The following is a 57,671-nucleotide window of genomic DNA, read 5'->3' as shown; positions in this document are numbered from 1 at the left end:
AAAGTTAAACTCGATTGAAAAACGAAAGTTGGCTAGAAGAAAAACGCACTGAACTGCCCTACTTTCACTGGCTTCAAATTAGAAAAGGATTCGGTCCTAGTACTCCGACGACAGCATCAATTACAACCAAGGTTCTCTCAAAAGCCACCACGAAAATGAAGAAGCACCAAAGAAATAGGTTAAGAGCTAGAAACCGTAAACGGTGAAATCAAAGCGAACACTCCGCATATAGTGCCACCGGATAGAACATGAAAGGCACTAACTAAAAGGTGTAAATTCGAGCGCCAAAACAGATAAACACCTGAACTTGTGACCTTTGATATCAAACCCGTACTAACGCCTTGTTAAGGTGTGAGGCACGCAATACCTAAGCTCCCGCATAACACCTTAACCACTAAAATCAACGCATAGTAAAAATGCCACGCGTGCCGAATCACTCTTGAACAATTTGTTATGTTTATTACCACCCGCCAGTACGTTACCGTAAATGAGCAGAACAATTTTACCGGCTAAAAACTTAGCTTTTACCTGCTGCTAAAAAAGCAGAAAATCCGATAAAAACAAAGGATATGAAGAGTGACACCATAGAATATCGAATGACAGTAAACAACCAAGAGCTACTTTCAGGATACTTCGAGATATTTTCGCTACTTCTTACGTAATTAAAAAGAAGCGCACTAGAAAAGCCGCAAATGCTAGTAACGAATACACATCCATCAACTCTCCTTTTCCACAATAAGCATCTGAATATTAACTATAGTTTTCTACACTCGACTAAGAAACATAACGCCCTGTTAAGGTGTGAGCAACGCAATGCCGAAGTCACCGCATACCACCTTAAACACTAAACGCAACGCATAGTAAAAATGCCACGCGTTGCGAATCACCCTTAAACAGTTTGTTAGCAATTTAACTAAACGAAGCCCCAAAACCATCGAAGGTACATTGAAACTCCCAACCTTTTGTAACCATAAAGTCTAACCATTGAGCAAGGATGTCTTTGGTTACCGTTGTCGGGTGAGAATATCCTTCAACAAACCATGAGCGGTTAATAAACCCCTCACTTCTGATCAGTGACTCATAGTTTTCGAGAGCGTCGTTTAGTTGAATAGCTGATGCTTTATTTGGACATAAGTAGCTAAATTCTAGAACTAACTCTGTTTCGTTGGTGACTCCGTTACTTATTAATGAATCCCAAGTCTCATTGAGCATGTTCAGCTGACTTTCTAAATTCGATTGATAACCACTCAACTCCAATTTCTCCCTGATTGCTAACGCCCTGTTAAGGTGTGAGCAACACAATACTGAAGCCCCCTGCATATCACCTTAAACACTAAACGCAACGCATAGCAAAAATGCCACGCGTTGCGAATCACTCTTAAACAGTTTGTTATAACGAAAATAAACGAGATCGACATACTACGAAACAAAAAAGCCCCAGTTGGTAGCTGGAGCTTTTTCGGCTACACATTAAAAGAATGCATGCCCTTTCAAACAGTACAATTATAACGCACATGAGCTGTAATACAAGTTGCATACTTTCAAACACTTAGGTATACTGCACGCCGTTTTGAAAACGCGCAATAAATAGACGACCAAATTTAAGAAACTGTATTGATTATGGCTAAATAAAGCCAGTTTTGTTTTCACAAAATCAAGGAGTAATACATGAGAGAAATGATAAGCTTAGTAAGTGTTCCTCACAGAATAGCTATAATAGTTCGATTCTGATCTGTAGTTTTTAATATTAAGTATCTTTAAATCCACCAGGCAAATTTTTGTCTAGTCAGCTTTGACGGGTGGTGCCGCTAAGCTTCCCATAACCGGAAGTCTATGCGTGTCCTTTCAAACGAAGAGATTGGCTTTCTTAGGCGTTAACTGGGATAAGAATAGTTAGTTTAGTCTTCCTCAAACTAGAGGATAGCTATCATGTCACCTTACCCTAAGTGGAAAGATGAACTAGCTAAGATGCTATGCAATGCTCTGATTAAAGAGATCATCGCTAGTATCCTTAAGTTGTTAGTTTAAAGTAGCGAAAAACGTTAAGTGCAAGCTCCAACCTATATGGTTGGAGCTTTTTCGTTATAACGCCCTGTTAAGGGGTGAGCAACGCAATACAGAAGCCGCCGCATACCATCTTAACCACTAAATTTAACGCATAGTAAAAATGCCACGCGTTGCGAATCCCTCTTGAACAGTTTGTTATATGCCTTACCCACCAATGACACCGAGCCAAACACAAAACCACAACCATCCTTCCACTTATTACGCAACAAGCGGATGCAAATTGTTGTTTTAATTAAATAATGCTCAAATTGAAATTAGTCGTTTGAATAGCTTCAAGCCAAAACTTAGTATGCTGAGAATAAGAAAAGCTACTATGAACATAAATACTGGCTTGTAGAAATCGAATGGCTCCTCAGAACGGAAAAGGTACCGATAGATGCAGTCTCCAGCGGCAATCCCTAATGCCATGTAACACTTATTGACGACTTCCTTTGTCATATATCCTCCTTGGCATATAACGCCGCATTAAGGGGTGAAAAACGCATACCTCGGAACAAGATATAGACACCTTAAACACAAAAAGGGATTCAAACCACGAATGCCACGCGTTTTGAATCCCTCTTAAATGCTTTGTTATACCTAAACTCGGTGTTCGGAGTAATTTAGAAGAGCATGTGCTACATGGGTTTTAGCTTTAACCTTTGAGCTTTTTGAGTTTGGACAAGCGAAAAATGAATAGATTTTCCCAATTACGATTAGCACAAAAGCTAAAACATATTGAATTGGAGAAAGCATTGCATTGATCTCGATGGATTTTTTCATTATCGGAAATACTACTTTATTCAATTCATTTCTCTTTAATGACTTCTCCATCTTTTGCTTTGTCGAAGATGTCTCAACGTTCGGCTTTAACCCCAAGATACTTCTAAATTTGGCTGTTAATGCCCAATTCAAGTAAGAGAACACTACAAAATGTCTTCCTGACATTACAAAAAACGTTACGGCCAGCTCTTTAGCTGCTTGTGAACGCGCTTTGTTCTCGATAACTTCCAGTACCATTTCTTGGAGCTGAGCACGCTTTTTCAGCGAAGACCTCCAGTTGAGTAAGTAAATCGCACTAATACCTAGTACAACAACTAATGGAACTATCTCATCATACATACTAACCACCTTATCTTCCGCCTTGAGCAGACGTAGAAGCGTTATCCCTAAATGCTTCTAGTACAGTGTTATTTTGTTTCTTTCTAATTGCAAGTAATGGTAATGACAATGCTGCCACTAACGGCGCTGCACATAACATTAGTAAACATGTATTAACTACCATTGGTGCTTTCTCGTGAAGCACATTCAGTTGTTCGAGCGCTGCTGGTAGCCAATCGAATGTAACACTAGTCTCAGGTGCCGCTGACATGTAAAGCCTTGTTGTAAGTTATTTTTTTGCAAATTCTCCTATATGCAACTGACGTAGTCAACTAAAAGCATACATAAGCCCATGAAATTGTTACTTACATCCGCATAGTTAAGCTTTAGGTATAACGCCCTGTTAAGGTGTGAGCAACGCAATACAAGAGCCGCCGCAAACCACCTTAATCACTAAAACCAACGCATGGTAAAAATGCCACGCGTTGCGAATCACTCTTAAACAGTTTGTTATACGTAATTTCAACACGTTACAAAAACTCTTTTAAATACACCTTAGGGTCACTTAAGTTTCTTTCATGGTATTCTTTCTGAGCCTCGTCAGAAAAGATTGATAGAGTCCAAGTTCGAGAGCAAATAGTACTCGTTCCATTCCAAACACCGGTAGACCTAAAATGTTGTGCAAAATCTTTTAAGGGTGAATCATAAATCGACATTCTATTTAGTAACAGTCCCAGAAAAGCACCTATTGGTGTTGTAGTCGAGTTTGCTGCTGATCCTTGTTGAAACATTCCTGAATGAGTAACACCATAATGCGTAATTGGAAATGGATGGTTAATGGGTCTTGGAGGAGACTTTGTAGTGTCAACATTCATAAATGCAGGGAATTTCATAACTGACCATGTTGCTAAATCACTAACACAAATGAAATCTAAACACTCTGCGGGTTTAGTGATAAATTTTCTATCATATTGCTCTACAGCTTTATTTATATTTTCAATCGGCGTAGCACCCTCAGATTTCCAATTATGTGAATGCACCAAAATTCCGTAAACAATTGTAGAATTCATTTCTTTTAAAGGAGAGCTAGCTTTTGTATCTAACAATTCTCTTATTTTATTTGCTGTTGAGAATGCCTGTTTGATATGTTGATGTTTTAACGTTAATTTACACTCAAAAGCTGCGGCGACACCGCCCGCTAAATATAGTTTTTTACTTTTCAAGTAATTAGGGTAACAAGGTTTAAGTACTATTATGTCAATTTGAGGACTTGCTTGACCTTTACTACTGATTATTCTTCCTTTAGTTACAACCTCATAATTGGATGGTAACCAATTTCTTAATAGTTCAGCCCAGTTTTCCTCGCCCTCATCTCCAGCTGTCCCAGGATCTTCACTAACCCTGCGTTGAATCCTTTTGTATTCATTTTGAATACCCGTTGTTACAGCTTCCATGAAATCAACAAGTTCATGTTTAACTTTGTCTGACATCCTAACTCCAAAAAATTACGTATAACGCCTTGTTAAGGTGTGAGGCACGCAATACCTAAGCTCCCGCATAAGACCTTAACCACTAAAACCAACGCATAGTAAAAATGCCACGCGTGCCGAATCACTCTTGAACAATTTGTTAGGCTAATGCATAAAGGTTTGCACGTGAGTTTCAAGTGTATCCCTATACATTTTTCTTTGGCTCGGACTTAGGTCAAACTGAGATGTAAGAAAAAAGCCAAAATGAGGTTTAAAGCCCTGATTCATAAAGGGTTGCTCTTGCTGCAACTTTGCGTGAGTCGAGATTAACTTGCCGACAATTTGCTCTTGCTTGCTGTCATCCATGCTTTGAAGGACGTGAGCAAGATTCCCGCTCCTAATTACATTTAGAATAAAGCTCAGACTAAACTGCTTTGGTAGCTCCCCAAAATAACGATGAAAGAACGACAAGCACCCTGCGACAGTTAGCCCAACACGAATATTAGGTTGAGGATATAGCTCAGAATTACAATTTTTGTATATTTCTTCGTATATATCACCTAACGCTTTACCAATACTTTTAATAGCTAATCTTTGATCAAATGTTGGCTCAATAGTTCTTATTAACTTACTTGTATTCGTCTTAAAGGTCACTAGAACAAGCAATATTTGAGCACCAAAGTGGTCAGCTCTTGACTCTAGTGCAACACTATCAAGCTCCTCTTGATCTTTGTGTTCGTTGTGAAAATTTAGATAATGAGCTAATTCATGACATAATATAATTAAAACAAATAGATAGTCTTCTATTGTAGTTATTTCATATTCGCAAATCCCTCGTGAAACTCTGATTCGGGCATTAGCTCCACTTCCTCTAATTGAAGCATATGAAATATCATCTACATTTAACTCTCTGTTTACCGTAAAGTTGCTACCCGGAACAAAGAAGCTTTCAACATCAGAAAATGCTGCTTCTACAATTTCTTTACCCTTCACCATAATCCTCATTTTTTGATTAGCCTAACGCTCTGTTAAGGTGTGAGCAACGCAATACCGAAGCTCCCGCATGTCACCTTAAACACTAGACGCAACGCATAGTAAAAATGCCACGTGTTGCGAATCACTCTTAAACAGTTTGTTATAACTCAGACTCTAGTAATGCGTACAACTCGATTACACGCGCGGCACGGGAAGTTACACCAACAAATTTAGCAATACCGGATGTCGAGTTGGTATTGCTCCCCGGCAAAACGGCTTCACTACCAGCTTTAATCCTTTCATTGATATCATTTATTTGGTCATGTAGCTCCGTCAATAATTCAAGTTGGTATGCACTATGAACATATGAGCTACTCATCACCGACTTTAGGTAATTATTCCTTAAAAACGTAGGATTATTCAAAAAGTAGAAGCTACTTGTATTTTCGAGCTCATTTGCCAAGTAATGAAGTAATCTTTGGTTTGCACTTTTCTCAGCTAAAAATGCTCGTTGCCACTTTTTAGACAACATAAGATCTTTCTTTTGTTGATACTCAATCTCTAGCCGTGTGCCATAGTTGATAGCGACTCTGAGCTCTTCTTTAGTTTTAGATAACTGCTTCTGTAGATTCAACTGCTCGTCTGCTGACTTGTCTAGCTTTACATGCAAATTAGATAGTCTTGTTCTATTTTCCTGCTTTTCCTTATTGTCTACATATATTTTTGGTATACACACTAATAATACAAGCAGGCTATTTAGCACAAGTAACTTACTCAAAAATGACTTTCTAAACCACCAGTTTTCGTGAGTATCTGTCGCCTTTAAAGTCAATACACTCAGTAAAGCGGAAGTAAACGCTAATAAAGCTAAACTGATATCAAATGCCATTCTACCTCCTGAGTTATAACGCCGCATTAAGGTGTGAGCAACGCTTGGCTATACTTGAGCGAAGCGAAACTGCCAAGCGTTGCGAATCACTCTTAAATGCTTTGTTAGCTCACATTTTTACTGGATAACGTCATTTAACAACTGAACCTCTGCATCAAGAGTAATGAAGAAGAAACCAGCTCTACTTTGATCACTTACAATATCAATACTTGCAATGTGATGATGTTTCGACTCCACCCTCTCTGAATGTAAAGTAAACCCTAAATCTTCAGTATTTACTTCTACAATCAAGCCTGAAAAGTCTAGTTCAAAACATTTTTTTAGAACTTTCACTTTAGGAGATGGGAATTTTATTTTAAATTTCTCATTGTAGTAAGGTTGAAAATATCTGATTAAGCTAGCTTCCACTAAACCTATTTGTTGTTTCTTAGTTAATGGATTCTCTTTGATGTCCAAGAAGCGCTTATTGTCTTCGTTGCCGTCGATAACATCTTTGGCATTTCCATCTAACGTTGCTGCTAGCCTATATTGTTCAAATTGAAACATTAATATTGAAACTTCACTATCTGGATAAGAAACTGAACTTTCCGCTAAGATTTTCTGAAGAGTAGAATGACTTTTTAAACGTTCATGAGCTGTACGACTGCCATTACCAAATGCCTGACCAATATAAAGAACTTCTAGATCATTTAACACTGGAACACTCAGCATACTAGCTGGTAACCTTTTAACGGTTTCACCAGTATCGTCGACAGATAGTATCTCTCTGTGCGGATACTTTCCTACAATCAAATTTACAGCACCATCAGTAAGTTTAAACATCTGTTTATGCTTAAACTTGTGCTCTTTCCCTTCAATTCTGTAACCAATTTCAACTTCTAAGGTGTCATTATCATATTTCAAAGAGTCGTTTATAAAATATGCGGATGGACGCCTAGTAATAAGATAAATATGGCTGTTTTTTGATATTTCTAGTGACTCTGCGTCCATACTTCCGTCAAGATGTACTTGATCGGATGGCATAAAGAGCACTCCAGAGCTACATATATTTACACCAAACTCGGACAAAAACTTTCTTTTTTTCATTATTATTTCTCTAACCATACTGTATGTGAGCTAACGCCGCATTAAGGTGTGAGCAACGCTACAACTAAACCTAACCATAGCACCATAAACACAAAACCCAACGATGACACCGAAAATGCCAAGCGTTGGGAATCACTCTTAAATGCTTTGTTAAGTGCCCTACCACTTACTCGAAAAGCCGATCCTTTTTAGTCGCATTTCTATGAGAGCCATCTCAACATAGTTAGACTTGTTTGAATATATATTATCTTTATACTCGAATACTAAAGGGAGTAAGTGTTCAAGAACTTCCTTTTCAGTATTTAACTTATACTTTAGGCTCTTAACTTTACGAAAGTATTGAAAAAGAAAAAAACACGAACCCATTAGTAACGTTGCAGTCAATAGACAAGTGAGCAGGAAAGCCCACACTTCAAGTTTTTCAATCAAGAATGTGCTGTCATAAAGAAAAAAACCAGCAGCCAAAGTGGCATAAATACCGACCATAGATACCATAGCCATAGTGCGAAGATTTACAATCCTCGTGTTTAGATCCTCTATGGTAGCAGAAACTGATTCCGCCATTTCCAGCAAACTCTCTAATTCATTTTGGCTATCTTTCTCGGTCATTCTATTTTTCCGTGCTTGATTGTAACAAAGCCATATTATCGACAAATACTCTTAGATAATTACGCTGTTTCGTTACACTGTCAATCTGTGATGTAACCTTTTCACCATTCCACTCAAAAGCTTCGGGTTGTGCACATACTGGGATAGCAATTACTTTAATATTTGCTTTACCGATAGCTTGATATAGCTCGGTAATTACGTCTGCGAACACACTACCACAATCAGGATGATAGTATTGCTTAGCATCTTCAACACTTGACTCATATAAGTCCACCTTGTTTACAGCAATCGCTATCCAGTTTGGACCACGCCCATTACTTTTAGAAAGTTTGACTGACTCTAGAAGCCTCTTAAACTCCTCTAGCTCAATTTGAAGATTATGGTCACGAACCTTAGATACGCTATCTAGTTCCTTATGCTCAACCATCGTTTTTCTGATTGAGTCATCTCGAACGGCAGTATAACCCCAATCTACAACATGAATTATGCCTTCTAGCGAATCACTTGAATTTAGTGCAAGATCAAGAGCTTTTGCTCGTTCAGCATTGTTCTGTCCAGGAATAACTGAAACAAGTTTTGTCCAATCACCGATAGTAATTGGCTTAACTTCAACTTCGTTACTAGTACCTGGCAACTGCCAATCAAGGCTGTTGGCTTCCCCATGGTAGTGAGCGGCAAGCACACTTTTTCCCGCTCCAGGTCTGCCAGTTACAATAACATCAGCACTACCCTTACCTAACTTAATCAAAGCTTTGATCCAATGCTCATGGATCGCATGCCTATACTGATAAGCGTAAACTACAGGCTTTGCAACTGTAGGTACTAAATCAGTCCAACTTTCGCTATTCATAACTATCTCTTTTATGTTTATTTTTCAGTATTTTAATTGCAAAATTATCTAAAGTCGAATGTGATCTTTAACGGCACTTAACGCCCTGTTAAGGTGTGAGCAACGCTATACCGAAGCTCCCGCATACCGCCTTAAACACTAAACGCAACGCATATTAAAAATGCCAAGCGATGCGAATCACTCTTAAACAGTTTGTTAGCCTACAAGCCCAAATTAGGGTTCGGTTTCATGCCGCTCGAGCGAAAACAAAGTACCCTGTGATCCCTCGCTCAATCAAGCGCGGAATTTCATCATAAATGCTTGCTGGCATCGTCAGAAGCTCTACCTCGGTAAACCCAGCAAGTTTTAATTTCGCTTCAATTTCTACAGGGGCATAGCAGTTGAATAACATTGAACATTGAGGATCACCAGCCCAATCATCAATATAGTATTGCTCAATGCCTTTTGAAGATTGGATCAACTGCAAACACAGAACGCCTCCACGCTTTAAAATCCCATTGAGGTTTCTTAGTGACTCGCAACACAGTTCTCTAGGAATATGAATGAAGCTGCCAAAACCATATATTCCATCAAATTTTTGGTGTAAGGACTCAGGCTTTACCATGTCAAAAAGCTTAACTTTTAAGTACGGGTATCTTTCTCGAACAACATCTAAAAACCTAGAGGAATAATCAGTGGCAAGAACCTCAAAACCTAGCTCATGAAATTTTGCTGCGTCCGTTCCTGGTCCACAACCAACCTCTAAAATGTGTTTTCCATCAAGGCGTTTTATAAATTCATTCCTCGCAAACTCACGTAAGTTAGGGTCATCTTCTGAGGCGGAATCTCCCGAATACGCTAAGGCAACCTTTTCCCAGCCTTCCTTATTTATTTCATTTTGGTCGTATTTCAAACTAGTCATCCATTGTTCCAATTTTGAAAGGTAGGCTAACGCCCTGTTAAGGGGTGAGCAACGCAATACCGATGTTGCCGCATACCACCTTAAACACTAAAACCAACGCATAGTAAAAATGCCACGCGTTGCGAATCCCTCTTGAACAGTTTGTTATGTGAATTTTAGCCGTGTGCGTCGATACTATCTTTTGGGGCTTCAGAACGTATGTCCATGCCATAGTCTCTGATGACACCCGCAACTCTGAGTCTGTAGCTTTCAAAAACACCACTACGACCTTTTAATTGAGCAAATCGATGAGATTCTAGATTGCGCCACTCTTGAATTGCTTTTTCGTCACGCCAAAATGACAAAGATAGAACCTTGCTGTCATTTGTTAGACTTTGGAAACGTTCGATTGAGATAAAACCATCAATATCTGATAGCAGCGGTTTTAGTTCACTTGCAATATCTAGATATTCAGAAGTTTTACCCTCTGCTACCTGTACTTCAAAAATTACTGCGATCATAACTCACCAGGCTACGACTAATATATTCGAGCATTTTACCGAATTGGAGCTGCTGTAAATATGAGTTGTAGCAAGAAGTTAGAGATTAGATTCTTTGATTTTTCGCCATTCACATAACGCCTTGTTAAGGGGTGAGCAACGCAATACCGAAGCGACCGCATACCACCTTAAACACTAAAACCAACGCATAGTGAAAATGCCACGCGTTGCGAATCCCTCTTGAACAATTTGTTATGAGTCAATTCCCAACTCACTCAGTTCCAATTTTAATCCCCTCCTAGTTTGGACCGCGACATAAAACGCTTTATTCAGTGCATCGACCAAATCACGCTCTCTAGGATCAATTTCTCGGGCAGCATAATGTCCAAAAGTTAGTTCAAACAACTTTGATCTTTCATTAGACGTACCTTCAAAGTAAGAGATTAACCACTCTAACTGCTTTTCTATGGAATCAAACAACTGAGGCTGTAAAACACTCCGATTCAGTTTAAGGGTTTCTATTGCTTGATTGCAGATATCTATTTTTACGTTTTCTTGGGTCATAAATTCCATTGACTCATAACGCCCTGTTAAGGTGTGAGCAACGCAATACTGAAGCTCCCGCATACCACCTTAAACACCAAACACAACGTATAGTAAAAATGCCACGCGTTGCGAATCACTCTTAAACAGTTTGTTAGTTTTTACTACAACCACTTATGAATAAGAAATTGACGAATCATTATTTCTACTCTTCATCAAAACGTTTTCCATCTGCCCCAGGAAGGTCTACAGAGGGTAACATACGGTTATAGTAGTTAATTATTCTAATTGCACCATTGGGATTTAAGAGGATTTTATAACCAATTAAAGGGATCGAAAATCCTCCATTTTCGAGTTTACTAACGTCCTTATGATCGAGCGGCAATATAGTCATCTTTTCTTCATCTACTGGAGCATGATTACTCTCTACATTTGCTAAAACCCTAGTCAATAGTTCCCATGCGCTGACAGGGCAACTCGCAGGGCTTTGTTGATTCATTAAATTATCAAATTTCGCAATTCTTCTTTTCTTATCCATTTTAACTTTCCGCTGCCTAAATATTCATGAGGTTCAAAAAACTAACGCCCTGTTAAGGTGTGAGCAACGCAATACCGAGCTGCCGCACACCACCTTAATCACTAGCATCAACGCATGGTAAAAATGCCACGCGTTGCGAATCACTCTTAAACAGTTTGTTAGCTTGATATATATTCACGCACTAACTTTCTTTGGTGTACTTAGCTTTGTAAGCAGAGTAAAAACCTATAAAGAAGAAAGTATTTGTTATTACTAAAACTAAACCTGATACCGCAGGTAGGTTAGAACCTAAGATCAATGAAAGCGTATAATACTGCGCACAAGCCGCCATTATGCAAAGAGCTAGTGAACGCAGTAATGTTACACCTTTAGGTAACTGACTTGGAGATAATAGGCACAAAGAGAAAAGCACGTGAGAGAAATGGATTGTCGCCAATGAAAAGGCAAGTATTAGAAATATGATTAGCATTATTAATCATCCGCTTTTAGCAAACCTCTGCGTAACAACTCTTTTTGAGCATCTTTTGCATTTGAACTCGTTTGGTATGCAATAACAGTAACCATAACAACCAGAATTGCAGATGCTCGTGATGCTGCTGTTTTGTTAGTCCCATTTTCATGCCAACTTGCGCCACTGGCGACGAGGTAACCGTTTTTTTGAGTTGCTCAGAGGCTTTTTGTGACGCTCCAATGACCCCTTTTTCATTTGCGGAGTATAAAAATGCTGCAACACCAGCCACTGTCAACGGAATTGTTATATCTAACCCTACGACTTTCAGCGCGTCAGTCACCCCTTTATTCGTATCAAAGAACTCCCTAAGCTCACTGTCAGAAAGAGACCACGAGAACCAATATGGACTAGCTACAACCTGCGAAACTAATCCGTACAATGAGGCTTTTAACTGGTTATCACTCATGTCTAGTATTTGCTTTAATATTTGCGATTGCTTATTTTTTGGGAGCTGTCTGTAGAGGACAATTCCGGTCATGATCGGAATTGCATTGGTTTGCTTTTTCAAGCGAGACTCATGCTTTTCCATTCCAATTAAACTCGCATAATATTTTACTGGGTCAGTCCCAATCTTTGACTGTTGAACTCTCATAAAAACTCCTACTTAGCATATATTCGGATTGATACGATCTAAAAAGTCACGACACAAATCCACTTAGCTTTTTTTCGTATGACTTCACGAGAGGCTGCAATTTACTGGATCAGTAATTACTTACTAGAACCTTAACTATAAGGTGTTGATATATTGAGCTAACGCCCTGTTAAGGGGTGAGCAACGCAATACAAGAGCCGCCGCATACCGCCTTAAACACTAAAACCAACGCATAGTGAAAATGCCACGCGTTGCGAATCCCTCTTAAACAGTTTGTTAGCTGTGTTTTACAACACGAGCTTTGCTCCCAACATACCGAGTACTGCGATAGTTACCATCGTAAACCAAAGGTAAATCATAAAAGATAGGCATAACGAAAATAAACCTCTCACAGCTTTATCTAAGTTTGCACCTTCATCGTGCTGTAAAAAATACGCTAGTTCTGCTGTAGGTATTGACCCAGCAAAACTCTTAAATTTGAGCTTTACCATCATCAGGCCCATTGAGACTGGAAGACTAGATACTAGTAAAGTGATTCCCACCGAAATCCAGACATTCTCGGGGGATTCATTACCTAAAACTACTTCTGCCCCGAACAACACTAAAAGCATTCCCAGAAAGCCCTTAAAAGATGACAACAACGAGTCTCTTGTTTTTATATACAGCCAGAATAGCGGCTTATCATATTTTCTCATTTTTTCCTTAAACAGCTAACGCCCTGTTAAGGTGTGAGCAACGCAATACCGAAGCTCCCGCATACCACCTTAAACACTAAACGCAACGCATAGCAAAAATGCCAAGCGTTGCGAATCACTCTTAAACAGATTGTTAGCTGTTTTTATTAAACACTTCTCTCTCTTCTTCAGATAGGTTTTGTGCCCAATAACAAAATTTTCTTAATCGTGTTAATGCGCGATGCTTTCCATAATGAGTGATTACCCATGGTATAAAAAACAAAACAGCATAGACGACGAAAAATAACCCGATAGCCTCAAATACCTCGTTCGATTCCCAAAATAAAGAAATGAGTGACGCAGCTAAGAAGGACGCAAATATTATGAACCAAGGGTTTGTAGCTATGGTTGGCTGTGAATAACTATCAATTTCGACGTTACAGTATTCTAAAGAGCTTTCAAAGTTAGTATTATCTGATATTTTTAATCTAACTGCTCCTTCATAAAACATTACAAACTGTAGATACTCGTTATTTTTACTAAAAAATGACAGCTCATGTTGGAAAATGTTTGAATAACGTTCAAATGCCCTTTGTCGACACATGTTGTATTGATTGATCATTTTGAAACACATGAATAGCGAAAAAGAAATCAACAATAACGACTGGAACATACCTTCTGAGAAGTACTTCAAACCAATTGCCCCGAATGTGAAGAGCGAGAATTTACATATCAACACAATCACATCAGCAATATCATTACTTACAACTATCGTCTTAAATACTCTCCAAACGTTTGAATCATTACAAAGTTTGTAGTGTGTTAGAAATATTTTCAATTACTCCTCCCAAAAACTGCTAACGCCCTGTTAAGGTGTGAGCAACGCAATGCCGAAGCTCCCGCATACCACCTTAAACACTAAACGCAACGCATAGCAAAAATGCCAAGCGTTGCGAATCACTCTTAAACAGATTGTTAGAAGCCTTACTGTTACAAAAGTAAGGCTTTAGTTACGATCAATCGTGAAGCAATTAGAATAAAGAAATCATCGTTTTCTCAAAAACATCTAATTGTTGATTTAGATCTTGGTGTCCACTGTTAAGCCCAGCAACGTGAGCTTTCGCAAAATAGGATTCGAATTTTCTTTTAAAAACCGCTCCATTTGACGCCCAGAAATCGCTAATTGGCAAAGCATTTGCCACCGCATAATTGGTTGCAAGATTATCAACGACTTGTTCGGCACGGCTTGAGCTAGTATTGAACTGAAGTTGAATGGTCTTAACTACAATCTTTTTGTAATCCAATTTCTTACCACTTTATAACATTGATTATAATTACCGTTAATTATGTAAACATACTTTACACATCAACAAAGAAGGCTATATCAAACCTTGAATAGAATGATATAAAATCATTATATATCAACATATTAAATAGTCACTATAACTTTAAAGTGGATTTTCGTTGGCTTCTAACGCCGCATTAAGGTGTGAGCGGCGCTTGGCTATACTTGAGCGAAGCGAAAACGCCAAGCGTTGCGAATCACTCTTAAATGCTTTGTTATGCCTCTGTTACACTTTTGCTGGATCCTTAATTTTATCCCACTCGCTTTTAAGCAACTCTTGTGTAGATATTAAGAGTTCTTGATTATAGCGTACGAGAACATCATGGTTCATAACGCTATGCCTAGTATTGGGGTCATTTAGATAATTTTCGATTTGAGTTAATGCTTCATAAACTCGTTTGTCTTTTACATCTTTTTCTTCAAACGTAGGTTTAAGAAGCAAATGTAGTTTAGAACTTAGAACTTTCGTGCTGGACAGTAATGCCAAATACTCGTTGTTTTTGGACTGATAATTTTTATCATACTCCTTTTTTAGTTCCTTTTCATACACCCTAGTAACTGAAAGTTTTTCCTTTACTTTATCGATTAAATCAATGTCTTTCGCATCAATTTCTTTCTTTTTTTCGTCAAACTCATTTCTAATCGAAATCAGTGCATTACGTGTAATTTTGAAGTTAATATTGTTCTGTTGAAACGCCTGAACTTGAACAATCTTATCAAGGTAATTTGATACGGTATCCCGAAAATCATTAACCCAGCTTTGTCTAAACTCTTTAATTAGTCGCTTATGACCTGCGGTTGCATCTTTTCTAAGAAGCATCCACGTGACAAGAGCAGAAAGTAAAATCGACAGCACAACTGAAACTACATATGGTATATCAGTAGCAATACTAAACTCTAGATCAGTTTTACTTTCTTTAAACTGTTTGACCTCGTTAAGTAGTAATGCGAACTCATCTTGCTTTTTAGTTTGGTTATTTACCAATTCTGTCGCTTTATTTATGAGTTCATTTCCCTGAATAACCAAGGATTGATTGACGTTTAGAGCTTTTGACACCCTTGAGTCAAGTTCTTTGAGATCTTCTTGAAGTTTAACAACTTCGGGAGAAGTTAAGCTTTCCTGCTCACTATTAACATTTTCAGCGACGACCGAAAATGATAAAAAGCAGAAAAGTAATACCTTTTTCATATTATTTTTATCACCGATATTTAACTATTTATCATTGAGGCATAACGCCGCATTAAGGTGTGAGCAACGCTACCACCAAACTTGACCTTACCACCTTAAACACAAAACCCAACGATGACATCAAAAATGCCAAGCGTTGCGAATCACTCTTAAATGCTTTGTTATACAAAAACTTCACCAGTGCACAGAGATAAAATTAAGCTTCTTTATTTATCTCTGCAATTGTAGAGCTAAAGTCGTCGAGTTGAAGCCTAATATATTCAAGATCCTTGACAAAGTTTTCAGCTTCGATCACGGTATCAATAGCATCAAAGTTATCGATATTACGCATAATATTGTGAGAAAAACGTTCGAAAACATTAATTAACTCAAATGCACTATGCGCCAATTGCTTTTGGCTAGTTAACGTTACAGATTCCAAAATAATCAATGCGTTTTGTAGATCGTTTAAGCTAACGCTTAAAGAGTCAATCATGGCAGTAGCTTTATCTTTGTTAGGTACAACTCTTTTGCTAACCGTTGCTGGCACCATCAAAGGGACTACTACCTGCCTATTTAGTTTGTAGAAGTCTAAGCGGCTCCTTGTAATAGCTTCTTTGGCTGAAGAAATTTCAGAATACACCCGCTCCCATTGATTTTTGCGTTTCCAACTAAAAGCACTTATCAGCGCTGAAAGAGACAGTACTAAGGTTCCTAACCCAGTGAGTAAATCTCCAACATTAGCAAGATATGCGAACTCAAAGTTCGATAAAAAATTTAGTTCCATATGAGGTGCAACTTCTCCTTTTTGTATAACGCCCTGTTAAGAGGTGAGCAACGCAATACCAAAGTCGCTGCATACCACCTTAAACACTTAAATCAACGCATAGTAAAAATGCCACGCGTTGCGAATCCCTCTTGAACAGTTTGTTATGTTCAAAACTAACGGATATCACTAAGATTTAGCTCAGAAAAATCAGATACATTCCAAGACCACTTTACATTCAGGTTACAATTTAGCTCCTTAATTTTTGAGCTTTCTAAATCGTTCAGTTTTGTGAGTTCCGTGATCTCAATTGGTTTTAGTTCATAAAACCAATTATTTTGCGTTGCTTTAGCCAGTGCTAGATGTACGGCTCGATATTTCTCTTGCCCCTTAGTTGTCCTTCTAGGAAGACCTGAGAGAATCCTTCTAACGTTGTTAACGTAGTCATTTAAACGTTTCTTCCCTCGTTTGGTTTGCCCCACGTAACGATATTCATTACCTACATCATCAACAACTCTGGCGAAGTAAACTAAGCCTTTACCTTCTGTTAAATCTAATTCGTATGGATTGCTCCATTCCAACATAGTATTCAAATACTCCTCCTTGAACATAACGCCCTGCTAAGGGGTGAGCAACGCAATACAAAAGCCACCGCAAACCACCCTAATCACTAAATTCAACGCATAGTAAAAATGCCACGCGTTGCGAATCCCTCTTGAGCAGTTTGTTAGTCGCGAGGTACCGAGCGACAATTTTAAGCCGAACTAAACTTTGCGAACAACAAACTTTATGTGCTTTGATGCATTTAAGTCAGGCGTAGTCTCAAAGCGGCTATTCAATGAAACCATTTGGAACAAACAACGCCGCAGAAAACGGACTGACAACACCAAAAAGCGCTTTTGGAAAACCAATCTCACAGTGCGAACTTTCAACAAAGTCACTGAAACCACGTGGAATTTACAACGCCAGAGAAAACGTCACTTCAGCGAGTAAATTGGCTTTTGTACCAACAAACTCACCGAGCAGAGTTGCAACCAAAAACAGACTCTCGATTACCCTGCACTGTCAGCACCAAAGAACAAAACAACCGCTAGGACAGTTACAAAGCTTTGGACTTGAAACAGTTGAAACTGAGTTTTGACTATCGACGACGCACCTGCGTATCAAACGATCATCCTCCGAATTCTAAGCTTAGAAACATGATTTTGATTGCTAGCTTTTTCTGGCGACTAACGCCCTGTTAAGGTGTGAGCAACGCAATACCGAAGCTCCCGCATACCACCTTAAACACCAAACGCAACGCATAGTGAAAATGCCACGCGTTGCGAATCACTCTTAAACAGTTTGTTAGCTTGTAAGTGGAATGTGGAGCATACGTGAATCTGACACAATGAGATCGTATCGTTGAATGAACTGATCAAATTTTGATGGATCGTCACTGTATGATTGAATCCACTTGTTACAAGCCTGACCAAACTCATGTATTAATGCTCGATAGTCATAATACTTGGCATTTTCTTCCAACAACTCAACTTCCGGAGGAATACTGCCGACATAAGCAACCAAGCGTTTTATGCTACCTTTTTGGACTTGCCTTGAGTCCAAGTTACTCATGTGTAAGAGTGAATTTCGATGCTCCCAAAGCTCTCTGGGAGTAACCTCGACTGAGGTTAAGTCAGCATACTCATTTAACCATTTAACAAACGGGGTATCTTCACCTCTAGAGCTTTCGCTAAACTCGATATAGCCAATCGAGTCAACAGCTACAAGCATAAGCTTAATGCTAGAAACATAATGTCCTGCTTGATATAAGACTCTGAAAGGTTGAAAGAAGTCATCGTTTATTAGTTCTGTAAAACGAAAACCTTTTTCTGTTATGTATTTATCACGCCAATCTACAGTCATTTGTTCACCTACAAGCTAACGCCCTGTTAAGGTGTGAGCAACGCAATACCGAAGCTCCCGCATACCACCTTAAACACCAAACGCAACGCATAGTGAAAATGCCACGCGTTGCGAATCACTCTTAAACAGTTTGTTAGCTTGTAAGTGGAATGTGGAGCATACGTGAATCTGACACAATGAGATCGTATCGTTGAATGAACTGATCAAATTTTGATGGATCGTCACTGTATGATTGAATCCACTTGTTACAAGCCTGACCAAACTCATGTATTAATGCTCGATAGTCATAATACTTGGCATTTTCTTCCAACAACTCAACTTCCGGAGGAATACTGCCGACATAAGCAACCAAGCGTTTTATGCTACCTTTTTGGACTTGCCTTGAGTCCAAGTTACTCATGTGTAAGAGTGAATTTCGATGCTCCCAAAGCTCTCTGGGAGTAACCTCGACTGAGGTTAAGTCAGCATACTCATTTAACCATTTAACAAACGGGGTATCTTCACCTCTAGAGCTTTCGCCAAACTCGATATAGCCAATCGAGTCAACAGCTACAAGCATAAGCTTAATGCTAGAAACATAATGTCCTGCTTGATATAAGACTCTGAAAGGTTGAAAGAAGTCATCGTTTATTAGTTCTGTAAAACGAAAACCTTTTTCTGTTATGTATTTATCACGCCAATCTACAGTCATTTGTTCACCTACAAGCTAACGCCCTGTTAAGGTGTGAGCAACGCAATACCGATGCCGCCGCATACCACCTTAAACACTAAAACCAACGCATAGTAGAAATGCCACGCGTTGCGAATCACTCTTAAACAGTTTGTTATGTGGTTTTCCCACGTAGTCCTATTAAGTTTCCAAAAGGGTCCTCAACTTGGCACATTGAAAGCCCATCTTCTATTTCCATTGGTCCACGATAAAGACACGCACCTAGCTCTTCAAAATGAGCCAGTGCAACACATAAATTATCTACTGACCAGTAAACAACTGTACCACTTTTACCAGCACCAACCTTTTCGTCTGCTTGGACTATTTCTAGTGAGAAACCATTTAGATCAAGTGCCGTGAAATCAAATTCTGGATGGTAAACCGGAACGGCTTCTGGAAAAGCTTTCTTGTACCATTCAAGCCCTTTCGCTACATCTGGGACATGAACAAGAACCGCTGATGGATTCATAATTTCTCTCCAACCACATAACGCCCTGTTAAGGTGTGAGCAACGCAATACCTAAGCCGCCGCATACCGCCTTCAACACTAAACGCAACGCATAGTGAAAATGCCACGCGTTGCGAATCACTCTTGAACAGTTTGTTAGCTGTTTTGCACCTTTCTCGCTGAATCAGTCAGTTCATGCGATAACTTCCACATTGCGTCTGTTGCAGATTCTATATAGCCACTAGAGATATCTAGCTGTTGTCCATTGATTGAAATACCTTCGATATCACCAACGTTCTCTGTATTCTTTGCGACACCGCCGTTGTGAACCCAATCATTGCGGATAAATCTAACTTCATTGTCTAACTTGTTGAACGCCATCTCAAACTGTTCTGATGGCTCAGTTAATAAGCCAATCGCTTTGAAGTTTTTAATCAGATGACTTAAGTCACTACCTCTTTTCTTTTTAGGTAGTTCAGGAGAATGCCCCATTTCTTCGGCAATGATGCTATAAAATTTTTTTAGTTCACACTCAAATACAGCCCAGTTAGTGACTAGCATGGACTGTCGTTGATACATGGGCATCAAATCTGTAAACACTGCTTTAAAATCGTATTCATCTTCGCTTACACCAGCAATATGTGATACTTCGACCTCAACAACTTCACCAGGGTCATCTGCACACTGTTGTTGGAACATTTCGGTTGTATATGTTTGTACATGCTCGTCTATATTTTCTACGAAATTTGCAGTTAGTTCTACTTGCTTCGAGTTAAATGCCTGCAACAAACGCAACTCTTCGGGAGCAAAATAATATGGAATTTTCTTTGTCATATCGTACCTATAAATGAAGACAGCTAACGCCCTGTTAAGGGGTGAGCGACGCAATACCGAAGCCACCGCACACCACCTTAATCACTAAAACCAACGCATAGTGAAAATGCCACGCGTTGCGAATCCCTCTTGAACAGTTTGTTAGGCGCGTAGCCACGTTTTATAACTGAATCTCAACGTTGTTCCGTACATATGTAGGGATAGATAGCTGCTCATCTATATCTTTGAACTTTGGCTGTTGAGGCATCAATTCTATTATCGCGTTCAGTTCTTCAAAACTGATACCGACCACTCGGCAAGCCGTCATCAAACCATTTATAAAGCACTTTTTATCCCGCTTTTGCTGTTGCTCAATTGCAGGAATAGACGAGTACAATTCGCACTCTTTCGTTAATAAGGCTAGAAGTTCTTCTTTTGAGGTTTCCATATACAAACTCAGTTACTAGATAGTTTGGACACATTATCAATGATTTAAGACACAACTTCCAAGAGCTTGATCTTACGTTTTAAACCAAGCGCCTAACGCCCAATTAAGGTGTGAAGCACGCGACCACTTCACTCAACTTGACCACCGTAAACACAAAACTCAACCCAAACCAAAAATGCCAAGCGTGCTGAATCACTCTTAAATTGTTTGTTAAGCATTATTTTGAGAAGCCATCGTTGAATTGTTGGTGGATCTTTGACAGTTCAATCTCTTCTAGAGGCACATCTGCGCCGGGCATTGCATTACCCTTATAATTTATATTTCCATACGGAAAAACATATGGATTTTCTTCGGTAATTTCAGAAAGATTGATGTCAATTAACAGCTTTGATTTTGGACATCTCGTACTTCGAAAACCATTGCCATTTACATAGGGCATCTTTTTGATTGCTTGAGCCAGTATATTGTTAGAACAACGTAAAAACTCACTATTAACAAATATGTACGACTGGTTTTCTAAAGTTTCTCTGCCAACAAAAGCTATAAAACTGATGTTTTTGTACAGTTCATTGAACTCAAAGACAACAGGACGATTAAGCCCAAGTTGCTCAATATCATTAAACTGACATTTTCCACTGGATAATAAATCGAGCAGCTCTAATGTAGTTATCGATAACTGGAAAGCTCCAAGGTTATGCATTGTATTCTTGTGATGTTCAGGAACGCGTCCCTCTTCCATGCAGTAAACGATTCCATTGTTTGGTGAAATAGAACCCTTATAGTCCCTATTACAAGCATACTTCTTGTTGATTTTTATTAATTTGCTTTTGACACCCTGAATCAACGGCTTCACTTGCTTACTTAACTCTACAGAGCGAGTTTGCCCGACTGACATTTTAGACTGTATGCGAGCTATTTCTTTATCGAGTTCAATTTCTGTCTTAGTTAACAAACCACCTTTCGGACCGCTAACGTCGACAAACAATATGTCTTCAAGAGAGTCATTTACATCGTCTGAGATTACATAATCAGGAGTATGATAGCTCTCAAGTTGTGACATTTTTCGAAGAGAAAGGTAACGGCTGTTTCCTCCATTTTTTATCTCCTCCTCATAACGTTCTATATCTGAGTCTTTTAATCTAAATTTCTTTAGCAAGTATTCACCTGCAAACTCTTCACTATTCATTGAAACCTCATGTTGAGCAAACACCATAATGCTTAACGCCCAATTAAGGGGTGAACAACGCCTTCCCCCAAACTAAAGCATTGTGCCATAAACACTAAATTTGAAGTAGAACCAAAAATGCCAAGCGTTGTGAATCCCTCTTAAATTGCTTGTTATGCTTGTTCTATCAGTAGGCACGGTTAAATGCCAACGCCATATACAGTTAGCCTGTTGCCTAACGAGGTCTTATTTATGGTGTTCTTTACTACGCGAATGTTCGGCATACTTTTTGGAAATGAGTTGATGTATATGAAGTCCAGTTTTACGAACAAGATACCAATCTATCGCTGCTAAAATGACCAAGCCTAGTATAGTTCCCATCTAAAACCCTCCTTACACATCGAATCATAACTCTATCAAACCACTGATAAGTTAGATAAGACAGAACGCAATTTTTGATGAGTTGCGATGGTTTTCAGAAAAGTTAGCGTGTATTAAGGGATAAAAACCTCATTTCTAGTAAAGATACATACTGATATTCGTTGAATACGTAAAGTGCCCATACTTACAAGTTTGAGAAAAAGCATAACGCCCTGCTAAGGGGTGAGCAACGCAATACTGAAGCCACTGCATACCACCTTAAACATTAAAATCAACGCATGGTTAAAATGCCACGCGTTGCGAATCCCTCTTGAGCAGTTTGTTATGTGTTTTCATCCGAAGCTTTTGGAGCAGTGTTCTTTGCTATCTGAATCAATGTATATGATATGCCACATATGAAAAATTTGGCTATCCATAGCATTATCCCAGATACGAGAGCGCCAATACCTAGTTGAATTCCATGCAAGACAGTGGAAAAGATACCAACTGCCACTATTAGTACTGCTAGACATGTTATAACCACATCCATGATTCTGATTAGTGACTCAAATCGCTCGACTTTTTTCATTTACACTCCCTGTAATTCATTTAAAAGCGGATATTATCTCATTTTAAGTAACTGGCCCGACGCAATCCTGACCAAGACACATAACGCCCAATTAAGGGGTGAACAACGCCTCCACCCAAACCTAAAGCATTGTGCCATAAACACTAAAACTGAAGTAGAACCAAAAGTGCCAAGCGTTGTGAATCCCTCTTAAATTGCTTGTTAACATGCATTAGTTAACACCTTTAACCCTTTCCCATTCTTTTTTAAGAATTATTTGAGTCGTTGTTCTGATTGGCGTGACAAAAGCTTCGATGTTGTCTCGATATTTCTCATGGTCAACTTTGTAAAATGCTTGTTCAATTGCCTCTAATAGCTCTTTGCTATCCTCTTCCGCAGGGTTTAGAAGTAAATGAATTTTTTCTTTGTTAATTCTTAATGACTCATAGGCATCACGCTCTTTACTCATTGCACCCTCCCACATTTCTTTTGTCGATATCATTAAAGCCATATCTTTTTCTTCATGTGAATCTCTAAATGCTCTTTTACACAGATCGAATTCTTTTCTTAGTCCGTAGCTAACGTTACCAAAGTTTCTCGCCTTGATTAAGTTTGACGTAAACGAGGACACTTCGTCCCGCAATTTATTGATCCACTCTTGTCTGTTCCTAGAGAGAACTTCAACCATGACTGTCTTATCGGCTATTTCTTTTTGTGCTGCGACGCTTTTTTGAAAAGAGTCCATAGATTGAATAGCACTAGTTTCAACTGCTTTAATCGAGTTTTTTGTACCTGTTAATACAATAACAATAGTAATTAAGAATCCCATAGCTTGTGTAATTATTGCTGCCCAATCTGTTTTACTGTTGGATTCTACTTTTAATTCTATCGGGGCTGATTCAATTAATGATTGTCTTACGGCTTGTTTTTGTTCATTCAACTGTAGCGAGGAATCCGATTTAATTGTTGCATGAACCAAATCTTTTTTGACTATAACTTCACCACCATTTTGCGCAAAAGTCACTCCACTACATATAGATAGTAATAGAAGAAATAATGCTGTTTTCATCGTCTGTTTTCCTATAGGGTCTACGAAAATTAAATCTTGCATGTTAACGCCGCATTAAGGTGTGAGCAACGCTAACACGAAACCCAACCATACCACCGTCAACACTAAACCCAACGATGGAATGAAAAATGCCAATCGTTGGGAATCACTCTTAAATGCTTTGTTAAGTGTATTTTGACTCCACATATCCTTTAAGAGTATTTACACCAAAAAACAGCGTAATCATCCCGAAAACTATCGGGACTAAATAAAACACCCAACCAATTGAATTTATGATTGCTACATTCGTTGGTGAACCAGAATCAACCCCACTTAGCATTCCAACAGCGAATTTAACTGCAAACAACGTAAGTACAATAAACAATATTGTGGCAAAAAGGCTCACCTGCCAAAACTGCTTACTCAGATCAACCAGTTCATTAAAAACATGTTCTATCGAAGATTTCCTTGCCAATTTAGCCTCCTTACTTGTAGATACACTTAACGCCCTGTTAAGGTGTGAGCAACGCAATACCGAAGCCGCCGCATACCACCTTAACCACTAAAACCAACGCATGGTAAAAATGCCACGCGTTGCGAATCACTCTTAAACAGTTTGTTATGTTCGTGTCATCGACTGCATATACTCTTGCGTCATAAGACTACTAACAACCCAATGGACAACAAGCTTAATCAGCAACTTAAGATCGCAAATATCTTTATCCTGCCATTTTCGTTGATAATGAGTTTCATCGTTGCCTAGCCAGACTGCACGAGTAGCACATTCCTTGATATTAGTGTCCGATATGTATTGATTGATACACTGCATCAAAGGCATAGCTTTGATTTTTTCAATCTCATCAGCATGTGAAGTAATACAGTAATCCTTTATTAAAAACTCCAATGCTTTCCTATACCCCATACCACACACTTCATTTAAACCGTTGGCTTCAGCGTTTGCTGATTGATTGAAAATTTCGACAAAAGTTGATGACATTTTGCAGACTCTTTCATCAAACTCAAAAGGCTTAAAATGGTTAGGAGTTGAATGTGAGTATGAGAAGTACGCATTTACTGAATTATTGCTTTCAGATTTCCTTTCAAAGTGTGCAAGAAACAAATGTCCACATTTAGTCGATGGGCATTCGTATAGCACTTCTAGATAACGGCTATAGTTTGAGCTGTCATCGTCTATTTCTTTGAAAGCATCAATTCGATTTGCTGACACTAAGCGGCTACAAACCGGACAACTATCTGGCTCTTGATCTATTCGAACGCCATTTCCACCAAGATTAATCATTTTTTCTCCAAAGAACATAACGCCCTGTTAAGGTGTGAGCAACGCAATACCGAAGCCGACGCATACCACCTTAAACACTAAACGCAACGCATAGTAAAAATGCCACGCGTTGCGAATCACTCTTAAACAGTTTGTTATGTTTTATTTAATGCCATAATGCTCATTTAGTTCTATACACTCCTGCAAAGAAGGTCCAAATGAAGCTGTTGCCATAAAACCAAACCTATCAGAACGAGCCTTTTGTTTGATAACTGGAACTCCAAACTTTTGATGAAATTCGTACCCGAGTTTCAACAATTCCCTTGATGCATTTGAGCCAAGAAAAATCATCTCAACATCATTTACAGGCAAGTCATGGACATGGATAGGGAAACCATATACGTCCTTGTTGTCCAATGTATCGCATTCGCTGAGCGGAATAGCTAATCGCCGCTCTTGTTCGTACTTCCAATCTGTAGACTTAAAATACAAATCACTTACAAAAAAGCTAGACTCAGACAATATTGATGCGTCTAACACTGGCGTAGAGGTGACGTAATTAACCTTGTTTAAAATAGAGGCAATAAAGGAACCTTCTTTTAGTTTTATTGCTAATCCACGATGTGACTCAGCATAATGAGCCCACATCAATACATTGTCGGGTATTTTTGATTCTGACTCACTAAAACAAGACATCCCCACTTTGCCACATATGTCTTCATAAACCGATGTGTCCAGTGAAAATGGGTACTCACTGTCGTCCACAATGAAATATTGCTCAATACAACCTGAATTTCCATGAAGGTGGAAATTAATTTGCTTATAACTAGCTTCGATTTCAACTTTCGACTTAAAACGTACCTGCATTTCATAGGGGTCATTGTACGCATCTAGGGTATTAAAACGGATAGTCTGATACTTTAAATAAGCTTCCGCTGCACTGATGCCTAAATACTTAAAAATGCTCATAAGCCTCCTAAAACATAACGCCCAATTAAGGTGTGAAGCACGCAACCACGACTCTCAATTTGACCACCGTAAACACCGAACTCAACCCAAACCGAAAATGCCAAGCGTGCTGAATCACTCTTAAATTGTTTGTTAGGTTTGTTGCAAATATGGTGCTATAAAGTCAACCAGAAAGCAGTATAACAATATAAGACCGGCTCCAAATCCCGACAAAACTGTTGGAATAATTGTAAAAACCCAGACCCTAGCGTTAATCAGTGCGCTTTTTTGCTCAATACGCTGTATTTCACTTAGAGACGACATGTCGGGCTTTTGAAGCCGTTTTGAGACTCTGTGCATTTGTACTGAAACACTGATCATTTTATATAGTTCAAATCCTATAAATGTCATCAGTGATATCAGTATAAGTGCGCCTGAGCTTAAAATAGCCCATTGAGGTAAATCACTTTTTAGACTTGACCATAAAGTAAAGAAACCGACATAACCAGCAGCAATAATTACATTGCTGTAAGAGTTAGCTTTTCCGTATACGTGAGCAACTACTTCTTTTGTCGCCGCTATATTTTCGTTTGTCATGATACGAGCTTGCTGCTGACTCATCCGATTAATGTGACCCGCTAAATCATTGTGCCTATCAACACAACGTCGTTCCATATCGTATATTTCTCTGCTCAATTCACTATCTCCAGAAAACCTAACGCCCTGTTAAGGGGTGAGCAACGCAATACCGAAGCCGCCGCATACCACCTTAAACACATAAGTCAACGCATAGTGAAAATACCACGCGTTGCGAATCCCTCTTGAACAGTTTGTTATGTGTTTTCATCCGAAACTTTTGGAGCAGTATTTTTTGCTATCTGAATCAGTGTATATGATATGCCACATATGAAAAATTTGGCTATCCATAGCATTATCCCAGATACAAGAGCGCCAATACCTAGTTGAATTCCATGCAAGACAGTGGAAAAGATACCAACTGCCATTATGAGTACAGCTAGACATGTTAGAACCACATCCATAACTCTGATTAGTGACTCAAATTGTTCGACTTTTTTCATTTACACTCCCTGTAATTCATTTAAAAGCTGATATTATTTCATTTTAAGTAGCAGGCTCGACGTAATCCTGACCAAGACACATAACGCTCTGTTAAGGGGTGAGCAACGTAATACCGATGCCGCCGTATACCGCCTTAAACACTAAAACCAACGCATAGTGAAAATGCCACACGTTGCGAATCCCTCTTGAACAGTTTGTTATGTTTGTGCTGACGTAGCTAGACAAACTTATGGTTGTATAGAGGTAAAATGTTGATCACTGGTTCTTCGTAAGGGTGAATTGTTCGAATAGCATCAAGTGCAGCTTGAACTAAAGACTCTTGGCATCTAACGTCAATTCTGACCTCTTCACCAAAGTTAATTTTACCCTTCTCGCCAGTAACAGGCTCCGAGCATTCAGTTGGTCTCCAGAACCCTGAAATTTTTACGATAGAAATAACGCTGTCATAGTCACCTACAACACCTGCACCAACTGAGTTAAGCGCATCACGGATAGCTACAACTTCTGTTTCAGGTGCATAAATTTCTAGCTTGAATTCCATCATTTTCTCCCAAAAAACATAACGCCCTGTTAAGGGGTGAGCAACGCCATACCGATGCAGCCGCATACCGCCTTAAACACTAAAACCAACGCATAGTAAAAATGCCACGCGTTGCGAATCCCTCTTGAACAGTTTGTTAACTGGATTTGCAAAGGCGGAGCGCTTGCTCTCCAGATTTTGCGATAATTACACGCTTATTTCTTGTAAGCGTCTTGAGTTTGTCCATTATTAGGGGTTTCGACTTTTTGGGATAGTCCCATAAGAATTTGATGAACTCGATATCAAACCTTTCATCGCAACCTTCAGCTAAATCTGGACGCTTACTACTTAATAATGTTCTCTTTAGTGCTCGATAGATACAGGTATATCGGTTTACATCTAAGAATATTACTGTGTCACAAGCTTCAAATCTTATATCAAGGGTGCTCTGATAATTACCATCGATAATCCAACACTCGCTTTCACAAAGACCTTTTTGAATTTTGATCCAGTCATCTTTTGGAGTTTTAACCCAATTTGGTTTCCAATATAGCTGATCGAGATGATGAACAGGCAAATTCAACTCTGTACCTAATAGTGCCGAAAATGTGGATTTACCCGAACCGCCGGAACCAATGACCGCAATTCTTTTCATCGGACTTACCTCGTCATCAATCCAGTTAACGCCTTGCTAAGGTGTGAGTAACGCAATACAAAAGCTACCGCACGGCGCCTTAATCACCATAAGTCACCGCATAGTAAAAATGCCACGCGTTACGAATCACTCTTAAGCAATTTGTTAGTACATGCGCTACTTCTATTTATGCGCTCCAAGATATTGAAAACTGGCATAATATGAAAGGCTTTGAACACTGAAGTGAGACGGGCAGCTACAAAACTTTACCCCGATTGAAAGACGAAAGTTGGCTAGAAGAAAAACGCACTGAACTGCCCTACTTTCACTGGCTTCAAATTAGAAAAGGATTCGATCCTCGCACTTCGACGGCAATACCAAAGAAAGACAACTCTCACTTCGTAAAAACCACGAAAGAGAAGAAGCGCCAAAGAAATAGGGTAAGAGTTAGACACCGTAAACGGTGAAATCAAAGCAAACACTCCGCATATAGTGCCACCGGAAAGAACGTGAAAGGTACAAATTGAAAGGTGTAAAGACGAGCACAGAAATAAATAAACACCAAAACTTATGACCTTTGATGTCAAACCCGTACTAACGCTTTCTATACGGCCTTCAGCCACCTTTCAGGTACGCTACCGCCTTCTTTCATTCCAAAAGAAAGTATGCATGCTAGCACTTATCTTTATGAAACAAATAGAAATTCAGTATGAATCTGTGTGCTCACACACGCAATTAGACGGCGTATTGGTGCCTAATTGTCCATAAGGGCCTAAGTTAATAAAACTGTACAAACAACCAGTCAAATTATAACTATGAAAAGTCAGTTTTTACTGAGTGTTAAAGAGCATATGATCTCGCGTCACTATGCGAAGAAAACCATTGAGGCCTACCTGTTTTGGATAAAGCGTTACATCGTCTTCCACCAGCTTACCCACCCTTCCAAACTTTCTGAAGACGATGTCGAACGCTTTCTTAGTCATCTTGCTATTGATGAAAAAGTGGCAGTCAAAACACAGGCACTTGCGTTAAACGCCATCTCATTTTTGTATCGAGAGTATTTCCAGATGCCACTTTCATTGAATATGAGGTTTCAAAAATCACTCACTGAGAAAAAGTTGCCAGTTGTCTTAACAAGAGACGAAGTGCGCCGATTTGTTCAACATATTGACCCGAAATACAAACTCCACATCCAGCTTTTGTATGGTTCAGGTTTGCGAATCATGGAGTGCTTACGATTAAGGATCCAAGATATTGATTACGACTATGGTGCGCTCAGAGTATGGCAAGGAAAAGGTGGTAAGAACCGAACAGTTACACTGGCGAAAGAGCTGCATGAACCACTCAAAGCACAAGTCAGTTTAGCGAGAGATTATTATCAGAAAGACCGTCACATGGGCGGTTATGCCGGTGTTTATATCTCTGATGGGTTACGTCGGAAGTACCCCGGTGCAGAATTGGATTTTAATTGGCACTTTCTCTTCCCATCAACCAAATTAAGCGTTGATGACGATACCGGAGAGTTTCGACGACACCATATCAATGAGAGCGCAATACAAAGAGCTGTTAAACGAGCGACAAAAGATGCAGGAATCGAAAAATCAGTGACTTGCCATACCCTGAGACACAGTTTCGCGACTCATCTTTTAGAATCTGGCGCTGATATTAGAACCGTTCAGGAACAGCTAGGACATACTGATGTGAAAACGACTCAGATCTACACGCACGTCATCGAGCGCGGCGCAGGAGGCGTCTTGAGTCCGTTATCTAGCTTATGAAAAAGAAAAAGCCACCGAGTGACAGTAAGTACTCCGGTGGCTTTCACATTTAATTGGTTTAGTGACGCTCGCCCAATTTGACGTTGCCTTTGGAATCAAACCAAAGCGCTTGAGCACGACGGCGGCCGAGCAGGATCGGACCATCATCATAGAACAGAAAGTTCTTCCAATATTTTTTGAACGTCGACCACTTCGTCTCGATAACGTTGTACTTCTCATAACAGAAGTACACCGTGACATCATCTTGCCAATCAATAAACGCCGCAATTTCTTCTGGTAACTCGGGTTCATCGGCTTCCCAAGCAGCCATCCAATCAACTTCTTCTGACCAATTAGACTCTTTCATTGGCCAATCGGACGAGCTCAAACGATCCATATCAGGACTTTGTGCACTAATGTTCTCTTTCCAGAACTGCGCGGCGCGAGCTTGACTCATCGGCTTGATAAACTCGAGGTCCTCTTCAGGCACTGGCATTGACTGGTGAGTAAAAATCCATTTTCTTTGGTATTCATCCAAAGGCAAATAAGACATTCAGTCTCCTTTCTTACGACTTCAACCAACCTTTCTCGGTGGCTTCTTCAATCAGTTCTTTGGCCTTGTCCCATAGGGTGACAGAACCAAATTCAATTCTTTTATTGATGGTTAACGCTTGCTCTCGCGTTACACCATTTTCTTTCCAACTTTGACCATCATTGTGGTAGTTGAGTAGCATCGGGATAAGGCGATCTAACGCTTTGGCGTATTTCGCATCATCACTTTGGGCCGCTTCAAATTCTTTCCACAAAGAGAACAGCTCATCACCTTGATCGCTTGGTAACATTCCAAACAGACGCTCTGCCGCTTTCAGTTCTTTCTCTTCTTGTTCTTTTGAAGCAGCGACATCATAAACAAAGGTATCGCCTGCGTCGATCTCTACGACGTCATGGATAAGCAGCATTTTCATCACTCGAGCAATATCGATTGGCGCATTGGCATGTTCTTGCATCAGTACCGCCATCAATGCAACGTGCCAACTATGCTCACCACTATTCTCTAAGCGTCGGTCGGCACTCTTTACCCGAGTACGACGAAGCACGCTCTTTAGTTGATCCAATTCAATGAGAAGTGCTAACTGCTTTTCCAATCTTTCCATTTATCGAGCCTCTGCTTTCCAGTTTGGGTTAGTTAACGATGTAAGCACATGATCTTGCCATTCACCGTTAATCAACAAATAGTCTTTAGCATAGCCTTCTCTCTCAAACCCAACGTGCTGCAATACCGCTTCACTGCGCTTGTTATGCGGCATGTAACCTGCTTGAATGCGGTGTATCTTTTGCACATCAAACATGTAATCACAGGCCATTTTTAACGCGCGGCGCATATAGCCATGACCTTGTGCGTCCTCTGCAAGGGAGTAACCCACATTGCAGGCATAGAATGGAAAACGAGTCAGGTTGCTGAAAGAGAGCGTGCCAAGCATTTTACCAGATTCGGCATGAACAAGCAGACAATAGTACCCCAACCCCATGCGATGTAATTCATTCAATTTGATCAGCTTTTGTAGCCAACCATTAACCGAGAAAAACGCTTCTTCGCGCTTCGGTTCGAAGGGCTTCAAGTAGTCGCGATTGCTTTGAAAATATTCTGCAATCATATCGGCATCGCCAATTTCTGCAGTACGTAGAAGCAAGTCGCCGTCCAACTTGTGAACGACGATTGAAGAACTTTTATCTTCCATTATGAATAACAACGTCCATTTAATTTCGGGGTCATTTTACAGATAGCCCAGTATTTACCGCGACTCTAGACTTTACGAATACCATAATCACGCAGCTTGTTCGCGATAGAGGTGTGCGACACATTCAATCGCTTAGCGAGCTTACGACTCGATGGGAATGATTGATACAAACGCTCTAAGATTTGCGATTCGTAATCACGCATGATCTCATCAAGCGAACCATCAAGATTCAATGTCGCGCTACCACCCCCCATAGCTTGTGGTTGAGGCAAGTTGAAGTTTTCTGCCTTAAGGATATGTCCATCCATCTCGGTCAATGCACGCAGAACCATGTTGTCCAATTGACGCATGTTACCCGGCCATTGGTAGTTCGCTAATGCATCCACCAGTTCTTCATCTAGCTCAGGCTTGTCGATGCCAAGTTGCTGAGCGTGTTTCGTTACGAACAAGTCCAGCAGCGGCGCTACGTCGTTCGAGCGCTTACGCAGAGGCGGAATATTCAAGGTAAGAACATTAAGGCGATAATACAAATCTTCACGGAACTTACCAGCCTCAGCAAGCTCTGCAAGGTTGTGCTTGGTGGAGGCAATAATGCGGACATCAACATGCATTTCATCCTCAGCGCCCACACGACGGAAGTTTCCATCCTGTAAGAAGCGCAGCAGTTTGATTTGCAGATGCGAGCTCATCTCACCGATTTCATCAAGGAAGACCGTACCGCCGTTTGCTTGTTCAAAAATACCTTTGTGACCTTGTTCGTGATTAAACGAACCCGGCGCATGACCAAACAACTCGGTTTCGGCCACATCATCAGGCATGGATGCACAGCTTAAAACAAGGAAAGGTTTGCTCGCTCGGCCAGAGCGGCTGTGACATGCTTTCGCCAACATCTCTTTACCAGTCCCCGTTTCACCTTCTATCAATAGAGGCTGTTCGAGAACAGATAACTTCTTCGCTTGGTTCATTAGCGCTTTGTGGCGATTTGATAAGCCGACAAAATGCTCAAAGCCAAGTTGATTATGAAGAGGCAGTATTTCTTCGATTTGCGCACCGTGTTGGCTCGAACGAATCGTCATCAAGGTACTAGCAAGTGTCGAGTTTTGCGCTTCGTCTTTGATGTAGACCGGCATCAATTCAAGAATGTAATCCAAGCCATCGATCACTAGGCTTTCGCGAGTGCGAGCGTTCACGCCTTCAGACCAGCGGTTAAAACGAACACTCGGCAATAACATACCAATTTGCGTGCCGATAACATCTTGTTTGTGCTGACCAAGAAGAGAAAGTGCGGACATGTTCGCCATATCAACAGCGCCTTTGAGGTCGATAGCAAACACAGGATCGGGCAAGTTATCCACCAATGAAAGCAGCTCTGTGTTATGGCGCTCCATTGGCATAAATTGGATTTTACGTACGTCTTTGACCCCCGGAATACGGCGGATCTCGGCCATCAATTCACTAAAGGTATCAAAATCAATATCTGGGCAGTTTAGGTAGATGATGCCGCTGATATCAATTTCGATACCACGTAGGTCGATGCTTTTAGACGCTAAAATATCGAGCAGTTCTCGGGTAAGACCGAGTCTATCTTCACAAAAGACTTCAAGACGCACTGAAAATATCCCAATTCACAACTGTCAGGAAAAGTTGACAGTAGTTTCTACCAAGCTTGGAATGGCGTCAAGCAATCCTCACCGTCAAAGGTGATATTGGTTACGGTTTCATCGTAATTGATGCAACTTTCGCCACTACCTCTTTACGAATGGCACCGAGTTTCACTTGGCGTTCTGGATACCAAGGTAAAGGACGAAGTAGTGCCATGGATTTTAGACCGAGACGCGCAGTCAAAATGCCCACACCTAATCCCTGCCCCGCTCGTGCGGAGATTTTCCCGGCGAGGTCCATCGACATCAAATCCATGCTGGCATCAATGGCGAGTTCACTCGCACCCGCAGCCGCCATATTCACAAACACTGCGCGTAGTAGTTTTATGCGGGAAGCGTAACCCAATTCAACGCCATAAACTTTAGAAAGGTTATCGATCATTTTGAAGTTACGCCAAGCCACCAGCAACATGTCAGCGGCTGCCAATGGGCTAACGGCAACTAAGGCTGCGGATTCAGTTGCGTGCTGAGAAACAATTTTGGTTGCAAGTTTGTCTTGTTGACTAACAACCATAGAATCGTACATCTCAAGGATTTCTGCATCGCTATGAGCAGGGTTCACACTGTTCTTCCAACGATCAAAGCCAGGATTCTCCGCCAGCACTCCACTTTGTTCTGCAACCTTTTCACAGAATGCTTTGCCCTTGCCGACGCTTTGGCTATCGATAAGTGTTTCACTCTCTTCTTGCACGCTAAAGTGGTTACGAAGTTTGCGCAGCTTCCATAACTCTTTGCCTAATGCGCCCAAACCAAAAGAGGCAATGGTGGCGATAAAGCCAGCCCAGCCTAGCGCCAACCAATCGGCAGTTTGTACTGCGGTAACGACAGAATCGACGGCTTGCCAACCAACTAAACCCGCAAAGGTGGCAAAGAGACCCGTTGTCAGCCATTTGCGACCCGATGTCGGGCGAATGACCTGTTCGAGCTGCAACTCTTGTTCGGTTTCTTCCTGTTGCTCTTCAATCGCGACAGGTACGAAGGTTTCTTTTTCTGAAAACGTCTTTTGCGCCGTCAACTCAGGAGAAACACTCTCTTCATTGCTGTGCATCGTTTTTTCTGAGAAGACTTGTTTTTGTTTTAATTCGCTCATTTCAATTTGTCTCCCAATAGGTATTCCAATGCTTTATCAAGTCGAATATGTTTCATCGGCTCGTCGGTTTCTGAAGGCATTGGTCGGAAAGAAGTAAAATCAAAGCCACTGTTTTGCCAATAAGCCGCGTTAGGTAACTTCTTCGGCACTTCACCAGGGAACATCGTCATTGACTCCCCATCAAGCGTTGTGCCTTGCAGTGCAGGGACGGTTTTATCTCCCGAAGCGATGAAACCTGAAATCGTCGCTTGAATCGAAGCAATGCTCATACAGCTCATTTCTATGTTCTCGTACGCTGCGGTCTGCCACGCAGGATGCACCATCTGTTGAAGCAGAGAGACCAAATGTGGATGTTGATCTGGCGTCACGTGGTCGGCTTTTGTCGCAGCAAATAATACTCTGTCGATCTTTGGCGAGAACAAACGGCGCAAGAAACTGCTTCGGCCATATCGAAAGCTATGCATGATCTGTTCAAGCGCTTGGCGCATATCGTAAAAGGCTTCATCACCGGCATTTAGCGGTTGTAAGCAATCTACCAACACGATTTGGCGGTCAAACGTAGCAAAGTGATGCTTGTAGAACGCCTTAACCACCTTCTGTTGATACTCGTGATAACGGGCTTCTAGCATTGCCAAGTTGCTACCCTTAACTGGTTTCACATCGACATCAAATCGACATGGGAAGAACTGTAATACTGGCGCCCCTTCAAGTTCACCCGGCAAGACAAAACGACCCGGCTGAACCCAATGTAAACCGCTGTCTTTGCAAGCATGCAAATAGTCGGTGTAAGTTTTAGCGACTTTTTCTAGCTGCTTTTCATTCAATTCCGCAGCTAAATCCAGCATTTCTAGCTCTGCCAGCCAATCGGCAGCAAGCTCACTACGCTGCCCCTTTAACGCCTCAAATTGGGTTTGTGACCACGTCGCGAAATCCATATCGAGCAAAGGCAAATCCAATAACCACTCACCCGGATAGTCGATGATATCGACATTCAACACGGCAGTTTTACTCAGCAGCTTTTTGGTTGTTTTGTTCGGTTTGTATTTTAGTGCCAGTCGTATCTCGCTCACGTCACGGGTCGGTACTGGCCATTGTGGTGGCGTGGCATGAATTTGGTTCATCGCATCATCGTAAGCAAAACGTGGAACCATCATATTGGATTGAGGCTCACGTTTAGCACCAATTAAACGTTTGTCGCGCGCGGCATTAAGCAACGGCAAATTGTCGTGAGTAGCGGTATGCAGCAATTGATTAACCAGAGAAGTAATAAACGCGGTTTTACCCGCACGCGATAACCCCGTTACGGCGATACGGACATTAGAGTCCATGCCACGGCTAATAAAGTCATTCACTTCTTGTGTTATTCTTTTCATCGTTTTTATTTATCTCATCAATTCTTGCTACGCAGTGTAATTTTACCAACCTTAATCAAAGATGAACAAAGTATTCACTGCAAAACCTATTTCCAAAAACGAAAAAGCCCCTGATAATTTCAGAGGCTTAGAGATCTTAATGTCTTTACGTGAAGTCTAATCGTCTTCAATCAACTTGTAGATAACGAATAGGCAAACTTCCAGAATCAGCCATAACACACAAGTGATGGTGACGTATTTTTCATCGAAGATACTGATGCCGTGAAGAATCAAGTCGTAGCCAACAAAGCTACCGATCACAACAGCAAGAACTATTTGTAGAATTTGAATAAAACGAGGCATGCCGTCTCCTAATCATGTCAGCATAACAGTGAGATTTGCTATGCCTATAAGTTTATATTTGATTATATAGACAAAAAGTGCAGCTTTCGCTGCACTTTTGTCAAATGTTTGCTAGGTAAATCAGCACTTTGTCACATTCTCTCAATTGAGACGTTCGAATGATGACCAAGTCGATTACGCTTCCATCTCTTGGATTTTCACTTTCCAAGTATCCGGACCAATTTGGTGAGCGTTCGCGCCATTTGAATCCACAGCAACCGTTACCGGCATATCCTCGACTTCAAACTCGTAAATCGCTTCCATGCCTAGGTCTTCGAATGCCACCACGCGAGCTTTCTTAATCGCTTTAGCAACTAGGTACGCCGCGCCGCCAACTGCCATTAAGTAAACCGCTTTGTGGTTTTTGATCGATTCAACCGTTGCAGGGCCACGCTCTGCTTTACCGATCATACCCATAATGCCAGTTTCTTCTAACATCATGTCTGTGAACTTATCCATACGAGTTGAGGTTGTAGGACCTGCAGGACCTACTGCCTCATCACCGACGGCATCAACCGGGCCAACGTAATAAATGAACTTACCCTTGAAATCAACGCCAGCAGGTAAACCTTCACCCGCTTCTAGCATGCCTTGGATACGTTTATGTGCCGCATCACGACCCGTTAGAATCTTGCCAGATAGCAGTACCGTTTCACCGGTTTTCCACTCTTGAACTTCTTCTTTGGTCACCGTATCTAAGTTAACACGACGAGTATTCGCGCCCGCTTCCCAAGTGATGTCTGGCCAATCTTCTAACTTAGGTGGCGTTAGCTCTGCTGGACCATTACCATCAAGTGTGAAGTGAACGTGGCGCGTTGCCGCACAGTTCGGAATTAAACACACTGGCTTAGAAGCAGCATGCGTTGGCGCGGTTTTGATCTTCACGTCAACAACCGTTGTTAAACCGCCTAGGCCTTGCGCACCGATACCCAGCTTGTTCACGCGATTGAAGATATCAAGACGAAGCTCTTCTTCTGCGTTTTGAGGGCCACGATCAATCAAGTCTTGAATATCGACGTGCCCCATCAGAGATTCTTTTGCCAATACCGCAGCTTTTTCAGCAGTACCGCCGATACCAATGCCAAGCATGCCCGGTGGACACCAACCTGCGCCCATTGCTGGTAGTGTTTTCTCTACCCATTCTGCAATGTCGTCAGATGGGTTTAGCATCACCATTTTGGTTTTGTTTTCAGAGCCGCCGCCTTTCGCCGCGATTTGGATTTCGACTTTATCGCCTGGCACCATATTGATGTGTACGACTGCTGGCGTGTTGTCTTTAGTATTGATTCGCTTGCCCGCAGGGTCCATCAGGACCGAGGCACGCAATGGGTTATCCGGATTCGTGTAAGCCTGTCGAACGCCTTCATCCACCATTTGCTGAACCGTCATGTCGGTCGAATCCCATTGAACGCCCATACCGATGTTCACGAAACAAGTCACGATGCCTGTATCCTGACAAATCGGTCGATGGCCTTCTGCCGACATACGGGAGTTAATTAGGATCTGAGCAATAGCATCTTTCGCTGCTTGGCTCTCTTCACGGTGGTAGGCTTTTTCAAGGGCTTGAACAAAGTCTAGCGGGTGGTAGTAAGAAATATACTGTAGCGCATCAGCAACACTGCTGATGACATCCTGCGTGCGTATTACCGTCATTGCATGCCTCATTATTGTTATGCTTTGCTTCCATTATTGGCTTGGCTTCTGTCGTGTTTGTTGAGCTTATTGCCCTTAAATGAGCTTCGTTTTATGTAAACAATTGTCGAACGGCTGATATCGACACACGAGTTATTGAAGTCGCCTTCTCATATAGTAAAACCACCTCAAAGCCTTTGTATAGAGGTAGTTTGGCTATACAGATGAATATGATACTCTTGCTGCCCATGACATGCCATGCAGTGAACGAACTCTTTGTCACAATTTAAACAAATGAACAACATGGATACGCAATTGCTTGATTTTAAGGCATTGGATTACGCCAACGACCTAGCTATTTCCCTATTTTCTCGTATCGAACAGCAGCCTTGGGCGATGCTTTTACGCTCCGCTTCTGAGACGCATATCGACAGCCGATTTGATGTATTGGTCGCCAATCCAATCGCAACGCTAGAGACCATCGCTGGCGATACGCAAATCAAAACAGACACGCAAGAATACGTCTCTCAAGATGACCCGTTCTCGCTGTTAGACGAGCTCCAACAACAGCTTTTGCCAAACCTTGAGTTGAGCGCAGAGTGGGATCTACCGTTTGTCGGCGGTGCGCTGGGTTATTTCAGTTACGATCTAGGCCGCCGTGTAGAATCTATACCTGAACTTGCAACTAAAGACCTTCAAACGCCAGACATGGCTGTTGGGTTGTATGAATGGGCACTGGTGGTAGACCACAAACTAGAAAAAGCTTGTCTTGTAGGCCAAAACATTGAGCAAGCGTGGCAATGGCTTAATTCACAATCTCCAGCTGATGTTGAAGACTTTAAGCTGATTGGCGATTGGCAATCGAACATGGTGCAAGGGTCTTATGCTTCGCGTTTTGACCGTGTTCAAGAATACTTGTTGAGTGGCGACTGTTACCAAATCAACTTGGCGCAGCGCTTTAATGCTCCTTATCAAGGAAGCGAGTGGCAAGCTTACACTAAGCTAGAAGCGGCTAACCAAGCCCCTTTCTCTGCGTTTATTCGCATGCCTCATTCGGCAATCGTAAGTGTATCACCAGAGCGCTTTTTGGAGCTGAAAGACAACGTCATTGAAACCAAGCCCATCAAAGGTACCCGTCCACGTAGCCAAAATGCCGAGCTTGACCAAGCCAATGCGCATGACTTGCAGACGGCAGAAAAAGATCAGGCCGAAAATCTGATGATCGTCGACTTACTGCGTAATGACATTGGCCGTGTCGCGTCACCGGGCAGCGTTCATGTGCCAAAGCTATTTGATATTGAAAGCTTCCCTGCAGTACATCACTTAGTTAGTACCATCCGTGCCGATTTGGATACACAATACAGCGCAGCCGACCTGCTTCGAGCTTGCTTTCCGGGCGGTTCAATTACTGGCGCGCCAAAGGTACGTGCAATGCAAATCATCGAAGAATTAGAACCACATCGTCGCAGCGCTTATTGTGGCAGTATCGGTTATATCTCGCGCCATGGTCGTATGGATACCAGTATCACGATTCGTACTCTGGTAGCAGAAGATAACAAGCTTTACGCTTGGGCTGGCGGCGGCGTCGTAGCAGACAGTGATTGCGCAGCAGAATATCAAGAGACGCTAGATAAGCTGTCTAAGATCTTACCGGCGCTGAAGTAACTGAAAGCGCTTTTAAGTACTCAGAAAAACGGCTCTGTAGTAATAACAGAGCCGTTTTGTTTTTTAATGCTTTCTGTTAATAAATGGGGTTTGTTAATCAAGGGGACTCGTGCATCATTCGTCGAGCCACTTACACATGATTTGTTCTATATCAGCAGCGGTGTAAGGCTTGGTGAGAATGTCATCCATGCCAGATTCAATACACTTTTGTCTCTCTTCTAGGGTTGTTCCTGCAGTCAGCGCAATGATTGGCTTAGTGAAGCCGTCTTCGCGCAAATGTACCGTCGCTTCATAACCATCCATTTCTGGCATACGACAATCCATAAATATTAACTCGTAGTCTTTCTCTTTTACCGCGTCGAGCGCTTCTAGGCCGTTGTTTCTTAAATCTGGTTTGATATCGAGCTTTTTGAGCATTTGCGTGACGATCACTTGGTTCATACGAATGTCGTCTACCACCAACACCGAGCGTCCTGCCAGTTCGATATATTTACCGACAGACACGTCACCGGCAGCCCTTCCCTGCGCTTCGCCTTGCTTGAGCGGCACAACGACTTTAAAGGTGGTGCCTTTGCGTGGCTCACTGACGAAACTGATTTCACCATCCATCAAATCGACTAAGTTCTTGCAGATTGCCAAACCTAAACCAGAGCCTTCAAAGCTTCGCTTCGTGGAACGGTCAGCTTGTACAAAAGGATCAAACAGCGCTTTCTGCGCCTCTAAAGGAATACCAATGCCTGTGTCTTCCACTTCGAAATGCGCATAACCATCGACCCACTCGACGCGTAGAACCACGCCTCCGAGATGAGTAAACTTAATCGCATTACCTATGAGGTTCACCAGAATCTGGGTGATGCGTTCAAAGTCACCCACAAGAAATTCTGGAATGCCGAGCTTTTTATCGATCGAGAAATGAATGCGCTTTTCCGCCGCTTTCGCAGCAAACACACCGGTTAATGCGTTCTCTAAGTCCTTCCAAGCAAAAACTTTATCGATGATTTCCATCATACCTGCGTTCATTTTACTGAAATCGAGCAAGTCATTAATGATGACTCGAAGTAAATCACCGGATTGAATCAAGTTACCAAGGTATTGTTGCTGTTCTTCCCCCAACTCGGTTTTGCTCAGTAACTCTGCACTACCCAACACGCCGTTTAACGGAGTACGAAGCTCGTGGTTGATCATCGCGACAAATTCTTTGGTTGCTTTTTCAGACGCTTCTGCCCGTTTACGCAACTCGACCTCTCGCTCTAGGCTCAAATGTCGGCTGATGACGCCGTGCACTAGATCGGAAACCAAAACCATTTGTTTGGAAGTGAACTCTTGATCGACTTGATCAAGAGCGACAGAAAAGATCAGCTCACCCAAGATCGCTGAGTCAATAATGATGGGTAAATAGAGGCGATTATCTATCCAATGAGGCTTGGTTTGTATCGCGTTTTCATGAGCGAGCACGAGATGGCCAAACTGATGGCGACGCAACGATGAGAGATGCTCTTGGCTCAAAGATAAGTAGGCACCGGAAACCACCGAGTTTGATGTCAGTTGCTCCAAGAAACTGGCAATCATGGTCTCGTCAAAGGTGCTAGAAAGGAACGTTCGTCCAAACTTGATCAGCGTTGCATCGATTTGTTCTTCAAACTCGAACTTACGTAAGTCGTTCTCAGACTTCATCTCGAGTTTTTTCAATGCGACACTCAGTTGCTGATTGGACTCATACAGCTCTAAGCTCTTTTGCTCTAACAGTGTTTCTGCCGCTTTTCGTGACGCGACTTCTCGTTTGAGTTTCCTTTCTAGTGAGGAACTTCCCGTCATATTGAGTTATTGAGCCTCCAGCCAAAAACGAACTTGGCTTCCGTCATCCGATTGGTTTTGATGTTTAACAACGACACTCTCATTGAAGTGGTTCGCACAACCTTGTATCAGGCCGACACAAACATGCGCCATACAGCGTGCACTTCGATAATCAAATACCATTTCTGATTCTGTTTCATTAATAAAATCAAATTGCGGTGGATTGGCGTCTGGGTAAAGCTTTTTCACTTCGACATGAATAAAGTCTTCTACATGGCGCACAAATTGGAACGTGGTGGTGCACTGTTGAAGACTGGCATGGTTTGGAATGGACTTAAGTAGATTTTGAAATACACACTCACCGAACACTTCTTGTAATTTTTCTGGCGGAATGTCAGACACTTTGCTGAGGTTAACGATCAACTTAACAAGATCTCGATGGTCATAACTGCCTACCGAGGTGTAAATGCCTTCGTCGTTAGACAGGTCCAAAACTTGGTCAAGCACTTCCAGACCAAATTTGTCCTCCACTAACTCCATGAACTCTGTGAAAATTATCCCTTTCATCGTCTTCAACTAACCTTATAGTGACGTCTTAAAATAAAGAATGGTGTATAACTCTATAAGTTTCAAATTAATATGCGCACAACGCCATCAAAAGCACACTCAACTTGGGGATAAGGATTTCACTTTGGTCATCGATAAATCAACACTGTTACAGAACTTCCAACTGCAACTGCCAACGGGCTATCACAGAGAGTCTCTTGGGCGCTTAGCTCACCTCAAAGAAAATACCTTACGAGATGCCGCTGTCTTGATTGGATTTGTTGAACGTGAAGAAGGTCTTCAAGTCATTTTGACCAAGCGCGCCGAGCATCTGAGAAATCATCCGGGGCAGATCAGCTTCCCTGGAGGAAAATATGAGAATGACGATCACACCTTGGTCAATACCGCTCTTAGAGAGGCAGAAGAAGAAATTGGTATTCACCAAACGCATATACAGGTTTTTGGTCAGTTACCTAAGCTACCTACTATTAGCCAGTTTAATGTGACGCCATTTTTGGCCTTCGTTTCTCCAGACTACACAACTCGCATTGACCAAAATGAAGTCGCGGAAGTTTTTGAAGTGCCAGCCAACCATATTTTGAACCCAGAGAAGCTTTACAGTACAAAATTCAACCTAAGAAAGACAAGTCACCGCGTGTTTGCAATCCCCTACCAGCGTCATTTTATCTGGGGAATGACAGCACAAATTATCGAATCGATGCAAAAACACATCATTTCTAACTAACTGTCTTATCAATGACAACTCACCCATCAAACCAAACATTATGTGCATCTATATTAATAAAAAGTTATTTTTCAAACATCAATTCACATTAGTTTAATTTGATTTTTATAAGGCAAACGCTTGCGGTGAGAAAAATTTATACACCAACCGCTTCAGATAAGTTTTTCTAATTCCACTCATTAGCAATAATCACGTGTAGCACGCCATTTTCGTGATAAAAAGCAGGTTTTTGACATATCATCCAATAAGCTCGAGCAATACATGATTTAGATCTAATTTTCCTAGTGCAAAATCTTGCAAAATTGGCCCCGACTTATTTCCTGTTCCCAAAATGAGTAACTCAAAAATGAATACAACTACTTCTGCGGCTTCAACCGCACAATCGTCTAGTAAGTTTTCTTACAAAGACTTCACCTGGTGTTTGTCCCTATTTGGTACAGCAGTAGGTGCAGGTGTACTTTTCCTTCCAATTAAAGCAGGTGCTGGCGGTTTCTGGCCATTAGTTATCCTAGCTCTAATCGCGGCACCAATGACTTGGTTCGCACACAAATCTCTAGCTCGTTTCGTACTTTCTGCGAAAAACCCTGAAGCTGATATCACTGACACAGTAGAAGAGCACTTTGGTAAAACTGGCGCAAACCTTATTACTTTTGCTTACTTCTTCGCTATCTACCCAATCGTACTAATCTACGGTGTTGGTATCACAAACACGGTTGACTCTTTCCTAGTTAACCAAATGGGTATGGAATCTATCCCTCGCTGGCTACTATCTGGCGCGTTAATCGCTGCTATGACTGCGGGTGTAGTATTCGGTAAAGAGCTAATGCTGAAAGCAACATCAGCAATGGTTTACCCTCTAGTATTCATCCTACTAGCGCTTTCTTTCTACCTAATTCCTGACTGGAATACATCAATGATGGAAGTATCTCCAAACTGGGGCGAAATGCCTTCAATCGTTTGGCTAGCAATTCCAATCATCGTATTCTCATTCAACCACAGCCCAATCATCTCTCAGTTCTCTAAAGAACAACGTCGTGTATACGGTGATGACGCAGTTAAGAAAACTGACGCGATCACTGGCGGTGCAGCGATGATGCTAATGGGTTTTGTAATGTTCTTCGTATTCTCTGTAGTACTTTCTCTTTCTCCAGAGCAACTAGCATCTGCGCAAGAACAAAACATCTCAGTACTGTCTTACCTAGCTAACGTTCACGAGTCTCCACTTATCTCTTACATGGGTCCTCTAGTGGCGTTCGCAGCAATCACTTCAAGCTACTTCGGCCACTTCCTAGGCGCACACGAAGGTCTAGTTGGTCTAATCAAATCTCGCTCTGAAACTCCTAAGAGCAAGATCGAGAAAGCATCTCTAATCTTCATCGTTGTGACTACTTGGATCGTTGCTATCGTTAACCCAAGCATCCTAGGCATGATTGAAACAATGGGTGCACCGATGATCGCTGCAATCCTATTCTTGATGCCTGTATTCGCTATGAACAAAGTTCCTGCAATGGCGAAGTACAAAACTTCAGCACCTGTACAGATTTTCACAGCAATCTGTGGTCTTGCAGCAATTAGTTCTGTAATCTACGGCGCTCTTTAATCACCGCTCTCTATAAAAGCGTGATTAATTCAAGAATATAACGATAATAAAAAGCCTCCCAACTCCCCTTGGGAGGCTTTGTTCTGAGGTAATCGATATGATTAGTGTTTTTGACATCTATAAGATCGGCGTTGGTCCTTCAAGCTCACACACTGTAGGTCCAATGAAAGCGGGTAAAGAATTTATTGATGATTTACGCTCAATGGGAAAATTGCGCGACATCACTAAAATCACCGTTGACGTTTATGGTTCACTATCACTGACAGGGAAAGGTCACCACACGGATATCGCGATCATCATGGGTCTTGCTGGCAACTCCCCTGAGAAAGTAGATATCGACTCTATTCCGGGCTTTATCGCTCGCGTAGAAGAAACTGAGCGCCTACCTGTTGGCATGCACTGTCATACAGTATCGTTCCCGAAAGATGGTGGTATGAACTTCCATACTACTAACCTTGAGCTTCACGAAAACGGCATGCAGATCCACGCGTGGATCGAAGACGAAAAAGTGTACTCAAAGACTTACTACTCTATCGGCGGTGGTTTCATCGTTGATGAAGAGAACTTCGGTAAAGAAGTAGAGAACCCAATCAAGGTTCCTTACGAATACACAACTGCAGAAGAGCTTGTTCACCAGTGTAAAGAAAGCGGTCTTTCTATTAGCGCATTGGTAATGAAGAACGAACACTCTCTGCACTCTGATGAAGAGACTCGTACATACTTCGCAAACATCTGGCGCACAATGCGTGAGTGTATGGATCGCGGTATGAACGAAGAAGGTATTCTGCCTGGTCCACTACGCGTGCCTCGTCGTGCAGCAGCACTTCGTCAGCAACTGCTTACTTCTGAAAAGACAACAAACGATCCAATGTCGGTTGTTGACTGGGTAAACATGTTTGCTTTCGCAGTAAACGAAGAGAACGCAGCAGGTGGTCGCGTTGTTACAGCACCAACTAACGGTGCGTGTGGCATCATCCCTGCGGTACTGGCTTACTACGATAAGTTCATCCAAACTGTGACTGAAAAAGATTACATCCGTTACTTTGCTGCTTCTGGCGCAATCGGTGGTCTTTACAAGCGCAACGCGTCTATCTCTGGTGCAGAGGTTGGCTGTCAGGGTGAAGTTGGCGTGGCATGTTCTATGGCGGCAGCAGGCCTTGCTGAGCTTATGGGTGGTAGCCCTGAGCAAGTATGTATGGCTGCAGAGATAGCAATGGAGCACAACCTAGGTCTAACGTGTGACCCTGTTGCAGGTCAGGTACAGGTTCCATGTATCGAGCGTAACGGTATCGCAGCAGTAAAAGCGATCAACTCTACTCGTATGGCACTACGTCGTTCTTCAGCTCCAACTGTTTCTCTAGATAAGGTTATCGAAACCATGCTAGAAACAGGTAAAGACATGAACGCGAAATACCGTGAAACATCTCAAGGCGGTCTAGCAATCAAAGTGATTTGCTAATCCCCTCCTCTCTGAATTGAAAAGCCCGAGCCATGTGCTCGGGCTTTTTTTCATTTGCTTTTTTCCTTTAAAACCTCACCTAAGAAAAATTCCCTCTAGATTGAGCTTTATAAAAAAATCTAAAATTACGACTATATCCAGAAGTTTAGGATATGCCCGTAGAAGGTCACATACCTGCTAACCCAATATTGATAACGTATTCAAAAAATAATCCTGGAGCGCTTTAACACATGATTAGGTTTGAACTTGGAAACCAAATCTGCGTTTGCTTGTCCGAAAAAGAACTTTCATTACAGCTCAATAACTCCATTCACTCCGCTATCCCCGTCAACAGAATTGAATATTTAATCCTCAGCACCATTGCCGCTTTTGGTAGCTTAAACGCGCCTATCAGTCAGAGGAAAATCGAAAAGAAGTTGTCATCGCAACATCACTTGATGTTGCCGGAAAATGGATTTAAGAACGCTGTTGCGTCGATACGAAAGAAGTTCAGACAACTGACGAAGAACCACGTCGAGACGCAAAAGTCTCTTATCGAAAACATCCACCGAAAGGGATATTTTGTGCCTTACGATAGCCAACATGCGCAAAAAGATGGACTACTGCAACAATCAAGAATCCACAAACACGCACTGCACAGCGTTAGAATGGCGATAGGTATTTGCTTGCGAAGCCGTGTGCTTTACTTCAATTTGCTGTTTTTTATCACGTTTACCATGCTGCTTTATGTCGCCGTGTGTTTTTACACCATCAGTACCATCGTCAGACAGAACTATTTCGATGGCGCGATGGACTTTGCCCACGACCTTGCTCAGCGCAGCTGTTTTGAACATGAAGACCAGCTTCGTGGTTTATTCGATAACGTGCAATTGGTTGAGTCCGCTTTAATGACAGACAAGCACAATATTCGCTGCTTAGTCACGCCAGAAGCTGTGGTTCCGGTCAACGAAAGAGACCGTGAGACTTGGTTAAACAACGACAGTTACACCACACACTCTTTTGTTTTCGATGGAGCTCAAGTTCTTGTTCGAGTAAAGAACATCAATTTGTCGAATAACATTGAGAGTCACATGTCTCGCATGTTCTTATCCGGGATGAAAGTGTGTACTAACACCGGTACAGCGTTAGAAATCGGTGACACTCGTGGGCAGTCCTTCCTCTATAACGTCAACGACAATGGCTATAAAGAGATCTATTACGTCTCCGGCCCTATTACGAGCATCTTAATTTTGAGCTTCATACTAATGTTTGCTATCAGGCATAAAAAGCTGCGTTCACTGCTGACTTACATGTGGGCAATCCGCGAATTTAATCTCAAGCTAGAACCAATCCACAATACGTCTAACCGGCAGAATATCCATTACGAGGTGTTGTCCCGTTTTAAAGTTAAAAACACTCAACGTTTTATAGAGAGTTTGATAGCGAATGGATTGCTGATAAACCACACGCTACTGGTGATCAAAACCGTCTTCGGAGACTCGAAATCGCTGCTTGCGCCATTGAGCATTAATGTGTGCCCTTCTCTGCTTGAAGGCCATAACTTTACCCGTTTGTATAGACAGCTTAACCAACTCGATTGCTCATTGCTGACAATCGAAATCACCGAGAACGCCTCAATGTATTACACCCGAGAAATCTTCGACAACATCAGCAAGCTTAAAGAGATGGGTTGTAAGATCAGTATCGACGATTTTGGTACTGGGAATAACAACGTTGAGCTTATCAGCCACATCACGCCCAACTACCTTAAGATTGACCGTTTGTTTGTGATGAACCTTAAGCAAGATGACAAGAAGGTAGAGACACTACGCCAGCTCATTGCCATGGGTCATACCTATCACTGCACGGTTATCGTAGAAGGGGTTGAAACTGCAGAATGTGCGCATCTCCTCACCACATTGGGCGCCCACATCCATCAAGGTTTCTACTATCCACTTTGCCGCTAGTTCCCTCAATTTATTGACAAAATCTGTACATAACCAGATTGCGTACTTTTAATATCCACAACTATAATGGCGGTATTGTGTTTACCGCCTCTGAATAGATTCAGAACATGATCGCCATTAAACCTGCCAAGCTAAAGGATTTTGCTAGCTTGATGCAATTGGAAGTACATGAAAATCAAAAAGGATTTTTTAAGCCATTTGAACAGGCTTACCAAAATAGGACGAAATCAGAAGTCTTTTACACCATCTTCCACGACTACTTAACCGTCGGATACTTGGTGATTGATAAAGCGTTTGCTCAACACGCTCCTTTTGCGAAGCGTCATGAATTGGGCCTGAGTTACATCATGATCGACAAACGATTCCAACAACAAGGAATTGGTACGTCGACACTGCAAAAGTTGATGATGTATGGCTACGCGATTGATGCGGAGAGCAACTCGGTGTGCGCAACGGTCGCAAACCAAAATAAAGTCGGTATAAAACTGTTTGAATCGGCGGGGTTTGAAAACACCCAGAAAACGATTTACGAAGAGAGTGGAAAAGCGCTGATCTTGCGCCACGCATTAAGCTGATTTGCCCCTAAGATGAAAATAGGCAGGTTCTTTATGAGCCTGCCTATTTACTAAGTCATACTGCCATTACTTCCGCTTGCCAGCCGTAACCTGTGTATTCTTTTGCTAATTCTTCAGCAACAAACGTTGATACCACCACTTCAACCCACCTACTGTGTGAGCCTGTGCGGTAACGCAGTTTTACCATTTTCATTAAAACCTCTCCGGACTATGATTAAGCGGCGGAGACTTGCTCGCCATTCACCAATAACTATAATTTTTAAAAAAGCCACGATATCCATGCAGTTGGAGCTCTTTGCTCATACGTGCGTGAACTCTCTCCTTGAGATAAAACGGATATAGTGTATGTTATTCGAAAAACTTCGAATTAATGCGGGAGCCATTCTGCAGAATGATATGAACAGGATGTAGAGTAAAATTACTGCATTTATAAAAAACGATAAGATGAGCCAGTTTTTATGGGCAGCGATATAGGTAAAACGACAGGAACCAGTTTTGAAGCACTCATGATGCGTCAAGCGAAGAGTTTGACGACTTCTCATGCAGATGAATGTCAAAGCCAACTCGAACAATTCATGCTTGAAGCAATGGATTGGTTTGAGATCGATCGCATGACGATGTTCCCGAACTCCATGCTTTTCTTCAATCAAGGGAAGACCCTTTCCGTTGCGCGAGCACCTCACAAGATACTGACCGCTGAACAGGTCGGTGTGGAAGACGGTGAGCGCTACCTGCGCCTGATTGGCAACTCTGAAGAGATTCAAATCTTCGACAAAAACAAGCTCGCCACTAGTGATGTTGTCGTTTTGCGTATGCTTTCTGCCCAAGGCGCATGTTGCCACTATACGATTCCATTAACTCAATTTGGTCAACGTTGGGGCGGACTGTCTTTTACTTTGTTTGGTAGTGGCCGCTGTGGATTAACCGAAACGCAGTTGGAGCAAGTGACGTTCATTTCCCATATGTGGTTATCCTTCTGGCAGCACTCAAAGCTTCACCGCAGTTTGCATCGCCCAGATATGAAGACGGATAACGAAAACCATCGAATGCTAAGGTTGAGTCACCGTCAATGCGATGTGCTGGGTTTGTTGGCGAAAGGCTTATCGGCAAAAGAGATTGCCACCGAGTTGAACCTGAGCCCTCGAACTATCGAATCACACAAGTATCGACTGTTGGATATGTTAGAACTCGATAGTCATGCAGATTTGGTGCAGTTCGCGCTTCGCAACGGCATAGGTTACTAACGCACCTTACTCTGTCGACATTTGGTCTAGGTTAGCCATTTAGCCTCGCTAAAAAAGAGCAGTTCTAGATAAGCAGATAAAGAAAAGGCAAGCCGAGTGGCTTGCCTTTCTAATAGGAATGCAAAGGGAACTTACTCACCCTTGTAGATACAACCTGCTGTACAGGTTTCTTTGATCTCTACTTTGCTCAGTAGAGGCAGGCTTGGCTTAAGTTGTTGCCAAATCCACTTCGCTAGTACTTCACTAGTCGGGTTTTCCAGACCTTCAATATCGTTCAAGTAGTAGTGGTCGAGGCGATTGTAAATTGGCTTGAATGCCGCTTTGATCTCTGCGAAATCAACAACCCAACCTGTATGCGGATCTACTTCACCTTCTACATAAAGACGAACAAGGAAAGAGTGCCCGTGTAAGCGTCCACACTTGTGACCTTCTGGTACGTGTGGCAAGTGGTGTGCCGCTTCGAACATAAACTCTTTGTATAATTCTGTTTTCATCTTGATTCTCAGGCTTTAAAAAGACACGCAATACTAAGGAATTCACCCTTTAATGACAACCTTTATCAATAGCTGCCACAAAGCTTACGAGCGCAATCGCTAAAGTCGGTCAGCGAGGATGTCATCACACAAAATCCTCAAAAATAAAAAAGGCAATCACCTATGAGGAGATGATTGCCAAAGTCTGGAAAATGCCAGAAAAGTGATGGTTTAGGAATCTAACGCAGGGCCGGTGGTTAGATTACCCGTGCCCTCACACGCGCGTTTGAAATAAACGTGTGAAAACAGACGCTACCCTAACCTATTTCGGGTTAACGATGGGTTAAAGGCGTAAATTACTGACCCAATTTGAGCCCCTTTTTTTCACTGTCGCATTTTTGGCACCACGCCAAACAATTGATTACACACTACTTACATCACATTTACATAACCCTACTCTGTTTGGGGTCACATTCATTCGGGCTATTCATCGCTCAAATTTCGCTAACCCCTTAATATTGTGGCGTTCGTTCCAAATACACTTATAAAAATATGCGCTCAACTATAACCTTCAAGCTCCTACTCGCTCTTATCGCGGTGTTCACTTGTGTACTCGCGGTATCGACGGGCTACCAATACTATCAACAAAAAACGCTCATCAATGATGTCCTTAGTGAACAGCTCCACGATAAGGCAAGCAACTATTTCGATAGCCTAAATATGATGATGCTAACCGGCACCATGTCGCAGAAAGAAACGTTGCGTCAAAAAGCCCTAGCTCAAGAAGGCATAGAGCAGGTGCGCGTCTTACGTGCTGATACCGTCTCCAAATTCTATGGGCCTGGTGATGCCAATCAAAAGCCTGTTGATGATATAGACCAACGTGCGCTTAGCGGAGAGTTAGTGATTGAGCCAATCAGTGCAGACTGGGGAAAAGGCTTGGTTGTTGCGTTACCGATGAAGTCGAGCGAAAACTACCGCGGTACGAACTGTGTTTCTTGCCATATCGCTCCGGAGGGTGAAGTTCTTGGTGCAATTCGTCTTGAGTACAATATGAACCACGTCAACTCGCTGATTAACAAGCAAGCCATGTTTGCGATGAGCATCATGTCGGTGATCGCGTTTGTCGGTTTCTTGATCACCATGGGGCTGATTCGCAAGATCATTGTTCGCCCTATTCAGAAAACCTCACGATTTATGTCTAACGTGAGTGCCAGCAAAGATCTCTCTAAACGTTTGGAACACAATCAAAAGGATGAAGTTGGACAACTGTCCGATTCTATCAACTCCTTTATGGATACGGTCTGTGAAAGCCTCGAACAAGTTCGCGAGACCTCACACTCCCTCGCAGGTTCAGCAAATAGACTCACCGATGTTGCTCAATCCACTGATGAGGCCGCCGATAATCAACAAGTTGAAACCAACGAAGTCCAGACCAACATCACTGGTATGCTTGACCAACAAGGGGTTGTTGAACAAGCGACCATTGACGCCACAACGTTAGTCAATCACACCGTTGATGTCGCAACAAGCAGCGCTGGCCAAGCTCATCATGTCAGCGAAGACATCAAGAGCTTAGTCACCGACATCGACAAAGTGCGTGAAAAGATAACGACGTTAAATCAGCAAACGGAAGAGGTGTCTTCTATTCTTGGCGTGATCAAAGGTATTGCAGAGCAAACCAACCTACTGGCTCTTAATGCCGCGATAGAAGCAGCGCGCGCAGGCGACCAAGGCCGAGGTTTTGCTGTCGTCGCTGATGAAGTGCGTAATCTTGCCTCCCGTACAGCGGAAGCCACCAGCAATATCGAAACCATCATTTCGCAATTCCAACAAGGCAGCGAAGAGTCTCTCAGTTCGGTCGATAGTGTGTGTGAATTTGCCCATCAACGCTCTGTCGATGTCGAAGCGTTGTCGGCAACAATGAGAAACGTGGTGGATGAAATGCATCAAGTGTTGAAGCACGCCGAAAACATTCAGCAGCAGACTCAAACCACTTCCGGTGTGAGTAAACATATTCAGGCGAAAGTCGACACGATTACCTTGCACGCTAACGAGACCTCTCAATCCGCATCGCATACTCGCGAAATCAGCGTCGATTTAGAACACCTTTCTGAGCGTTTGGAGTCATTACTTAACCAATTTACCCTGTCGGAGGAACAAAGGAGGAGTAAATAGGAAAATTCTCCCCTCCAAAATGAATATAAAGGTTGAAGCTGACGATTTGACAGGTAATATGTTTCGATGAATCTAAAAAATTCTATCCAACTCAACACTTCGCTTGTTTTTTAAACAATTTTGTTGTGAGACAGGCACTTTTAAGTGTTGAGTTGAATTTTTACCTCAATGGAGAATATTGAAAACATGACTTACGCGCCTGTATCAGACGTTTTGAAAGGTCAGCTAGCAGTAGACAGTGAAGTAACTGTTCGTGGCTGGATCCGTTCACGTCGTGATTCCAAAGCTGGAATCTCTTTCCTTGCCATTTATGACGGCTCTTGTTTCGACCCGATTCAGGCCGTGGTCCCTAATAATCTTAATAATTACGACAACGAAGTACTAAAGCTAACTACTGGCTGTTCTGTTGAAGTAACTGGTAAGATTGTTGCCTCTCCTGCGAAAGGTCAAGACTTCGAACTAGCAGCAACAGACGTTAAAGTTGTAGGCTGGGTTGAAGATGCTGACACTTACCCAATGGCAAAAACTCGTCACTCTATCGAGTACCTACGTGAAGTAGCGCACCTACGTCCGCGCACAAACGTAATCGGTGCAGTAGCACGTGTACGTAACTGTCTATCTCAAGCGATCCACCGCTTCTACCACGAGCAAGGTTACTTCTGGGTATCTGCGCCACTAATCACTGCTTCAGATGCTGAAGGTGCTGGTGAAATGTTCCGCGTATCTACGCTAGACATGGAAAACCTACCTCGCACTGAAGAAGGCAAAGTAGATTACAACGAAGATTTCTTCGGTAAAGAAACGTTCCTAACTGTATCTGGTCAGCTAAACGCAGAAGCTTACGCTTGTGCACTAAGCAAAGTTTACACGTTCGGTCCTACTTTCCGTGCTGAAAACTCAAACACAAGCCGCCACCTAGCGGAATTCTGGATGGTTGAGCCTGAAGTAGCGTTTGCAGAACTAGACGACGTGGCTAAACTGGCTGAAGACATGCTGAAGTTCGTGTTCAAAGCAGTGCTTGCAGAGTGTCGTGATGACCTTGAGTTCTTTGCTCAACGCATCGACAAAGAAGCGATCACTCGCCTAGAGCAGTTCGTTTCTTCTGACTTCGCGCAAGTTGACTACACTGACGCAATCCAGATCCTTCTTGATTCAGGTCGTGAGTTCGAATTCCCAGTTGAATGGGGTATCGACATGTCTTCTGAGCACGAGCGTTTCCTTGCTGAAGAACACTTCAAAGCGCCTGTAATCGTTAAGAACTACCCGAAAGACATCAAAGCATTCTACATGCGTGCTAACGATGACGGTAAAACAGTTGCAGCAATGGATGTACTAGCACCAGGCATCGGCGAAATCATCGGTGGTTCTCAACGTGAAGAGCGTCTAGACATCCTAGATGCACGTATGCGTGAAGTGGGTATCGACCCTGAGCACATGAGCTGGTACCGCGACCTACGTCGTTACGGCACAGTGCCACACGCAGGCTTCGGTCTAGGCTTTGAGCGTCTAGTATCTTACGTAACTGGTATGGGCAACGTTCGTGACGTGATCCCATTCCCACGTACTCCTCGCTCTGCGAACTTCTAATCACCTAGAGTGATACAGAATTAAAAAGACCTCCCATTTGGAGGTCTTTTATTTTGTCTTAAGCAAACGTCAACTACTGTACTTTTGAATGCTGTTTTCTCAGCTGCGAAAACAACTCATTAAAGTAAATCAGTTAAGTGACACACTCACGTTCTTGCCGTTGACGCTGCCGATGGTCAAAGGCGATTGTCTTTCACCTTGCTTTATCAGTACTTTCGTATTGACCTGAGCGGTAGAGCGTTGAAGCTTACTTGCTTGTATCACGGAAACTTCCAGCGTGTAATCTGGATGGAGCTTATCGACAGAACCAGAAAAGTCGATGCGTTCTTGTTCATTGTCAATTCGAGCTTCAAAGTGATTGTCTGGTTGAATCTCAGCAACAAGCTGGGTTTGGTCGTAGTTCAACGTGACTGACTTGGGCTCACTATTTTGGCTCGCTGAAGCACCAAATGCCGCAAGGCACAGCGCAAGTGATAACACTCTCTTCATTCCGCTCTTCCCTATTGTTTGTAATGAGTCGTTAAGGCTCACTCTCATCATCTTTATCAGCGTTAGCTGCGTATTTCACACCTAACACGCACAAGCCAAACATAATAAAGGGAATAACGGCGGCTGTGTACTCCGTCCACGCCATATGAGAAAAAGATTTCGCTAAAATAAGGTGAGCAAACACCAACAAGAAAGCGCTAAAAACCGCTACTGCGATCAATCGTAACTCATGTTTTACCAACTGCTTTTTCATCATCACTCCTTGTATAGAGGTTTCTAGTGATGATTGAAGCACAGCTGGTTGGAAAAGCGCTGATACAGTTTGACCAAAAAAACACTAAACAGTTGCTTCGCGCACAAGGCTGCCTAACTTTTTGATCGCACTCTCTAAATGCTCGCTATCGGCAAAAGAAGTATTCAACCTCAAATAGTGCTCAAGCTTCTCGTCGACAGAAAACAATTTTCCATAAGCCACGGTCACCTGCTCTTTCAAGAGTGTTTGATAAAGTTGTTTACTATCCACACCTTGAGGCAGTTCTAGCCACAAGAAATACCCACCCGAAGGTAGGTGATAATTCACTGTCTGAGGAAGGTATGTTTTGATGAGGGCAACGAAGCGTTCTTGTCGCTGCTGCAACGTTCTACGTAACTTTCTTAGATGATTATCGTAACTGTCGTTTTGAAGATAATGCGCCACGCCCTGTTGGATAGGCGCGCTGCCAGAGAGCGTCGACATTAACTGCAGTTTTTGAATCGGTTCATTAAAGCGTTTGTTAACCACCCACCCCAAGCGATAACCTGGACAAAGGCTTTTTGATAGTGAACCACAGTGAAGCACTCGCTCTTGGGTATCGAAGCTTTTCAGTGATGCCGGTTTTTTATCTGCGAAGTAGAGCTCAGCATAGACGTCATCCTCGATCAGATACACATCATACTGGTTCGCAAGCTCGACAATACGCTGCTTGTTCTGTTCAGAAAGCGAAGTACCTGTCGGATTATGAAAGTTCGTCATCAACCAGCAAGCGCGTACATCGCTATTGGTAAACGCCCATTCTAGTTGCTCTATCGAGTGGCCATACTGCGCATCAACAGGGATCTCAATTACGTTCAAACCGAGACGTTCAATCGCTTGTCGCGCCCCATAGAAGGTCGGCGATTCAATCACAACTGTATCTCCAGGACGAGTCACTGCTTGTAAGCTAAGGTTCAGTGCCTCTAATGCGCCAGAAGTAATCACGATATCGTCATGGGTTAAGTTCAGGCCTTGTTGAATGTAGCGCTGCGCAATCAGGCGACGCAGCGATTCACTGCCTGGAGGAAGATTATCTAACAGCGTATCAGGCCCCATTTTTCGCCCAGAACTGGCGAGGTTACGGTTTAACGCTTCCAACGGGAACAAGGCTGGATCCGGAAAAGCTGAACCAAGCTTAATCGACTCTGGTGACCCTTGATGTTTCAAAAAATCATAAAGCTCATCATTAACCGAGGCACGATATACGTTTTTCTCTGCGCTCTTTGGCTCTAGCCTATCCAACTCAGCTGTCACAAAGTAACCAGACTGAGGTTTAGCGATCACCCACCCTTGCGCTTCGAGCAATTGATAGGCTTGCAGTACCGTTCCTGCGCTCACCGAATGGTTACGACTCGTCATTCGCACCGAGGGCAGTTTTTCTCCTGCTCTCCATGTATTTTGTTGGATCTGAGATTTAAACAACTCAGCCAGTTGGCGATATCGGTTCATGCTTCCCTCATTCCTGACTATCGAGCGCACATTAGCATACTTCGCGCCTTTATAACGACATCACACTTATCAAACTCGAAACGTAATTAATCAATCTTAGTGATATCAATTCCCGTTACGAAATGAGAATTTATGTTCCATACTTTCAAAGGCATGAAATTCTGCGGGAGGAAATGATGAAAATGTTTACGATGGATGACCTCTCTTATCGAGGTGTACATAAAGGCGTTCACAGTTGGGATCACCCAGAAGGCAACAACCCTTACTACTGGCATCCAGACTGGCTTCACATTGCAGAAGACGCACTGGGCGTTCACCCTAAGGCTGAGTTAGAGGTACCTGAGGGTGAAACCGCGACAGAAGAACATGCGAAAGCGGCGATCATCAAGCATCTGAACGGGCAATAGGGTAAATTAAGTACCTATTTTTCAGGTGGTTATTGCCATGAAGAATCAATAAATCTATCTGAATGAGAGCTGTGCAGCGGATTGGATTATTTATCAGCAAGATAAATCGATAGCAGTCACATTAATTCCGATAACATCTGTTACATTTATAGTGTAATGGTGACGCACACCTCAACTCATGACTATGAGAGACGATAATAATGACGAAATACAACGAAAACGATATCCAATACAAAGGCGAATCTAACGGTGTTCACTCTTGGAGCACTTCGTCAGGTCAGCCTTATTACTGGCACCCAGATTGGCTGCACGTAGCTGAAGACGCGACAGGTTCTCACCCTAAGCAAAAACTAGAAGTAGAAGCCTCTGAAGCGCCAACAGAAAAGCATGCCCTAAAAGCGATTCTTAAGCACATGAATGACTGGGCAACAGGTAAGCTGTCTTCTAACCCAGACATCGAAACCAATGCACACGAATCTGAAATGAATCTGAAGAAATAAGCTCTGCGCTTGTTAACATCAGAGACAAAAATGGAGCCCCGCAATGTCGGGGCTTTCTTATGTCTGCCGATATAATTTTTGGCCTAGTTTCACCCCAGCCAACATTGAACTTTCAACGATTAGCTCATTGGCAGAAAGCTCCACTATGGTAACAGACGGCGTATGTTCTCTAAGTGCGCCAGTATTTCTTGTTTGTCATAAAGTGTATCCGCCTTTGCTGATGTGCTTTGCCGTTCAACCAAGCTGACCGGCAAAACTTCTGAAACAACGCCTTGCCCTTTCTCCATCTGGCTCAATACTAGTTTGACCGCCCTTCGTCCAAGTTCATTGAAATCTTGCTTAACCGTAGTCAGAGGAGGTGAGAAAAACTGGCTGTCTTGAATGCCATCGAACCCAACCACAGAGACAGTTTTAGGTACATTAATTCCTGCTTCCGAAAGCGCGCATAACACACCAAGCGCCATTTGATCATTCGCCACCAATACAGCATCAAAAGATACACCTTTTAACACGGCATCTTTAATGGCGTTGTATCCACTGGCTGCTTGCCAATCTCCCTCATAGTACGCCGCTTGCACCAATTCATGTTGCTGAATCTGCGATTGCCACTCTTGATAACGAA

General features: G+C 42.1%; 62 protein-coding genes (1 of these 62 cut by a window edge). 13 read left to right on the top strand and 49 right to left on the bottom strand.

The window, feature by feature from the left end; translation table 11 throughout:
* Window positions 1–909: 909 nt before the first annotated feature.
* The 19 genes from A9237_RS27360 to A9237_RS15085 form a co-directional block, all read right to left on the bottom strand.
* Window positions 910–1,251, bottom strand: a complete 342-nt coding sequence (locus tag A9237_RS27360) for a hypothetical protein (protein WP_009696098.1) — start codon at window positions 1,249–1,251, stop codon at window positions 910–912.
* 1,395 nt (window positions 1,252–2,646) lie between these two features.
* Entirely contained in the window at window positions 2,647–3,168 is a 522-nt protein-coding gene (locus tag A9237_RS15230; RefSeq protein WP_078608534.1) for a hypothetical protein, read from the bottom strand.
* 509 nt (window positions 3,169–3,677) lie between these two features.
* Window positions 3,678–4,637 (bottom strand): DUF6602 domain-containing protein, encoded by a 960-nt coding sequence (locus A9237_RS15215; protein WP_078608532.1) that lies wholly within the window; start codon window positions 4,635–4,637, stop codon window positions 3,678–3,680.
* Window positions 4,638–4,781: 144 nt separating this feature from the next.
* Complete coding sequence (locus tag A9237_RS15205) at window positions 4,782–5,612, bottom strand: hypothetical protein (protein ID WP_078608531.1); 831 nt, start codon at window positions 5,610–5,612, stop codon at window positions 4,782–4,784.
* A gap of 139 nt (window positions 5,613–5,751) precedes the next feature.
* On the bottom strand, window positions 5,752–6,480 hold the full coding sequence (locus A9237_RS15195; protein WP_078608529.1) for a hypothetical protein: 729 nt from the start codon (window positions 6,478–6,480) through the stop codon (window positions 5,752–5,754).
* A gap of 117 nt (window positions 6,481–6,597) precedes the next feature.
* Window positions 6,598–7,566 (bottom strand): hypothetical protein, encoded by a 969-nt coding sequence (locus A9237_RS15190; protein WP_078608528.1) that lies wholly within the window; start codon window positions 7,564–7,566, stop codon window positions 6,598–6,600.
* 159 nt (window positions 7,567–7,725) lie between these two features.
* Entirely contained in the window at window positions 7,726–8,175 is a 450-nt protein-coding gene (locus tag A9237_RS15185) for a hypothetical protein (protein WP_022593433.1), read from the bottom strand.
* A 1-nt stretch (window position 8,176) separates the two neighbouring features.
* The gene (locus tag A9237_RS15180; RefSeq protein WP_078608527.1) at window positions 8,177–9,025 is read right to left on the bottom strand and encodes a hypothetical protein; all 849 of its coding nucleotides are present in this window, start codon (window positions 9,023–9,025) and stop codon (window positions 8,177–8,179) included.
* A 226-nt stretch (window positions 9,026–9,251) separates the two neighbouring features.
* Window positions 9,252–9,926, bottom strand: a complete 675-nt coding sequence (locus A9237_RS15170; RefSeq protein ID WP_078608526.1) for a class I SAM-dependent methyltransferase — start codon at window positions 9,924–9,926, stop codon at window positions 9,252–9,254.
* A gap of 155 nt (window positions 9,927–10,081) precedes the next feature.
* The gene (locus A9237_RS15160) at window positions 10,082–10,426 is read right to left on the bottom strand and encodes an antibiotic biosynthesis monooxygenase family protein (RefSeq protein WP_078608524.1); all 345 of its coding nucleotides are present in this window, start codon (window positions 10,424–10,426) and stop codon (window positions 10,082–10,084) included.
* A gap of 231 nt (window positions 10,427–10,657) precedes the next feature.
* Window positions 10,658–10,978 carry an immunity protein Tsi6 family protein gene (locus A9237_RS15150; protein ID WP_009698350.1) on the bottom strand — a complete coding sequence of 107 codons (321 nt, stop codon included), beginning with the start codon at window positions 10,976–10,978 and terminating at the stop codon, window positions 10,658–10,660.
* Window positions 10,979–11,153: 175 nt separating this feature from the next.
* Window positions 11,154–11,486, bottom strand: coding sequence for a hypothetical protein (locus tag A9237_RS15140; RefSeq protein ID WP_078608522.1), 333 nt, complete (start codon window positions 11,484–11,486; stop codon window positions 11,154–11,156).
* A 485-nt stretch (window positions 11,487–11,971) separates the two neighbouring features.
* Window positions 11,972–12,589: a hypothetical protein gene (locus A9237_RS15130; RefSeq protein WP_237358395.1), complete on the bottom strand. Its 618-nt coding sequence runs from the start codon at window positions 12,587–12,589 to the stop codon at window positions 11,972–11,974.
* A 287-nt stretch (window positions 12,590–12,876) separates the two neighbouring features.
* Entirely contained in the window at window positions 12,877–13,284 is a 408-nt protein-coding gene (locus tag A9237_RS15120) for a hypothetical protein (RefSeq protein WP_078608521.1), read from the bottom strand.
* Between the two features lie 133 nt (window positions 13,285–13,417).
* A complete protein-coding gene (locus A9237_RS15110; RefSeq protein WP_237358394.1) occupies window positions 13,418–13,885 on the bottom strand; it encodes a hypothetical protein in 468 nt (155 codons plus the stop codon).
* 409 nt (window positions 13,886–14,294) lie between these two features.
* Entirely contained in the window at window positions 14,295–14,567 is a 273-nt protein-coding gene (locus tag A9237_RS15100) for a hypothetical protein (protein WP_065767843.1), read from the bottom strand.
* Between the two features lie 267 nt (window positions 14,568–14,834).
* Window positions 14,835–15,797, bottom strand: a complete 963-nt coding sequence (locus tag A9237_RS15095; protein WP_078608519.1) for a hypothetical protein — start codon at window positions 15,795–15,797, stop codon at window positions 14,835–14,837.
* A gap of 196 nt (window positions 15,798–15,993) precedes the next feature.
* The gene (locus tag A9237_RS15090; protein ID WP_078608518.1) at window positions 15,994–16,563 is read right to left on the bottom strand and encodes a hypothetical protein; all 570 of its coding nucleotides are present in this window, start codon (window positions 16,561–16,563) and stop codon (window positions 15,994–15,996) included.
* A 155-nt stretch (window positions 16,564–16,718) separates the two neighbouring features.
* Entirely contained in the window at window positions 16,719–17,135 is a 417-nt protein-coding gene (locus tag A9237_RS15085) for a hypothetical protein (protein ID WP_009705222.1), read from the bottom strand.
* A gap of 245 nt (window positions 17,136–17,380) precedes the next feature.
* Here A9237_RS15085 and A9237_RS27155 point away from each other — a divergent pair, with 245 nt between their 5' ends.
* Complete coding sequence (locus tag A9237_RS27155; protein WP_153303233.1) at window positions 17,381–17,683, top strand: hypothetical protein; 303 nt, start codon at window positions 17,381–17,383, stop codon at window positions 17,681–17,683.
* 206 nt (window positions 17,684–17,889) lie between these two features.
* Here A9237_RS27155 and A9237_RS15070 read toward each other — a convergent pair whose 3' ends face one another.
* From A9237_RS15070 to A9237_RS14950, 14 genes are all read right to left on the bottom strand, one after another.
* Window positions 17,890–18,447, bottom strand: a complete 558-nt coding sequence (locus A9237_RS15070) for a hypothetical protein (RefSeq protein ID WP_078608516.1) — start codon at window positions 18,445–18,447, stop codon at window positions 17,890–17,892.
* A gap of 133 nt (window positions 18,448–18,580) precedes the next feature.
* A complete protein-coding gene (locus tag A9237_RS15060) occupies window positions 18,581–19,138 on the bottom strand; it encodes a hypothetical protein (RefSeq protein ID WP_029857376.1) in 558 nt (185 codons plus the stop codon).
* Between the two features lie 133 nt (window positions 19,139–19,271).
* Window positions 19,272–19,625 (bottom strand): VOC family protein, encoded by a 354-nt coding sequence (locus A9237_RS15050; RefSeq protein ID WP_078608513.1) that lies wholly within the window; start codon window positions 19,623–19,625, stop codon window positions 19,272–19,274.
* A gap of 135 nt (window positions 19,626–19,760) precedes the next feature.
* Window positions 19,761–20,438: a hypothetical protein gene (locus A9237_RS15040; RefSeq protein WP_078608511.1), complete on the bottom strand. Its 678-nt coding sequence runs from the start codon at window positions 20,436–20,438 to the stop codon at window positions 19,761–19,763.
* 160 nt (window positions 20,439–20,598) lie between these two features.
* Complete coding sequence (locus A9237_RS15030) at window positions 20,599–20,865, bottom strand: hypothetical protein (protein ID WP_013571723.1); 267 nt, start codon at window positions 20,863–20,865, stop codon at window positions 20,599–20,601.
* Between the two features lie 217 nt (window positions 20,866–21,082).
* Complete coding sequence (locus A9237_RS15025; protein ID WP_072609778.1) at window positions 21,083–22,051, bottom strand: hypothetical protein; 969 nt, start codon at window positions 22,049–22,051, stop codon at window positions 21,083–21,085.
* A gap of 1,139 nt (window positions 22,052–23,190) precedes the next feature.
* The gene (locus tag A9237_RS15010) at window positions 23,191–24,027 is read right to left on the bottom strand and encodes a hypothetical protein (protein WP_153303232.1); all 837 of its coding nucleotides are present in this window, start codon (window positions 24,025–24,027) and stop codon (window positions 23,191–23,193) included.
* A 163-nt stretch (window positions 24,028–24,190) separates the two neighbouring features.
* Window positions 24,191–24,481, bottom strand: a complete 291-nt coding sequence (locus A9237_RS15005) for a hypothetical protein (RefSeq protein WP_069527732.1) — start codon at window positions 24,479–24,481, stop codon at window positions 24,191–24,193.
* A gap of 144 nt (window positions 24,482–24,625) precedes the next feature.
* Window positions 24,626–25,306 (bottom strand): DUF4145 domain-containing protein, encoded by a 681-nt coding sequence (locus A9237_RS14995; protein WP_078608506.1) that lies wholly within the window; start codon window positions 25,304–25,306, stop codon window positions 24,626–24,628.
* Window positions 25,307–25,447: 141 nt separating this feature from the next.
* Complete coding sequence (locus A9237_RS14985) at window positions 25,448–26,254, bottom strand: DUF2971 domain-containing protein (RefSeq protein ID WP_078608504.1); 807 nt, start codon at window positions 26,252–26,254, stop codon at window positions 25,448–25,450.
* Window positions 26,255–26,386: 132 nt separating this feature from the next.
* The gene (locus A9237_RS14980) at window positions 26,387–26,929 is read right to left on the bottom strand and encodes a hypothetical protein (protein ID WP_167371686.1); all 543 of its coding nucleotides are present in this window, start codon (window positions 26,927–26,929) and stop codon (window positions 26,387–26,389) included.
* 137 nt (window positions 26,930–27,066) lie between these two features.
* Entirely contained in the window at window positions 27,067–27,312 is a 246-nt protein-coding gene (locus A9237_RS14970; RefSeq protein WP_078608502.1) for a hypothetical protein, read from the bottom strand.
* A gap of 218 nt (window positions 27,313–27,530) precedes the next feature.
* Window positions 27,531–27,857: a YqfO family protein gene (locus A9237_RS14960; RefSeq protein WP_237358393.1), complete on the bottom strand. Its 327-nt coding sequence runs from the start codon at window positions 27,855–27,857 to the stop codon at window positions 27,531–27,533.
* A gap of 133 nt (window positions 27,858–27,990) precedes the next feature.
* The gene (locus A9237_RS14950; protein WP_005448066.1) at window positions 27,991–28,488 is read right to left on the bottom strand and encodes a DNA topology modulation protein; all 498 of its coding nucleotides are present in this window, start codon (window positions 28,486–28,488) and stop codon (window positions 27,991–27,993) included.
* 794 nt (window positions 28,489–29,282) lie between these two features.
* Between A9237_RS14950 and A9237_RS14945 the strand changes: the two genes are divergently transcribed.
* Window positions 29,283–30,245: an integron integrase gene (locus tag A9237_RS14945; protein WP_078608498.1), complete on the top strand. Its 963-nt coding sequence runs from the start codon at window positions 29,283–29,285 to the stop codon at window positions 30,243–30,245.
* A gap of 58 nt (window positions 30,246–30,303) precedes the next feature.
* Here the strand turns inward: A9237_RS14945 and A9237_RS14940 are convergent, their stop codons facing one another.
* The 8 genes from A9237_RS14940 to A9237_RS14905 form a co-directional block, all read right to left on the bottom strand.
* On the bottom strand, window positions 30,304–30,777 hold the full coding sequence (locus A9237_RS14940; protein WP_038896805.1) for a DUF2947 domain-containing protein: 474 nt from the start codon (window positions 30,775–30,777) through the stop codon (window positions 30,304–30,306).
* Between the two features lie 13 nt (window positions 30,778–30,790).
* On the bottom strand, window positions 30,791–31,378 hold the full coding sequence (locus tag A9237_RS14935; RefSeq protein ID WP_054824176.1) for an HD domain-containing protein: 588 nt from the start codon (window positions 31,376–31,378) through the stop codon (window positions 30,791–30,793).
* Window positions 31,379–31,963, bottom strand: a complete 585-nt coding sequence (gene rimJ, locus A9237_RS14930) for a ribosomal protein S5-alanine N-acetyltransferase (RefSeq protein WP_078608497.1) — start codon at window positions 31,961–31,963, stop codon at window positions 31,379–31,381.
* Window positions 31,964–32,028: 65 nt separating this feature from the next.
* Window positions 32,029–33,573, bottom strand: a complete 1,545-nt coding sequence (gene tyrR, locus A9237_RS14925; RefSeq protein ID WP_078608496.1) for a transcriptional regulator TyrR — start codon at window positions 33,571–33,573, stop codon at window positions 32,029–32,031.
* Between the two features lie 100 nt (window positions 33,574–33,673).
* Window positions 33,674–34,714 carry a YcjF family protein gene (locus A9237_RS14920; RefSeq protein ID WP_078608495.1) on the bottom strand — a complete coding sequence of 347 codons (1,041 nt, stop codon included), beginning with the start codon at window positions 34,712–34,714 and terminating at the stop codon, window positions 33,674–33,676.
* Entirely contained in the window at window positions 34,711–36,087 is a 1,377-nt protein-coding gene (locus A9237_RS14915; protein ID WP_078608494.1) for a YcjX family GTP-binding protein, read from the bottom strand. The genes A9237_RS14920 and A9237_RS14915 overlap by 4 nt, the downstream gene beginning before the upstream one ends.
* A gap of 156 nt (window positions 36,088–36,243) precedes the next feature.
* A complete protein-coding gene (locus A9237_RS14910) occupies window positions 36,244–36,429 on the bottom strand; it encodes a hypothetical protein (RefSeq protein ID WP_009706856.1) in 186 nt (61 codons plus the stop codon).
* 174 nt (window positions 36,430–36,603) lie between these two features.
* Entirely contained in the window at window positions 36,604–38,121 is a 1,518-nt protein-coding gene (locus A9237_RS14905; RefSeq protein ID WP_033006433.1) for a fumarate hydratase, read from the bottom strand.
* A gap of 273 nt (window positions 38,122–38,394) precedes the next feature.
* Here A9237_RS14905 and pabB point away from each other — a divergent pair, with 273 nt between their 5' ends.
* Window positions 38,395–39,765 carry an aminodeoxychorismate synthase component I gene (pabB, locus tag A9237_RS14900; protein ID WP_078608493.1) on the top strand — a complete coding sequence of 457 codons (1,371 nt, stop codon included), beginning with the start codon at window positions 38,395–38,397 and terminating at the stop codon, window positions 39,763–39,765.
* Window positions 39,766–39,879: 114 nt separating this feature from the next.
* On the opposite strand, the gene A9237_RS14895 is transcribed toward pabB, so the two are convergent.
* Both A9237_RS14895 and A9237_RS14890 read right to left on the bottom strand, forming a co-directional pair.
* Window positions 39,880–41,580, bottom strand: coding sequence for an ATP-binding protein (locus A9237_RS14895; RefSeq protein WP_078608492.1), 1,701 nt, complete (start codon window positions 41,578–41,580; stop codon window positions 39,880–39,882).
* 6 nt (window positions 41,581–41,586) lie between these two features.
* Window positions 41,587–42,126 carry a heme NO-binding domain-containing protein gene (locus A9237_RS14890; RefSeq protein WP_009706860.1) on the bottom strand — a complete coding sequence of 180 codons (540 nt, stop codon included), beginning with the start codon at window positions 42,124–42,126 and terminating at the stop codon, window positions 41,587–41,589.
* Between the two features lie 124 nt (window positions 42,127–42,250).
* On the opposite strand from A9237_RS14890, the gene A9237_RS14885 reads away from it, so the two are divergent.
* From A9237_RS14885 to A9237_RS14865, 5 genes are all read left to right on the top strand, one after another.
* On the top strand, window positions 42,251–42,850 hold the full coding sequence (locus A9237_RS14885; RefSeq protein ID WP_078608491.1) for a CoA pyrophosphatase: 600 nt from the start codon (window positions 42,251–42,253) through the stop codon (window positions 42,848–42,850).
* A 346-nt stretch (window positions 42,851–43,196) separates the two neighbouring features.
* Window positions 43,197–44,450, top strand: coding sequence for an aromatic amino acid transport family protein (locus A9237_RS14880; protein WP_009706862.1), 1,254 nt, complete (start codon window positions 43,197–43,199; stop codon window positions 44,448–44,450).
* 97 nt (window positions 44,451–44,547) lie between these two features.
* Window positions 44,548–45,909 carry an L-serine ammonia-lyase gene (locus A9237_RS14875; RefSeq protein WP_005438813.1) on the top strand — a complete coding sequence of 454 codons (1,362 nt, stop codon included), beginning with the start codon at window positions 44,548–44,550 and terminating at the stop codon, window positions 45,907–45,909.
* Between the two features lie 230 nt (window positions 45,910–46,139).
* Window positions 46,140–47,855 (top strand): cyclic di-GMP phosphodiesterase TpdA, encoded by a 1,716-nt coding sequence (gene tpdA, locus A9237_RS14870; protein WP_078608490.1) that lies wholly within the window; start codon window positions 46,140–46,142, stop codon window positions 47,853–47,855.
* A 107-nt stretch (window positions 47,856–47,962) separates the two neighbouring features.
* On the top strand, window positions 47,963–48,430 hold the full coding sequence (locus A9237_RS14865; protein WP_009706864.1) for a GNAT family N-acetyltransferase: 468 nt from the start codon (window positions 47,963–47,965) through the stop codon (window positions 48,428–48,430).
* 55 nt (window positions 48,431–48,485) lie between these two features.
* Here the strand turns inward: A9237_RS14865 and A9237_RS27350 are convergent, their stop codons facing one another.
* Window positions 48,486–48,623 carry a hypothetical protein gene (locus tag A9237_RS27350; RefSeq protein ID WP_009706865.1) on the bottom strand — a complete coding sequence of 46 codons (138 nt, stop codon included), beginning with the start codon at window positions 48,621–48,623 and terminating at the stop codon, window positions 48,486–48,488.
* A gap of 265 nt (window positions 48,624–48,888) precedes the next feature.
* Between A9237_RS27350 and A9237_RS14860 the strand changes: the two genes are divergently transcribed.
* Window positions 48,889–49,674, top strand: coding sequence for a response regulator transcription factor (locus A9237_RS14860; RefSeq protein WP_078608489.1), 786 nt, complete (start codon window positions 48,889–48,891; stop codon window positions 49,672–49,674).
* A 131-nt stretch (window positions 49,675–49,805) separates the two neighbouring features.
* Here A9237_RS14860 and queD read toward each other — a convergent pair whose 3' ends face one another.
* The gene (gene queD, locus A9237_RS14855; protein WP_005376896.1) at window positions 49,806–50,168 is read right to left on the bottom strand and encodes a 6-carboxytetrahydropterin synthase QueD; all 363 of its coding nucleotides are present in this window, start codon (window positions 50,166–50,168) and stop codon (window positions 49,806–49,808) included.
* Between the two features lie 531 nt (window positions 50,169–50,699).
* Between queD and A9237_RS14850 the strand changes: the two genes are divergently transcribed.
* Both A9237_RS14850 and asnS read left to right on the top strand, forming a co-directional pair.
* Entirely contained in the window at window positions 50,700–52,325 is a 1,626-nt protein-coding gene (locus tag A9237_RS14850; protein WP_078608488.1) for a methyl-accepting chemotaxis protein, read from the top strand.
* 186 nt (window positions 52,326–52,511) lie between these two features.
* Window positions 52,512–53,912 (top strand): asparagine--tRNA ligase, encoded by a 1,401-nt coding sequence (asnS, locus tag A9237_RS14845; RefSeq protein ID WP_009706868.1) that lies wholly within the window; start codon window positions 52,512–52,514, stop codon window positions 53,910–53,912.
* Between the two features lie 129 nt (window positions 53,913–54,041).
* Here asnS and A9237_RS14840 read toward each other — a convergent pair whose 3' ends face one another.
* The 3 genes from A9237_RS14840 to A9237_RS14830 form a co-directional block, all read right to left on the bottom strand.
* Window positions 54,042–54,401: a hypothetical protein gene (locus tag A9237_RS14840; RefSeq protein ID WP_038896603.1), complete on the bottom strand. Its 360-nt coding sequence runs from the start codon at window positions 54,399–54,401 to the stop codon at window positions 54,042–54,044.
* 31 nt (window positions 54,402–54,432) lie between these two features.
* Window positions 54,433–54,654, bottom strand: a complete 222-nt coding sequence (locus A9237_RS14835; RefSeq protein ID WP_009706870.1) for a hypothetical protein — start codon at window positions 54,652–54,654, stop codon at window positions 54,433–54,435.
* Window positions 54,655–54,738: 84 nt separating this feature from the next.
* A complete protein-coding gene (locus A9237_RS14830; RefSeq protein WP_078608487.1) occupies window positions 54,739–56,142 on the bottom strand; it encodes an aminotransferase-like domain-containing protein in 1,404 nt (467 codons plus the stop codon).
* A gap of 176 nt (window positions 56,143–56,318) precedes the next feature.
* On the opposite strand from A9237_RS14830, the gene A9237_RS14825 reads away from it, so the two are divergent.
* Both A9237_RS14825 and A9237_RS14820 read left to right on the top strand, forming a co-directional pair.
* Window positions 56,319–56,549, top strand: coding sequence for a hypothetical protein (locus A9237_RS14825; protein WP_020196940.1), 231 nt, complete (start codon window positions 56,319–56,321; stop codon window positions 56,547–56,549).
* A gap of 200 nt (window positions 56,550–56,749) precedes the next feature.
* Window positions 56,750–57,049, top strand: coding sequence for a hypothetical protein (locus tag A9237_RS14820; protein ID WP_005438842.1), 300 nt, complete (start codon window positions 56,750–56,752; stop codon window positions 57,047–57,049).
* A 143-nt stretch (window positions 57,050–57,192) separates the two neighbouring features.
* Here the strand turns inward: A9237_RS14820 and A9237_RS14815 are convergent, their stop codons facing one another.
* Window positions 57,193–57,671, bottom strand: partial view of a LacI family DNA-binding transcriptional regulator gene (locus A9237_RS14815; protein ID WP_078608486.1) — the 3' portion only. It continues 583 nt past the right edge of the window; 479 of the gene's 1,062 nt are visible here — the last part of the coding sequence; the start codon falls outside the window, past its right edge — the gene reads right to left on this strand; its stop codon occupies window positions 57,193–57,195.

It is taken from the genome of Vibrio owensii, from assembly GCF_002021755.1.
Taxonomy (GTDB): domain Bacteria; phylum Pseudomonadota; class Gammaproteobacteria; order Enterobacterales; family Vibrionaceae; genus Vibrio; species Vibrio owensii.
The sequence above is the reverse complement of the archived record's forward strand: the minus strand, read 5'-3'. Positions and strand labels throughout refer to the sequence as shown.

Excerpts from the sequence above, each read along its gene's own strand:
- A9237_RS15230 (WP_078608534.1), bottom strand. The coding sequence starts at position 3,168 with ATGTATGATGAGATAGTTCCATTAGTTGTTGTACTAGGTATTAGTGCG.
- A9237_RS15215 (WP_078608532.1), bottom strand. The coding sequence starts at position 4,637 with ATGTCAGACAAAGTTAAACATGAACTTGTTGATTTCATGGAAGCTGTA.
- A9237_RS15205 (WP_078608531.1), bottom strand. The coding sequence starts at position 5,612 with ATGGTGAAGGGTAAAGAAATTGTAGAAGCAGCATTTTCTGATGTTGAA.
- A9237_RS15195 (WP_078608529.1), bottom strand. The coding sequence starts at position 6,480 with ATGGCATTTGATATCAGTTTAGCTTTATTAGCGTTTACTTCCGCTTTA.
- A9237_RS15190 (WP_078608528.1), bottom strand. The coding sequence starts at position 7,566 with ATGAAAAAAAGAAAGTTTTTGTCCGAGTTTGGTGTAAATATATGTAGC.
- A9237_RS15185 (WP_022593433.1), bottom strand. The coding sequence starts at position 8,175 with ATGACCGAGAAAGATAGCCAAAATGAATTAGAGAGTTTGCTGGAAATG.
- A9237_RS15180 (WP_078608527.1), bottom strand. The coding sequence starts at position 9,025 with ATGAATAGCGAAAGTTGGACTGATTTAGTACCTACAGTTGCAAAGCCT.
- A9237_RS15170 (WP_078608526.1), bottom strand. The coding sequence starts at position 9,926 with ATGACTAGTTTGAAATACGACCAAAATGAAATAAATAAGGAAGGCTGG.
- A9237_RS15160 (WP_078608524.1), bottom strand. The coding sequence starts at position 10,426 with ATGATCGCAGTAATTTTTGAAGTACAGGTAGCAGAGGGTAAAACTTCT.
- A9237_RS15150 (WP_009698350.1), bottom strand. The coding sequence starts at position 10,978 with ATGGAATTTATGACCCAAGAAAACGTAAAAATAGATATCTGCAATCAA.
- A9237_RS15140 (WP_078608522.1), bottom strand. The coding sequence starts at position 11,486 with ATGGATAAGAAAAGAAGAATTGCGAAATTTGATAATTTAATGAATCAA.
- A9237_RS15130 (WP_237358395.1), bottom strand. The coding sequence starts at position 12,589 with ATGAGAGTTCAACAGTCAAAGATTGGGACTGACCCAGTAAAATATTAT.
- A9237_RS15120 (WP_078608521.1), bottom strand. The coding sequence starts at position 13,284 with ATGAGAAAATATGATAAGCCGCTATTCTGGCTGTATATAAAAACAAGA.
- A9237_RS15110 (WP_237358394.1), bottom strand. The coding sequence starts at position 13,885 with ATGATCAATCAATACAACATGTGTCGACAAAGGGCATTTGAACGTTAT.
- A9237_RS15095 (WP_078608519.1), bottom strand. The coding sequence starts at position 15,797 with ATGAAAAAGGTATTACTTTTCTGCTTTTTATCATTTTCGGTCGTCGCT.
- A9237_RS15090 (WP_078608518.1), bottom strand. The coding sequence starts at position 16,563 with ATGGAACTAAATTTTTTATCGAACTTTGAGTTCGCATATCTTGCTAAT.
- A9237_RS27155 (WP_153303233.1), top strand. The coding sequence starts at position 17,381 with ATGAAACCATTTGGAACAAACAACGCCGCAGAAAACGGACTGACAACA.
- A9237_RS15070 (WP_078608516.1), bottom strand. The coding sequence starts at position 18,447 with ATGACTGTAGATTGGCGTGATAAATACATAACAGAAAAAGGTTTTCGT.
- A9237_RS15060 (WP_029857376.1), bottom strand. The coding sequence starts at position 19,138 with ATGACTGTAGATTGGCGTGATAAATACATAACAGAAAAAGGTTTTCGT.
- A9237_RS15050 (WP_078608513.1), bottom strand. The coding sequence starts at position 19,625 with ATGAATCCATCAGCGGTTCTTGTTCATGTCCCAGATGTAGCGAAAGGG.
- A9237_RS15040 (WP_078608511.1), bottom strand. The coding sequence starts at position 20,438 with ATGACAAAGAAAATTCCATATTATTTTGCTCCCGAAGAGTTGCGTTTG.
- A9237_RS15030 (WP_013571723.1), bottom strand. The coding sequence starts at position 20,865 with ATGGAAACCTCAAAAGAAGAACTTCTAGCCTTATTAACGAAAGAGTGC.
- A9237_RS15025 (WP_072609778.1), bottom strand. The coding sequence starts at position 22,051 with ATGAATAGTGAAGAGTTTGCAGGTGAATACTTGCTAAAGAAATTTAGA.
- A9237_RS15010 (WP_153303232.1), bottom strand. The coding sequence starts at position 24,027 with ATGAAAACAGCATTATTTCTTCTATTACTATCTATATGTAGTGGAGTG.
- A9237_RS14995 (WP_078608506.1), bottom strand. The coding sequence starts at position 25,306 with ATGATTAATCTTGGTGGAAATGGCGTTCGAATAGATCAAGAGCCAGAT.
- A9237_RS14985 (WP_078608504.1), bottom strand. The coding sequence starts at position 26,254 with ATGAGCATTTTTAAGTATTTAGGCATCAGTGCAGCGGAAGCTTATTTA.
- A9237_RS14970 (WP_078608502.1), bottom strand. The coding sequence starts at position 27,312 with ATGAAAAAAGTCGAACAATTTGAGTCACTAATCAGAGTTATGGATGTG.
- A9237_RS14960 (WP_237358393.1), bottom strand. The coding sequence starts at position 27,857 with ATGATGGAATTCAAGCTAGAAATTTATGCACCTGAAACAGAAGTTGTA.
- A9237_RS14950 (WP_005448066.1), bottom strand. The coding sequence starts at position 28,488 with ATGAAAAGAATTGCGGTCATTGGTTCCGGCGGTTCGGGTAAATCCACA.
- A9237_RS14945 (WP_078608498.1), top strand. The coding sequence starts at position 29,283 with ATGAAAAGTCAGTTTTTACTGAGTGTTAAAGAGCATATGATCTCGCGT.
- A9237_RS14940 (WP_038896805.1), bottom strand. The coding sequence starts at position 30,777 with ATGTCTTATTTGCCTTTGGATGAATACCAAAGAAAATGGATTTTTACT.
- A9237_RS14935 (WP_054824176.1), bottom strand. The coding sequence starts at position 31,378 with ATGGAAAGATTGGAAAAGCAGTTAGCACTTCTCATTGAATTGGATCAA.
- rimJ (WP_078608497.1), bottom strand. The coding sequence starts at position 31,963 with ATGGAAGATAAAAGTTCTTCAATCGTCGTTCACAAGTTGGACGGCGAC.
- A9237_RS14920 (WP_078608495.1), bottom strand. The coding sequence starts at position 34,714 with ATGAGCGAATTAAAACAAAAACAAGTCTTCTCAGAAAAAACGATGCAC.
- A9237_RS14915 (WP_078608494.1), bottom strand. The coding sequence starts at position 36,087 with ATGAAAAGAATAACACAAGAAGTGAATGACTTTATTAGCCGTGGCATG.
- A9237_RS14910 (WP_009706856.1), bottom strand. The coding sequence starts at position 36,429 with ATGCCTCGTTTTATTCAAATTCTACAAATAGTTCTTGCTGTTGTGATC.
- A9237_RS14905 (WP_033006433.1), bottom strand. The coding sequence starts at position 38,121 with ATGACGGTAATACGCACGCAGGATGTCATCAGCAGTGTTGCTGATGCG.
- pabB (WP_078608493.1), top strand. The coding sequence starts at position 38,395 with ATGAACAACATGGATACGCAATTGCTTGATTTTAAGGCATTGGATTAC.
- A9237_RS14895 (WP_078608492.1), bottom strand. The coding sequence starts at position 41,580 with ATGACGGGAAGTTCCTCACTAGAAAGGAAACTCAAACGAGAAGTCGCG.
- A9237_RS14890 (WP_009706860.1), bottom strand. The coding sequence starts at position 42,126 with ATGAAAGGGATAATTTTCACAGAGTTCATGGAGTTAGTGGAGGACAAA.
- A9237_RS14880 (WP_009706862.1), top strand. The coding sequence starts at position 43,197 with ATGAATACAACTACTTCTGCGGCTTCAACCGCACAATCGTCTAGTAAG.
- A9237_RS14875 (WP_005438813.1), top strand. The coding sequence starts at position 44,548 with ATGATTAGTGTTTTTGACATCTATAAGATCGGCGTTGGTCCTTCAAGC.
- tpdA (WP_078608490.1), top strand. The coding sequence starts at position 46,140 with ATGATTAGGTTTGAACTTGGAAACCAAATCTGCGTTTGCTTGTCCGAA.
- A9237_RS14865 (WP_009706864.1), top strand. The coding sequence starts at position 47,963 with ATGATCGCCATTAAACCTGCCAAGCTAAAGGATTTTGCTAGCTTGATG.
- A9237_RS27350 (WP_009706865.1), bottom strand. The coding sequence starts at position 48,623 with ATGAAAATGGTAAAACTGCGTTACCGCACAGGCTCACACAGTAGGTGG.
- A9237_RS14860 (WP_078608489.1), top strand. The coding sequence starts at position 48,889 with ATGGGCAGCGATATAGGTAAAACGACAGGAACCAGTTTTGAAGCACTC.
- queD (WP_005376896.1), bottom strand. The coding sequence starts at position 50,168 with ATGAAAACAGAATTATACAAAGAGTTTATGTTCGAAGCGGCACACCAC.
- A9237_RS14850 (WP_078608488.1), top strand. The coding sequence starts at position 50,700 with ATGCGCTCAACTATAACCTTCAAGCTCCTACTCGCTCTTATCGCGGTG.
- asnS (WP_009706868.1), top strand. The coding sequence starts at position 52,512 with ATGACTTACGCGCCTGTATCAGACGTTTTGAAAGGTCAGCTAGCAGTA.
- A9237_RS14840 (WP_038896603.1), bottom strand. The coding sequence starts at position 54,401 with ATGAAGAGAGTGTTATCACTTGCGCTGTGCCTTGCGGCATTTGGTGCT.
- A9237_RS14835 (WP_009706870.1), bottom strand. The coding sequence starts at position 54,654 with ATGAAAAAGCAGTTGGTAAAACATGAGTTACGATTGATCGCAGTAGCG.
- A9237_RS14830 (WP_078608487.1), bottom strand. The coding sequence starts at position 56,142 with ATGAACCGATATCGCCAACTGGCTGAGTTGTTTAAATCTCAGATCCAA.
- A9237_RS14825 (WP_020196940.1), top strand. The coding sequence starts at position 56,319 with ATGAAAATGTTTACGATGGATGACCTCTCTTATCGAGGTGTACATAAA.
- A9237_RS14820 (WP_005438842.1), top strand. The coding sequence starts at position 56,750 with ATGACGAAATACAACGAAAACGATATCCAATACAAAGGCGAATCTAAC.